At 30.7% G+C, this 57671-nt stretch carries 55 protein-coding genes, 6 tRNA genes and 1 other RNA gene (2 of these 62 cut by a window edge); 52 read left to right on the top strand and 10 right to left on the bottom strand.

The genetic code is table 11. From position 1 onward, the window contains the following. The 12 genes from HSACCH_RS10735 to HSACCH_RS10685 form a co-directional block, all read left to right on the top strand. Positions 1-134, top strand: partial view of an efflux RND transporter permease subunit gene (locus HSACCH_RS10735; protein ID WP_005489802.1) — the 3' end only. 2944 nt of this gene lie to the left of the window's left edge; only the last 134 of its 3078 coding nucleotides appear in the window; the start codon falls outside the window, past its left edge; it ends in the stop codon at positions 132-134. 160 nt (positions 135-294) lie between these two features. Next, positions 295-516: a preprotein translocase subunit SecG gene (secG, locus tag HSACCH_RS10730; RefSeq protein WP_005489801.1), complete on the top strand. Its 222-nt coding sequence runs from the start codon at positions 295-297 to the stop codon at positions 514-516. Between the two features lie 187 nt (positions 517-703). Then, positions 704-2656 carry a sodium-translocating pyrophosphatase gene (locus HSACCH_RS10725; protein ID WP_005489800.1) on the top strand — a complete coding sequence of 651 codons (1953 nt, stop codon included), beginning with the start codon at positions 704-706 and terminating at the stop codon, positions 2654-2656. A gap of 84 nt (positions 2657-2740) precedes the next feature. Beyond that, the gene (locus tag HSACCH_RS10720; RefSeq protein ID WP_005489799.1) at positions 2741-3145 is read left to right on the top strand and encodes a PaaI family thioesterase; all 405 of its coding nucleotides are present in this window, start codon (positions 2741-2743) and stop codon (positions 3143-3145) included. Between the two features lie 58 nt (positions 3146-3203). Next, a complete protein-coding gene (locus HSACCH_RS10715; RefSeq protein WP_005489798.1) occupies positions 3204-3755 on the top strand; it encodes an HDIG domain-containing metalloprotein in 552 nt (183 codons plus the stop codon). A gap of 58 nt (positions 3756-3813) precedes the next feature. Next, positions 3814-5961, top strand: coding sequence for a ribonuclease R (gene rnr / locus HSACCH_RS10710; protein ID WP_005489797.1), 2148 nt, complete (start codon positions 3814-3816; stop codon positions 5959-5961). A gap of 30 nt (positions 5962-5991) precedes the next feature. After that, the gene (smpB, locus tag HSACCH_RS10705) at positions 5992-6474 is read left to right on the top strand and encodes an SsrA-binding protein SmpB (protein ID WP_005489796.1); all 483 of its coding nucleotides are present in this window, start codon (positions 5992-5994) and stop codon (positions 6472-6474) included. A 66-nt stretch (positions 6475-6540) separates the two neighbouring features. After that, positions 6541-6896, top strand: a transfer-messenger RNA (tmRNA) gene (ssrA, locus tag HSACCH_RS13800). Between the two features lie 123 nt (positions 6897-7019). Further along, entirely contained in the window at positions 7020-8069 is a 1050-nt protein-coding gene (locus tag HSACCH_RS10700) for a cobalamin B12-binding domain-containing protein (protein ID WP_005489795.1), read from the top strand. Then, the gene (locus HSACCH_RS13615) at positions 8066-9478 is read left to right on the top strand and encodes a sensor domain-containing diguanylate cyclase (protein ID WP_005489794.1); all 1413 of its coding nucleotides are present in this window, start codon (positions 8066-8068) and stop codon (positions 9476-9478) included. Before HSACCH_RS10700 ends, HSACCH_RS13615 begins: the two co-directional genes overlap by 4 nt. 26 nt (positions 9479-9504) lie before the next feature. Further along, complete coding sequence (locus tag HSACCH_RS10690; protein WP_005489792.1) at positions 9505-10617, top strand: mechanosensitive ion channel family protein; 1113 nt, start codon at positions 9505-9507, stop codon at positions 10615-10617. A 42-nt stretch (positions 10618-10659) separates the two neighbouring features. Then, positions 10660-10941, top strand: a complete 282-nt coding sequence (locus HSACCH_RS10685; RefSeq protein ID WP_005489791.1) for a DUF503 domain-containing protein — start codon at positions 10660-10662, stop codon at positions 10939-10941. Here the strand turns inward: HSACCH_RS10685 and nagB are convergent. The 4 genes from nagB to HSACCH_RS10665 form a co-directional block, all read right to left on the bottom strand. Continuing rightward, positions 10909-11679 (bottom strand): glucosamine-6-phosphate deaminase, encoded by a 771-nt coding sequence (gene nagB / locus HSACCH_RS10680; protein ID WP_005489790.1) that lies wholly within the window; start codon positions 11677-11679, stop codon positions 10909-10911. The two genes, HSACCH_RS10685 and nagB, sit on opposite strands and share 33 nt — an antisense overlap. Positions 11680-11721: 42 nt before the next feature. Further along, positions 11722-12453 (bottom strand): GntR family transcriptional regulator, encoded by a 732-nt coding sequence (locus HSACCH_RS10675; RefSeq protein WP_005489789.1) that lies wholly within the window; start codon positions 12451-12453, stop codon positions 11722-11724. A 105-nt stretch (positions 12454-12558) separates the two neighbouring features. After that, positions 12559-13122, bottom strand: a complete 564-nt coding sequence (locus HSACCH_RS10670; RefSeq protein ID WP_005489788.1) for a chromate transporter — start codon at positions 13120-13122, stop codon at positions 12559-12561. A 2-nt stretch (positions 13123-13124) separates the two neighbouring features. Then, positions 13125-13709, bottom strand: coding sequence for a chromate transporter (locus HSACCH_RS10665; RefSeq protein WP_005489787.1), 585 nt, complete (start codon positions 13707-13709; stop codon positions 13125-13127). A gap of 332 nt (positions 13710-14041) precedes the next feature. Here HSACCH_RS10665 and HSACCH_RS10660 point away from each other — a divergent pair, with 332 nt between their 5' ends. The 22 genes from HSACCH_RS10660 (at position 14042) to HSACCH_RS10555 (ending at position 32713) form a co-directional block, all read left to right on the top strand. Next, the gene (locus tag HSACCH_RS10660; RefSeq protein ID WP_005489786.1) at positions 14042-15103 is read left to right on the top strand and encodes an ABC transporter permease; all 1062 of its coding nucleotides are present in this window, start codon (positions 14042-14044) and stop codon (positions 15101-15103) included. A gap of 46 nt (positions 15104-15149) precedes the next feature. Continuing rightward, a complete protein-coding gene (locus HSACCH_RS10655) occupies positions 15150-15593 on the top strand; it encodes a hypothetical protein (RefSeq protein WP_005489785.1) in 444 nt (147 codons plus the stop codon). Then, complete coding sequence (locus HSACCH_RS10650; protein ID WP_152416028.1) at positions 15586-16509, top strand: ABC transporter ATP-binding protein; 924 nt, start codon at positions 15586-15588, stop codon at positions 16507-16509. Before HSACCH_RS10655 ends, HSACCH_RS10650 begins: the two co-directional genes overlap by 8 nt. 36 nt (positions 16510-16545) lie before the next feature. Further along, a complete protein-coding gene (locus HSACCH_RS10645) occupies positions 16546-18114 on the top strand; it encodes a sensor histidine kinase (RefSeq protein WP_005489782.1) in 1569 nt (522 codons plus the stop codon). A gap of 19 nt (positions 18115-18133) precedes the next feature. Next, positions 18134-20389, top strand: coding sequence for an N-acetylmuramoyl-L-alanine amidase (locus HSACCH_RS10640; RefSeq protein WP_005489781.1), 2256 nt, complete (start codon positions 18134-18136; stop codon positions 20387-20389). A 1-nt stretch (position 20390) separates the two neighbouring features. Beyond that, positions 20391-20930: a GerMN domain-containing protein gene (locus tag HSACCH_RS10635; RefSeq protein ID WP_005489779.1), complete on the top strand. Its 540-nt coding sequence runs from the start codon at positions 20391-20393 to the stop codon at positions 20928-20930. A 24-nt stretch (positions 20931-20954) separates the two neighbouring features. After that, the gene (murI, locus tag HSACCH_RS10630) at positions 20955-21785 is read left to right on the top strand and encodes a glutamate racemase (protein WP_005489778.1); all 831 of its coding nucleotides are present in this window, start codon (positions 20955-20957) and stop codon (positions 21783-21785) included. Positions 21786-21804: 19 nt separating this feature from the next. Further along, positions 21805-22524: a ribonuclease PH gene (gene rph / locus HSACCH_RS10625; protein WP_005489776.1), complete on the top strand. Its 720-nt coding sequence runs from the start codon at positions 21805-21807 to the stop codon at positions 22522-22524. Between the two features lies 1 nt (position 22525). Continuing rightward, complete coding sequence (locus HSACCH_RS10620; protein WP_005489775.1) at positions 22526-23125, top strand: XTP/dITP diphosphatase; 600 nt, start codon at positions 22526-22528, stop codon at positions 23123-23125. A 139-nt stretch (positions 23126-23264) separates the two neighbouring features. Beyond that, positions 23265-23341 (top strand) — tRNA-Pro (locus HSACCH_RS10615). A gap of 25 nt (positions 23342-23366) precedes the next feature. Further along, a tRNA-Gly gene (locus HSACCH_RS10610) sits at positions 23367-23443 on the top strand. A gap of 6 nt (positions 23444-23449) precedes the next feature. Further along, positions 23450-23527: transfer RNA gene (locus HSACCH_RS10605), tRNA-Arg, on the top strand. 23 nt (positions 23528-23550) lie between these two features. Next, positions 23551-23627: transfer RNA gene (locus HSACCH_RS10600), tRNA-His, on the top strand. A 204-nt stretch (positions 23628-23831) separates the two neighbouring features. Then, positions 23832-24464 (top strand): TetR/AcrR family transcriptional regulator, encoded by a 633-nt coding sequence (locus HSACCH_RS10595; RefSeq protein WP_005489773.1) that lies wholly within the window; start codon positions 23832-23834, stop codon positions 24462-24464. Positions 24465-24525: 61 nt separating this feature from the next. Continuing rightward, the gene (locus tag HSACCH_RS10590; protein WP_005489772.1) at positions 24526-24939 is read left to right on the top strand and encodes a YkvA family protein; all 414 of its coding nucleotides are present in this window, start codon (positions 24526-24528) and stop codon (positions 24937-24939) included. Positions 24940-25149: 210 nt separating this feature from the next. Next, positions 25150-25235, top strand: a tRNA-Leu gene (locus HSACCH_RS10585). Positions 25236-25348: 113 nt separating this feature from the next. After that, entirely contained in the window at positions 25349-26629 is a 1281-nt protein-coding gene (gene tig / locus HSACCH_RS10580; RefSeq protein WP_005489771.1) for a trigger factor, read from the top strand. Between the two features lie 117 nt (positions 26630-26746). Beyond that, entirely contained in the window at positions 26747-27343 is a 597-nt protein-coding gene (gene clpP, locus HSACCH_RS10575) for an ATP-dependent Clp endopeptidase proteolytic subunit ClpP (protein ID WP_005489770.1), read from the top strand. A gap of 21 nt (positions 27344-27364) precedes the next feature. Continuing rightward, positions 27365-28636 carry an ATP-dependent Clp protease ATP-binding subunit ClpX gene (gene clpX / locus HSACCH_RS10570; protein ID WP_005489769.1) on the top strand — a complete coding sequence of 424 codons (1272 nt, stop codon included), beginning with the start codon at positions 27365-27367 and terminating at the stop codon, positions 28634-28636. Positions 28637-28844: 208 nt separating this feature from the next. Then, positions 28845-31196, top strand: coding sequence for an endopeptidase La (lon, locus tag HSACCH_RS10565; protein WP_005489768.1), 2352 nt, complete (start codon positions 28845-28847; stop codon positions 31194-31196). Then, positions 31183-31656 carry a ribosome biogenesis GTP-binding protein YihA/YsxC gene (yihA, locus tag HSACCH_RS10560; RefSeq protein WP_005489767.1) on the top strand — a complete coding sequence of 158 codons (474 nt, stop codon included), beginning with the start codon at positions 31183-31185 and terminating at the stop codon, positions 31654-31656. The genes lon and yihA overlap by 14 nt, the downstream gene beginning before the upstream one ends. Positions 31657-31786: 130 nt before the next feature. Next, a complete protein-coding gene (locus tag HSACCH_RS10555; RefSeq protein WP_005489766.1) occupies positions 31787-32713 on the top strand; it encodes a class I SAM-dependent DNA methyltransferase in 927 nt (308 codons plus the stop codon). Positions 32714-32841: 128 nt separating this feature from the next. On the opposite strand, the gene HSACCH_RS10550 is transcribed toward HSACCH_RS10555, so the two are convergent. Further along, positions 32842-34620 (bottom strand): FAD-dependent oxidoreductase, encoded by a 1779-nt coding sequence (locus HSACCH_RS10550; protein WP_005489765.1) that lies wholly within the window; start codon positions 34618-34620, stop codon positions 32842-32844. 313 nt (positions 34621-34933) lie between these two features. Between HSACCH_RS10550 and HSACCH_RS10545 the strand changes: the two genes are divergently transcribed. From HSACCH_RS10545 to HSACCH_RS10535, 3 genes are read left to right on the top strand one after another with little or no spacing between them, the layout of a single operon-like run. Beyond that, entirely contained in the window at positions 34934-36001 is a 1068-nt protein-coding gene (locus tag HSACCH_RS10545) for an FAD:protein FMN transferase (RefSeq protein ID WP_005489764.1), read from the top strand. Beyond that, the gene (locus HSACCH_RS10540; RefSeq protein WP_005489763.1) at positions 35991-36950 is read left to right on the top strand and encodes a polyprenyl synthetase family protein; all 960 of its coding nucleotides are present in this window, start codon (positions 35991-35993) and stop codon (positions 36948-36950) included. Before HSACCH_RS10545 ends, HSACCH_RS10540 begins: the two co-directional genes overlap by 11 nt. A gap of 33 nt (positions 36951-36983) precedes the next feature. Next, on the top strand, positions 36984-38324 hold the full coding sequence (locus HSACCH_RS10535) for a putative bifunctional diguanylate cyclase/phosphodiesterase (protein WP_005489762.1): 1341 nt from the start codon (positions 36984-36986) through the stop codon (positions 38322-38324). Positions 38325-38444: 120 nt separating this feature from the next. On the opposite strand, the gene HSACCH_RS10530 is transcribed toward HSACCH_RS10535, so the two are convergent. The 3 genes from HSACCH_RS10530 to HSACCH_RS10520 all read right to left on the bottom strand — a co-directional run bounded on the left by HSACCH_RS10530 (position 38445) and on the right by HSACCH_RS10520 (position 39721). Then, positions 38445-38521: transfer RNA gene (locus HSACCH_RS10530), tRNA-Arg, on the bottom strand. Between the two features lie 373 nt (positions 38522-38894). Then, positions 38895-39410 (bottom strand): hypothetical protein, encoded by a 516-nt coding sequence (locus tag HSACCH_RS10525; protein ID WP_005489761.1) that lies wholly within the window; start codon positions 39408-39410, stop codon positions 38895-38897. Between the two features lie 23 nt (positions 39411-39433). Continuing rightward, on the bottom strand, positions 39434-39721 hold the full coding sequence (locus HSACCH_RS10520) for a hypothetical protein (RefSeq protein ID WP_005489760.1): 288 nt from the start codon (positions 39719-39721) through the stop codon (positions 39434-39436). Between the two features lie 345 nt (positions 39722-40066). On the opposite strand from HSACCH_RS10520, the gene HSACCH_RS13950 reads away from it, so the two are divergent. After that, complete coding sequence (locus tag HSACCH_RS13950; RefSeq protein ID WP_005489759.1) at positions 40067-40228, top strand: hypothetical protein; 162 nt, start codon at positions 40067-40069, stop codon at positions 40226-40228. Positions 40229-40328: 100 nt separating this feature from the next. Here HSACCH_RS13950 and HSACCH_RS10515 read toward each other — a convergent pair whose 3' ends face one another. Then, entirely contained in the window at positions 40329-41321 is a 993-nt protein-coding gene (locus HSACCH_RS10515; protein ID WP_005489758.1) for an SDR family oxidoreductase, read from the bottom strand. 289 nt (positions 41322-41610) lie between these two features. On the opposite strand from HSACCH_RS10515, the gene HSACCH_RS10510 reads away from it, so the two are divergent. The 9 genes from HSACCH_RS10510 (at position 41611) to holA (ending at position 50938) form a co-directional block, all read left to right on the top strand. Beyond that, the gene (locus tag HSACCH_RS10510; RefSeq protein ID WP_005489756.1) at positions 41611-41880 is read left to right on the top strand and encodes an ACT domain-containing protein; all 270 of its coding nucleotides are present in this window, start codon (positions 41611-41613) and stop codon (positions 41878-41880) included. Between the two features lie 62 nt (positions 41881-41942). Continuing rightward, the gene (locus HSACCH_RS10505; RefSeq protein WP_005489753.1) at positions 41943-43301 is read left to right on the top strand and encodes a PFL family protein; all 1359 of its coding nucleotides are present in this window, start codon (positions 41943-41945) and stop codon (positions 43299-43301) included. Positions 43302-43461: 160 nt separating this feature from the next. Continuing rightward, positions 43462-44541 carry an aldose epimerase family protein gene (locus tag HSACCH_RS10500; protein WP_005489752.1) on the top strand — a complete coding sequence of 360 codons (1080 nt, stop codon included), beginning with the start codon at positions 43462-43464 and terminating at the stop codon, positions 44539-44541. Between the two features lie 115 nt (positions 44542-44656). Next, a complete protein-coding gene (locus HSACCH_RS10495) occupies positions 44657-45853 on the top strand; it encodes a patatin-like phospholipase family protein (protein ID WP_005489751.1) in 1197 nt (398 codons plus the stop codon). A gap of 18 nt (positions 45854-45871) precedes the next feature. Continuing rightward, a complete protein-coding gene (locus HSACCH_RS10490; RefSeq protein ID WP_005489750.1) occupies positions 45872-46084 on the top strand; it encodes a hypothetical protein in 213 nt (70 codons plus the stop codon). Between the two features lie 59 nt (positions 46085-46143). Further along, the gene (gene udk, locus HSACCH_RS10485; RefSeq protein WP_005489748.1) at positions 46144-46758 is read left to right on the top strand and encodes a uridine kinase; all 615 of its coding nucleotides are present in this window, start codon (positions 46144-46146) and stop codon (positions 46756-46758) included. Positions 46759-46858: 100 nt separating this feature from the next. Further along, a complete protein-coding gene (locus HSACCH_RS10480) occupies positions 46859-47500 on the top strand; it encodes a helix-hairpin-helix domain-containing protein (RefSeq protein WP_005489747.1) in 642 nt (213 codons plus the stop codon). Further along, positions 47497-49824 carry a DNA internalization-related competence protein ComEC/Rec2 gene (locus HSACCH_RS10475; protein WP_005489746.1) on the top strand — a complete coding sequence of 776 codons (2328 nt, stop codon included), beginning with the start codon at positions 47497-47499 and terminating at the stop codon, positions 49822-49824. The genes HSACCH_RS10480 and HSACCH_RS10475 overlap by 4 nt, the downstream gene beginning before the upstream one ends. Before the next feature lie 106 nt (positions 49825-49930). Next, positions 49931-50938 carry a DNA polymerase III subunit delta gene (gene holA / locus HSACCH_RS10470; RefSeq protein WP_005489745.1) on the top strand — a complete coding sequence of 336 codons (1008 nt, stop codon included), beginning with the start codon at positions 49931-49933 and terminating at the stop codon, positions 50936-50938. Between the two features lie 124 nt (positions 50939-51062). Here holA and rpsT read toward each other — a convergent pair whose 3' ends face one another. Continuing rightward, positions 51063-51323, bottom strand: coding sequence for a 30S ribosomal protein S20 (rpsT, locus tag HSACCH_RS10465; RefSeq protein ID WP_005489744.1), 261 nt, complete (start codon positions 51321-51323; stop codon positions 51063-51065). A 296-nt stretch (positions 51324-51619) separates the two neighbouring features. Here rpsT and lepA point away from each other — a divergent pair, with 296 nt between their 5' ends. From lepA to dnaK, 5 genes are all read left to right on the top strand, one after another. Next, on the top strand, positions 51620-53407 hold the full coding sequence (lepA, locus tag HSACCH_RS10460; RefSeq protein WP_005489743.1) for a translation elongation factor 4: 1788 nt from the start codon (positions 51620-51622) through the stop codon (positions 53405-53407). Further along, entirely contained in the window at positions 53400-54623 is a 1224-nt protein-coding gene (gene hemW, locus HSACCH_RS10455; protein WP_040477456.1) for a radical SAM family heme chaperone HemW, read from the top strand. The genes lepA and hemW overlap by 8 nt, the downstream gene beginning before the upstream one ends. A 98-nt stretch (positions 54624-54721) precedes the next feature. Then, positions 54722-55768, top strand: coding sequence for a heat-inducible transcriptional repressor HrcA (hrcA, locus tag HSACCH_RS10450; RefSeq protein ID WP_005489741.1), 1047 nt, complete (start codon positions 54722-54724; stop codon positions 55766-55768). A gap of 5 nt (positions 55769-55773) precedes the next feature. After that, complete coding sequence (grpE, locus tag HSACCH_RS10445; protein ID WP_005489740.1) at positions 55774-56418, top strand: nucleotide exchange factor GrpE; 645 nt, start codon at positions 55774-55776, stop codon at positions 56416-56418. Between the two features lie 92 nt (positions 56419-56510). Beyond that, positions 56511-57671: the 5' portion of a molecular chaperone DnaK gene (gene dnaK, locus HSACCH_RS10440; RefSeq protein ID WP_005489739.1), read on the top strand. 720 nt of this gene lie beyond the right edge of the window; the window shows 1161 of its 1881 coding nt (coding positions 1-1161); its start codon is at positions 56511-56513; its stop codon lies off the right edge, out of view.

Genomic DNA, 57671 nt, shown 5'->3' with positions numbered 1-57671 from the left:
GTGGATTGAGTTTTGCAACTTTCTTGACCTTATTTATTATTCCGATCTTTTATTCGCTTTTGACTGATTTAAAAGAAATAATTATTTCTAAAATCTATGGTATTGATAAAGAAGAGGCTTCAAAAAAAATATAATGTCTTTTGATAACTTAAAAATATGGATATTATAAATAACAGATTATGATTTTTGGCTATAAATTATTGTATTTTTGGTGTTAATATGTTAAAATTAAACTTGTGCTGAATTATGGATATTTAGCAATATTTTACTTAACTATTTGGAGGTGAGATTAAAATGTTTGTACTTAAGATTTTACATTTTATTATAGCAATTGGAGTCATTGTAGGTGTTCTGCTGCAATCAGGAAAAAGTGCTGGTTTATCTGGGGCAATTGATGGTGGTGCTACCACTTTTTTTGGTAAGTCTGGAAAGAAGATGGAAGATAAGATCAGTAAAGCAACAACTATTGCTGCAGTATTATTTATGATTAATTCTCTGATTCTAGCTATATTTTAAACTTGATAATTAAGTAAGAATTGTTTAATAATTATATAATTAAGTGAAAAAGTATTTATAATAATAAATTATTTAATATAATAAAAAAATTTCATTAAATTTATATGCAATATATACCAAAATAAGATGCTGAAAAAATTAGCATTTATAAGAAATTAAAAAAATTAATTAATAAGGAGGTTGGTGCATGAATTTTTATACACCTTTAGCAGGTATAATCGCGTTAATTTTTGCTTTTATTCTTGCTGGAAAAGTTAAAAAAGAAAGTATGGGAACAGAAAGAATGGCAGAGCTATCAGATGCAATCAATGAGGGGGCTATGACATTTTTAGGTCGTGAATACAAGATGCTCTCAGTATTTGTTGCAGTTGTAGCGGTTATTATGACAGTTGTACCTAGTCTGGGATGGCAGTATGCAGCTTCATTTATTTTAGGTGCATTTTTCTCTGCTTTAGCTGGATTTATTGGAATGCAGATTGCGACTCAGGCAAATGCTAGAACAACTCATGCAGCTCGATCAGGATTAAATGCAGCATTAAAGGTTGCTTTTTCTGGTGGAACTGTGATGGGAATGTCTGTTGTAGGTTTAGGAACTTTAGGACTTGGAATTTTATATATGTTCTTTTCTCATAATGTAGAGTTTATTAGAGGTTTTGCTTTTGGAGCTAGTTCTATTGCTTTATTTGCCCGTGTTGGTGGTGGTATTTATACTAAAGCTGCTGATGTTGGTGCTGACTTAGTTGGTAAAGTAGAAGCTGGAATTCCTGAAGATGATCCTCGCAACCCTGCTGTTATCGCTGATAATGTTGGTGATAATGTTGGTGATGTTGCAGGTATGGGAGCAGACTTATTTGAATCATATGTTGGTTCAATTGTAGCTGCTATGACTTTAGGAGCTGCTTTAAGTGTAGATCATGTTTTACTGCCGATGTTAATTGCAGCTTTAGGAATTATTGCTGCTATTATTGGTACTCGTTTTGTAAGAGCTAAAGAAGGTGGGAATCCTGCTAAGGCTTTAGAAAGAGGAACAATGAGCGCTGCAGGTATTACTATTGTTGGAGCATATTTTTTAGTAACTTCTTTGACCGGTCAAATTGGTATTTTTATAGCAATCATTTCTGGTTTAGTTGCCGGAACTTTAATTGGTAGAATTACTGAATATTATACTTCTGAACATTATGGGCCTGTAAAACATATTGCTCGTCAGTCACAGACTGGTACAGCAACTAACATAATTAGTGGTTTATCTGTTGGTATGAGAAGTACCGCACTTCCAATTTTAGTTATTACAGTTGCTATATACCTAGCTTATAATTTTGCTGGACTTTATGGTATCGCAATGGCTGCTGTAGGTATGCTTTCTACAACAGGTATTACACTTTCTGTTGATGCTTATGGTCCTATTGCTGATAATGCAGGTGGAATTGCTGAAATGGCAGAACTTGATTCTTCTGTTAGAGATATTACTGATAAATTAGACTCTGTTGGTAACACAACAGCTGCAATGGGTAAAGGTTTTGCAATTGGTTCTGCTGCTTTAACAGCATTATCATTATTTGCAGCTTTTTCACAGGCAGTTGGCTTAGAGTCAATTTCTTTAACTAATCCTCAGGTTATTATTGGACTCTTCCTGGGAGCTATGCTTCCATTCCTATTCTCTGCTATTACTATGGAGGCTGTAGGTAAGGCTGCAGGAGAAATGATTGAAGAAGTAAGAAGACAGTTTAAAGAAATGCCAGGTATTATGGAAGGTACTCAAAAACCTGATCACAAAAAATGTATTGATATCAGTACAACCGCTGCTCTAAAAGAAATGATTTTACCAGGTCTTTTAGCTGTTGTAGTTCCAGTAGTAGTTGGAATCTGGGATGTACAGGCACTTGGTGGTCTTTTAGGTGGAGCACTTTCTTCCGGTGTCTTATTAGCTATTATGATGGCTAACTCCGGTGGAGCCTGGGATAATGCTAAAAAATATATTGAATCAGGAGCTTTCGGTGGTAAGGGTACAGATACTCATGCTGCTTCAGTTGTTGGTGATACAGTAGGAGATCCATTTAAGGATACGTCTGGTCCATCCTTAAACATTTTAATTAAATTGATGACTATTGTTTCACTTGTATTTGCTCCGTTATTCATGTAAAATTAATATAGTAGTAAAGGATTAATTACCCTCCTTGTAGTTTATACTACTTGGAGGGTTTTCTTTTAGAAAGGTAGTGTGTTTATGACTGAAGTAGATGATAAAATGTGTTTTGCTTGTGGGCAGGAAAATCCAATCTCATTAGGGTTAAAATTTAAAGAAACCGATGAAAATACAGTTCGAGGAGAATTTACTCCAGGTGAAAATCATCAGGGATATGATGGTATAATGCATGGGGGATTAATTGCAACTCTGTTGGATGAGGCAATGGCCTATGTTATTGGATTTAAAGACATACAGGCTTTTACGGCTGAACTTAATGTCAGATATAGAACTGCAGTAGAAATCGGTAAAAAATTAGAAATAATTGGGGAATATAAAGGCTCTAAAAAAAGTTCTATTGCTAATGTTTATTATACAGAGGCAAAAATTTTTGATGAAGAAGGTAATTTAAAGGCTAAGGCTGAAGCTAAATTTATGGAAGCTTAAATTATAATTAAAAATATTTATTACATAAATCTAAAATAATTATTAAGGAGGACTTTTAATGCAGAGAAATGAAGCTCTTGAATTGATGGAAGAAAATATTAAGCAGAAAAATTTACGCAAACACTGTCTGGCAGTTGAGGCGGTGATGGCTAAATTAGCGAATTATTTTGATAAGGATGAACAAAAATGGAGATTAGCTGGTTTACTGCATGATATTGATTATGAAGAGACTTCTGACGAGCCAGAAAAGCATAGTCAAATTGGAGCAGATATGCTGGCTGAAATGGGTATAGAACCTAAAATTGTTGATGCAGTTAGAGCACATAATGGAATGCACGAACTTCCCAGAGAAACTCTAATGGCTAAAGCCTTATATGCATCAGATCCACTAACAGGGCTAATAGTAGCCTCAGCCTTAATTCACCCCGAAAAAAAATTAAATGCACTGGATACTGAATTTGTTTTAAATCGATATGGGGATAGTTCTTTTGCTAAAGGTGCTGATAGAGATGTTATTGCTTCCTGTAAAGAAATGGATCTTGAGCTAAAAGAATTTATAAAACTTTCTCTAACTTCAATGCAGAATATTTCTGATGAATTAGGACTTTAGAATATAAAACAGAAATTCAAAAAGCCCATTATCACAAAAAGATTGGGGATGATTATTAATGAGTGCTAGAAGTGAATTATTAAAAAAGTTAAGAGAAGATGTACATCGTCCACTTAGTAAAGAAGAAATTTTCAATAAGTTTGACATAGCAAAAGAACAGCAGCAGATGTTTTCAGATTTACTGGATGATTTGATTAAATTAGGACAAGTATTCAAAAATTCTCAAGGCCTATATGGTGTACCTGAAAAATTTAATTTAATTGGTGGTAGAATTGAAAAAATTGCTTCAGGTAATGCTTTTTTAATTCCAGATGAGCCTGAGAAAGATGATATATATATTTCTTCAGCTAATATGAACGGGGCAATGCATAATGACAAAGTGTTTGTGCGACCGGTTCGTTCCAATAGAGGTAAAAGTCAGGCTGGAGAAGTTGCCGAAATTGTAGAAAGAGTTAATAAAGAAATTGTGGGTAATTTAGAAAAATATAAAAATTATGGTTTTTTAATACCAGATAACAAAAGAATATGTAATGATGTTTTTATTCCACCCGAAGCTTTAAATGATGCTCAAAATGGTCAAAAAGTGGTAGCAAAAATAACCCGCTGGCCTGAAAAAAATAGAAATCCTGAAGGAGAAATTGTTGAGATACTGGGTGATAAAGATGATGCTGGTGTTGATATTGAAGCGATCATTCGTCAACTTGACTTGCCAGGAGAATTTCCAGATAAAGTTTTAAAGGAAATTGAAAATATACCGGATCAGGTAAATGAAAATATAGTTGAAAAAGATGATGAAAGAGAAGATTTAAGGAATTTAAAACTGGTAACTATTGATGGTGCCGATGCCAAAGATTTAGATGATGCAGTCTCTTTAGAAAAGGTAAGTAATGATGTTTATAGATTGGGAGTTCATATTGCTGATGTAAGTCACTATGTAAGAGAAGAGAGTCCATTGGACAATGAAGCATATAAACGTGCGACCAGCATTTATCTTGTTGATCGAGTAATACCGATGCTTCCTAAAAAATTATCTAATGGCATCTGTAGTTTAAACCCTCAAGTAGATCGTTTAACTATGTCAGTTTTTATAGAATATAGATTAAGAGGAAAACATGGAATTGAAATTATAGATCATAAAATTACAAAATCAGTTATTAATTCTAACCACCGTTTAACTTACGATGAAGTACAAAATATTTTAGATGATGAACAGAGTTCTGAAAGAGAAAAATATGACGACTTTGTAGAAGAACTTGAAATGATGAATGAATTAAGAGATAGACTGCGCCGCAATCGTTTTGAAGAAGGTAGTATGGACTTTAATTTTACTGAAGTTAAAGTAGAACTTGATGAAGAGGGACATCCTATTAATTTAAAGAAAAGAAGCCATAGAGAAGCAGAGCAGTTAATTGAAGAATTCATGATTGCTGCTAATAGAATTGTTGCTGCGGAAATGTCATGGCGTGAGATGCCTTTCATTTACAGAGTACACGAAGAGCCTGATCTTGATAGAATGCAGCAATTTAATGAGTTTATTCATAATTTTGGTTATCGTTTAAAAGGAGTAAAAAATGGGGTTCATCCCCGGGCTCTACAAGAAATTTTAGAGGATGTAAGAGGAACAAAAGAAGAAAAAATAATTGAAACAGTAATGCTTCGTTCACTTAAAAAAGCAGTTTATTCTGAGAAAAATATTGGACACTTTGGCCTTGGAATTACTCATTATAGTCATTTCACATCTCCAATTAGACGTTATCCGGATCTCACCGCTCATAGAATAATCAAAGAAACAATTACTGAAGGTTATTTAAGTGAAGAGCGTCAGGATGAATTAGATAATCAGATTCCCCAAATTGCAGATCACTGTTCATTGCAGGAAAGAAGAGCAATGGATGCTGAAAGAGATTCAGTTGATTTAAAGAAAATTGAATTTATGGAAGATAAAATTGGAGAAGAATTTGAAGGTATTATAAGTGGAATCACTGGTTTTGGAATGTTTATAGAATTAGAAAATACTGTAGAAGGTTTGGTTCATATTAAAAATCTTCGTGATGATTATTATCACTATGATGAAGAAAAATATCACTTAATTGGAGAAAGAACTAAAAAGATTTATAGAATTGGTGATGAAGTTAAAATTAAAGTTACTAAAGTAAATAGAGATGAAAGAGAACTTGACTTTGAATTAATTGAAAAAATAGATTAGTAGAAATAATAGATTAAGGATGTGGTAGTCATGGCTAAAGCTAAGGATAAAGATATAGAGATTATAGCTAGAAATAAAAAAGCCAGACATGATTTTTATATAGAGGAAGTATATGAGGCAGGGATTATACTTAAAGGTACTGAAATTAAGTCAATTCGTAATCATCGGGTAAATTTAAAAGATAGTTTTGCTTTGGTGCAAAATGGAGAAGTTTATTTGCACAATATGCATATCAGTCCCTACAAAGAAGGAAATCGCTATAACCATGAGCCAGAGAGAAAGAGAAAATTACTGCTTAACAAAAGTGAAATTAGAAAACTCATTGGTTATACAACTCAAAAAGGTTATACCCTTGTTCCTTTAACTCTTTATTTAAAGAAAAACCTCTGTAAAGTGGAACTGGCAGTGGCTAAGGGTAAACAGCAGCATGATAAAAGAAGAGATATAGCTGAGAAAACAGCAAAAAGGGAAATAGAAAAAGCTTTTAATCGCCGTCAAAAAGGAGATTATTAAAAAAATTTGACATTTCCTGACCTTTAAGTTATAATAATTATGCAAAAGATAGATTTGAGCTATTCAGGGGGTGTTCTGGCTTCGCCTGGATGGTGAACCTTTTAGAAGCAAGCCGAGGAGTTCCTTTCACTCGTTAAACACTGGGAAAATAAAATTATCTGCAAACGATAATAATTACGCTTTAGCTGCCGCGTAGGCAGTTAACGCCTGAGCGGATCCTGTCTGTGGAGTCGTCTTAGGTGTCATACAAAACAGGCTAACCTTCTTCTGATGTCTGTAAGAAGAAGGGACATTTAACAGGCTGGCAGTAAGTAATCCAGTTCAGCGGAGTGCTTACTGTAAGACTAAATGCTGAACTACGCTTGTAGAAACTACTGGGTGAGCCATTTAGTACGTGGGTTCGACTCCCACCACCTCCACCAAAATTATATAATGATTTATAAACCAAGAACCTAACTATTATGGGTTCTTTTTTTATTTATAAATGCAGGAAATCACCTCAAAATCTTTAATATATATATAGTAGGAGAAATGAGGAGATTTGTATGTCAAGAAAGCAAATAAAAGATTTTGTTATGAATAATAAGGACAATTTGATAAAAGAAATAGTGGAAGAGCCGCTTTTACTAATGCCAGAATTAAAAGATTACTATAATGAAGTTCAAATTCAAAAAAGTGAGGATCACATTTCTGATATTTTAAACTATCTTGCCCAAGCGTTATTTGTGGACGAGGTTAATATTTTTTCAAATTACTACAGGTGGCTATACATAGTTTTAAAAGAACGAGGAATAGAAGCTAAACTTTTAAAAAATTATTTAATAGCAACAACAAATGTATTAGAAAGAAATTTAGACAAAAAAGAGTTTGCTATTATTAAAAGTTATTTAACTGCCGCAGATGTGAGTATCAATTCTTCTAAAAATCATTATGAGTCCTTTATAAAAGAAGATAATTTTTTGCATAAAGAAACAGATAAATATCTTAGTTTATTAATGAACATGGAACGAGAAAAAGCAGTTAGTTTAATTTTAGATTTAGCAGAGAGTGATATATTAATAGAAGATATTTACTTAAAAATTTTCCAACCTGCACAATATGAAATAGGAAGACTCTGGCAGCTTAACCAAATAAGTGTTGCACAAGAGCATTATGCAACTTCTGTCACTCAACTTGCTATGTCACAATTATATCCTAAAATTTTTACTTCTTTTGAGAAAGGGAAAAAAGCTTTAACTACCTGTATTGGTGCTGAACTGCATGAGCTAGGAATTAGAATGGTTGCTGATTTATTAGAATTGAATGGATGGGATACTATTCATTTAGGATCAAATACTCCACCAGCAGAAATTATAAATATTTTGAAAGAAAAAGAAATTGATTTATTAGCTCTTTCAGTTACTCTACCAAGACAGCTGGAAAAAACTAGTAATTTAATAAAGCTAATTCATAAAAATGACAAATTATCAAAACTAAAAATTATGGTTGGAGGAAGAATTTTTATGCAGAGTAATTATTTATGGCAGAAAATTGGAGCTGATGGATTTGCTGCTGACGCAAAAGAAGCAGTAAAGGTGGCTGATTCATTATTATGATTAGCAGAGACAGATTAACACATGGTCTTATTTTAAAAATTGATGAAGAAGGACAAATAAAAGAAATAGTTTTTAATTCACTAAAAGAAAAGCTTAATTTAAAAAATAAGAATTTCAGTAATTATATAGATGAAGGAAGTTTAAAAAAATACTTTTCTTTATTAGAAGAGGCTGAAAAAGATGATGTGGTTTTTGGAAGAGAAATGGACCTTAATTTAATTGGAAAAACTGAATCATATATTTTAACAGTTTTAAATAATCTTGATTCTGATAATATTATAATAGCTGCCAATCAATCAGAAGATATGATTAAATATTACGAAGAATTAATGAAAATTAATAATGAATATGTTAACAGTTTAAGATCTAACATCAAAGAAAATAAAAATAAAAACATACCAGCTAAAGATGAAGAAATATATAATGAGATGAGCCGATTAAATAACAAATTAGTTAATTTGCAGCGTCAATTGAACAAACAAAATTTGCAATTAAAAGCAGAGAAAGAAAAATATAGAGTTACTTTAAGCAGCATCGCAGAAGGTGTAATAACAGCAGATTATAAGAATAATATTGTTTATTTGAATTCTAAAGCAGAGAAGATGCTGGGGTGGTCATTAGATGATGCTAAAGGTAAAAAATGTAGGGATATTTTTAAGGTTTCCATAAAAAAAAATAATGGTCATGATTTAGAGTTGATAACTGAAGAAAACTCAGCTGTTGAGGAGGATATTGAGATTGATTTAGCTTCTCTCTTTCAAAAAAAAGAAGAAATTAATAATCAAGAAGCAATTTTAATCTCAAAAAACAACAATTCAATTCCAATAGAATTTTCTGCAGCAAAAGTAGTAGAAAATCAGGGTAAGGTGATTATTTTCAGGGATATCAGTGAGAGAAAAGACAATGAGCAGCGTTTAAGAAAATATGCATCTACTGATTTATTAACTGAGGTTTTAAATAGAAGGGCTGGTTTAGATTATTTACAGGAGGAAATGAATTTAGCTGAAGCAAATAATTTTACTCTTTCAGTTATTTTTATTGATGTTAATGATTTGAAATCAGTTAATGATAATTTTGGACATCAAGAAGGAGATAAGCTTTTACAGCAGGTAAGTAATGTTATGCAGAATTCATTAAGAAGAAATGATATGGTTGTAAGACTGGGCGGAGATGAATTTCTTTTAATATTACCCCAGAGTGATAAAGAAGCTGCTGAAAAAATATGGAATAGAGTTAGAGAAAAGCTTAAACAGTTATCAAAATCTAATGATAAGGATTATGAAATTTCAGTCAGTCATGGATCAGCAGAATATAGTTCTGATTATAAAAAGAGTTTAGATCAATTAATTAATAAAGCTGATCGTGCTATGTATGAAGAAAAGAAAAAAATGAAAAATAAAGATAGATAATGTAATATTTTTCAGGAGGGATTTTAATGCAGAAAGTTGAATTAACAACAATATTTTTAAATAATAGTATAGAAAACTATATTTTAGCTTTTAGTTTTTTAATAATAGTTTATTTTACTATTAGACTTTTCGATAAATTTTTATTAGAAAAAATGGATATCTTAATTAAAAAATTTTCTAGATCTTTTTCTCAGTTTTTAAAAAAGTTAATAAAAAAGAGAATTTATCCGCTGCTATATTTGTTAGCTATTTATTTTGCCTTCAGACAGCTAACAATTATATCCCAACTTGACAATTTTGTTAATTATTTTTTAATGATTTTAACTGTGATTTTAGTAGTTTTATCATTGAGCGATATTATAAGTTATAGCATAAAAAAATATTGGGGAAAAAAAGAAAGAAATGACGAACAGCTTAAAGTTTTAAATGTTACTTTATTTTTAATTAAAATTTTAATTTGGACTATTGCTTTAATTTTTGTAATGGATAATCTAAATATACAAATAACAGGTTTAGTTACTGGTCTTGGAATTAGTGGTATTGCGATTGCCTTTGCTGCTCAAAGTATTTTAACCGATTTATTTAATTATTTTACAATATTTTTTGATAAACCTTTTGATATAGGGGATTTTATTATTACAGGAGAATATAGAGGAACAATCGAGCATATTGGGGTGAAAACAACAAGAATTAGAAGTTTAAGTGGTGAACAGCTTATAATTTCTAATACAGATCTTGTTAATTCCAGAATAAATAATTACAAAAGAATGCAACAAAGGAGAATTAATTTTAATTTTGGTTTGACCTATGATACTCCATTGAGTAAATTAAAAAAAGTTCCCGGAATAATAGAAGAGACTATTAAAAATATTGATAAAACAGAATTTGATAGAGCTCACTTTGCAGAATTTGCAGCATCTAGTTTGCTATTTCAGGTTGTTTATTATGTTAAAGATAGTGATTATAAGGTTTATATGGGGATTCAACAAGAAATTAATTTTAAATTAAAAGAAAAAATGGAAGAATTGGGAGTTGATTTTGCTTTTCCAACCCAAACTATTCATTTTGGTAATAAAGAAAATTTAAATAGTAATTTTAAAAATATTCAGGAGTTGAATTTTGAAGAGAATAAAAGTTAATTGAATCAAAATAGCAAAAACTTAAATAAGGAGAATTAAAAGATGTTAATTGCAAGCTGTGAAATAAAATTATATTTACCTGGCGCGGCTACTTTAAAAGACAAAAGAAATATTATAAAAAGTCTGCTGCAGAAAAGCAGAAATAAATTTGATTTTTCTGCAGCAGAAGTAGATGCCCAAGATTATATTCAGACTGCAGTAATTGGGGTAGCAGTGGTTGGAAATGACTATAATTATTTACAGAGTAGAATGGATAAATATCTAAACTTTATTGAATCTTTTCCTGAATTTTCAGTCACAAATTATGAAGTGACAATCAGCTGATAGTTCTTCTTTGCTGATTAAAGAAGCAGCTTCTTGATCAAGCAAAACAGTTATTTCAGGGTGAGTTTGAAGTAAAGATGCTGGAACTTTAGTTGAAATTTTACCACTAACAGTATCTTTTATTGCCTCAGCTTTATTTTTTCCACTTGCCAGCAGTACAATTCTATCAGCTTTTAAAATAGTGGCCATCCCCATGGAAATAGCTTTTTTAGGTACTTCTTCTTTGCTATCAAAATATCGGCTGTTGGCTGCTATAGTTTCCTCGGTTAGATCTACAACCTCAGTTGCTACATTTAAGCTTTCAGCAGGTTCATTGAAACCTATATGTCCATTTGATCCAATACCTAGAATTTGTAGATCGATTCCACGTTCTTTTTTGATAGATTCTTCGTAATCTCTACATTCCTTATTAAAATCTTCTGCACTTCCATCTGGAATATGAATATTTTCTTTTTTTATGTTTATTTTGTTAAAGAAGTTATCGTACATATAATAGTGATAGCTATTTGGATGTTCTGCTTTTAGTCCACAGTATTCATCAAGGTTAAAACTTTGGACTTCACTAAAATCAACTTCATTTTGTTTATACATTTCAATTAACTTCTCATACATAGCTAGAGGAGTAGCTCCTGTTGCTAAACCTAAATTACTATCAGTTTTTAAAGTGATTTGACTTGCAACCATTAAGGCCGCTTTTTTGCTCATTGCTTGATAATCTTTTTCTACAATAATTCTCATTTTAACACATCCTTTTAATTTTCATAACAAGTAATTTTGTTATTATTCTAAATCAAATTTAAATTTAAATTTATAATTATCATTTCTATAATAAGCAGAAGTATATTCTATAATTTCATCATTTTCATCCCTGCTTATTTGTTCAAAATATAAGCCCAGCATTCCTTCTTTAACTTTCATTTTTTTTGCAACCTGATCATTTAAAATGACTGCTTCAATTTCCGCTTCAGCATTTTTGAGTTTAATATTATATTTGTTTTTAATAAGTTTAAAAAGAGAATTATTTTTAAGGTCTTCTTGTTTTAGATTAGCAATTTTTTTAGTTGAAAGATAAGTTTTTTCTAGTAAAAATGGTTTATTTTCTATCAATCTCAATCTTTCAAATTTGAAAAATTCATCATTTTCTTTAAAATTAAGTTTTTTAGCTATTTTTTTATCTTTAATTTTAGAAAAATCCAAAATTTTATTTTTGTAGTTTAATCCCTTTTTTTCCATTTCTTTAGTAAAACTTGAAAGGGGTGAGATGCTGTAACTTTCTTTATAATTAGAAACAAAAGTTCCTCTACCCTGTTTTTTAATTAAATAATCATTATTGACTAAGATATCAACTGCCTTTTTGACAGTCATTCTGCTAATATTATGATATTCTGCTAGTTCTCGCTCTGAGGGGATTTTTTCGCCAACCACAATTTCTTCGTTTTTTATTGCTTTTAAAATGCTTTCTTTTAATTGATAATAAAGTGGTAGGGGGCTATTTTTATTAATTTCTTTCATATTTTACCTCCTGATAAGGAATATACAACATGTGGACTATACCAATTATAATATAAAAAAGTATTATTTTCAACCCTTTTGTTGTGATAAGAATTAATTTTGATATTAAAATTCAAAAATAATTCCGATTATAGCTGCAGCTGCTATATAAATTACCGGGTGTTTTTTGAATTTCCTGATAGAAACAAGTATAATAATTAATAATAATAATGATTTATAATCAAAGAAATTTTTTAGATTATTATTTAACTGAAGTTTATTTAAGTCAAAAATTCCACCACTTGCTAGTTCAAAAGCAGCAGAGGCAATTAATCCTGCTACTGCAGGTCTAATACCACTAAAGGCAGATTCAACCAGTGGATGCTGATTAAATTTTTGAAAATAATGAGCTATAATTATTATAATAATTACTGAGGGAGCAGCGAGTCCAATTGTAGCTATGACACCTCCTGCAATACCAGCAGTATTAAAGCCGATGAAGGTTGCAGTGTTAATCCCTATTGCTCCAGGAGTTGATTCTGAGACAGCAATCATATTTAATAACTCTTCAGCAGTCATCCAGCCATATTTTACTATTAAATCCTGCAGAAAAGGAAGCGCTGCTAGGCCACCACCTAGAGCAAAAAGGCCTACTTTGAAAAATTCTAAAAATAGTATTAAATATATCATAATTAATCACTTTCCTTAATTTGATTCTGATAATTTTCATAAGCGGTTTGTAAATTACCACGTAAATATTGAATCAAAACACCGGCGGCTGCTGAACCTAAGATAACAAACACTGGTGATATATCAAATAAAACCAGTAGTAAAAATGCAAGTATAAATAAAAGGAAACTAAATTTACTTTTATCAGATTTTTGCCACATCTTTATAACAATATCAATTATTAAAGCAACTACAGCAATTTGGATAGCTGTAAATGCGTGTTGAAAAATACTAATTTCTTGAAAACGCTTAAAAAATGAAGCAATAAAGGTTATAATAATAAGAGAAGGCAAAATAAAACCAGTAGTTGCTGCTAGAGCACCTTTAACTCCCTGCAGGCTATAGCCAGTCATTGTGGCGGTATTAACTGCAATGATTCCAGGTGTACTCTGACCAATTGCGTAATAATTATAAATGTCTTTTTCTTGGATCCAGCCAAGATTATCAACTAGTTCTCTTTTTATAATTGGCAGCATTGCATAGCCACCCCCAAAAGTAAAAGATCCAATTTTAAAAAAAATGAAGAAAATTTTAATTATTTTTTTCACTGTAGTTTCAACCTCCGCTAATATTATAACACATTAGAAAAAGCATAGCTAAAAAAAGTAAAATAATTGATAATATCCCATTAAACGGCCTTAATAAAGAGGATAATAAATTTTTTTAGAGAATAGATATATATAGACTTTAATTATTTATGAAATTGAAAGGAGGTTTTTCTTATGGCAGAAATAGTAGGGATTATAGTAATAGTTTGGGCCCTTGTTTACTTTTTTGATAGAATGGCTCCATAAGAAAAAATCTAAGGGAGGAATATTATATTTCTCCCTTATTTTTCATAAAATCAGAAAAATAAATATAAACTAATAGGAGAGTAATGATGTCAAATTTTAAAGAAAGTCTAAAGATTATATTTTTATTAATAAAAAAAGATTTAAAAGAATCACTTAAAAATAGAACAGCAGTTATGATAATTTTACTACCACTTTTTGCTTCTTTAATGTTTTCGTTAGTCAGCTCTCAACAGTTAATTAGAAATTTTGAACTTGGGATTAGTGGGCAGGATACAGAACAATTCCAAAGTTTTATTAATCAAAATTTTAGAAACTTTTCTATTCAGGAATTTCAAGATATAGAAGCTGGAAAGTCTGCTACAGCAGCTGGTAGTATTGATGCTGTAATACATTATAAACCACGGCAAGAAAGTTTAGAAAAAAAATATCAAATTTATTTAGACAGTAGAGATACAGTTAATTTTTTTATTTTAAAAGAAAATATTTCGGATTTATTAACTACATATCATAATATAGATAGTGGCCCAGATTTTAAATTTCAAGCTGCTGCAGATTTTAAGGTAAGTAGTTCTATTTTACCAGTTTGGTTAACTGTTACAATTACAATGATTGGTCTAATGCTAATTTCTGCCTCTTTATCTGAAGAAAAAGACAACAAAACACTAGCTGCTTTGCTGGTAACTAAGGTAAATATTTATCAAATAATTGCAGCTAAAACCTTATTTGCCTGGATTTTGTCTTTAATCACATCAATATTAATGGGGTCTTTAAATGGAGTTTTAGCAATTAGCTTTAAAAGATTATTCTTAGCCTTTATAATAATTACCATAGCATCTTTTGTATTTAGTGGTTTGGGGTTAATTATTAGTCTTTTTACTGATAGTCAATCTTCTGCTAGATCAATATCAACAGTTATTTATTTCCCAATTATTTTTCCAGCTTTAGTAGCAGATGTTTCTCCATTAACTCAGAGACTTGCTTTATTTTTTCCTACTCATTACCTTTATCAGGCTTTAGATAAAGTTTTGGTTTATCAAGGTCAAAATAGTAGTTTATTTATGGAAATATCGTCTTTAATATTATTTTCTTTTATTTTTTATTTAATTATTATGCTTTATATAAGAAAGGCTGATTCTCTTGTTGAATAAAAAAACTATATTTTTTACTATATTTGTTATATTATTCTTATCACCTTTGGCTCAGACAGAAGGATTTGACAGCCCTAAAGCTTTTACAGAATATATTTATGAAAACTATTCTGAAGAAAATTTTTCTGAAGTGTATAATAATTTTGCAGCAGAATTAAAAAGAGAACTGGAAAAAAAGATTTATTTGGATTTTCAAAAGGAAAATTTTGAAAAATATGATCTCGAATATACTGATATTAAAGTCGGTGATGCTAAAGAAATTGAATTTAAGGAGGTCAAAGATAAATTCGATTATGCAGTAGATTTTGGAAATTATTATATGCTGCAGGTGGAATATTTATTAAAATTCAATCATTTTGGTAGTCGAGAAAAAAATTCTGAGAAGATGGTTTATGTGAGAAAAATTAATGATGATTTTCAAATTTTTTGGGATTATCAAAATGCTTTAGATGATGATAAAGCTTTAAATAGAGATGATGAGAATGAATGAAAAAATAATCAATATAAGTGAACTAAAAAAAAGTTTTTCAGGTTTTAAAGCTTTACAGGGGATTAATCTTCAGGTTGAAAAAGGAGAAATTGTGGGTCTTTTGGGTCCTAATGGTGCAGGTAAAAGTACTACAATTAAGATTTTAACCGGTCTTTTAAATTCTGATTCTGGAACTGTTGAAATTATGGGAGCAGAAATTAATAAAGGAATTCCTGTTTGGATAAAAGAGAAAATTGCTGTTGTTTTTGAAGAAAGTAATTTATATATTAGGTTAAATGCAATGGATAATTTGAAATTATTTGCGGGAATTAATAATATAAATAATGAAAAAATTGAAGCGCTGCTTTCCGAATTTGAGCTCCAGGATGTTTCAAAAAAAGAAGTTAGAAACTTTTCTAAAGGTATGAAAAAAAGATTAATGATTTGTCGAGCATTATTGTCAGATCCCGAAATTTTAATTTTAGATGAGGCGACCGGTGGTTTAGATCCAATTTCTGCAGAAATAATAAGAAAAAAGGTTCTTGATTTCAAAAAAGAAGATAAGACAGTAGTTTTAAGTACTCATTATTTAGAAGAGGCTGATAGGCTTTGTGATAGAGTAGCATTTATCAATGAAGGCCGGGTCATTGCAGTTGATAAGCCTTCAGCTTTCAAAAATAATCTTAAAGAAAAACATTTAGAAATTAAGTTTATAAACAATCAAAATATAAAAAATTCAGATCTGAAAAAATATTTGGAAAAAATTTTAACAGAAGCTGATTATTACAGTTTGGATTCAGAAATTATAATTTTGAGATTAAAGATTAATCAAGATCTTTTTAAGAAAGCAGCTTTTGTTTCAAAGAAATTAAAATTAATTGATTTCAATAAAAATGAAGCTGATTTACAGCAGGTTTTTAAGAATTTAAACAATTAGATTTGAGATAATGCCTTGATATTTGGGAGGGATAACATGAATAAAATTTCACCGCGATTTGATTTTCTTTTTAATAATTTGAATAAAATTTCCTACTTTTTGATTGATCCCACCCATTTTGGAGCTGTTAATGAAAAAATGGCTGAATTTTGTTCTTTAAATATTTCAGAGATTGAAGGGAAGCCAATATCAGTTATTTTAGACGATCATAAAATTCCAGCTGTAAAAAAATTTAATGAGGAAATTTTTGAAAACGGTTTGCGTAGTACCGCTGAAATTGAGATTGAAATAGGGGATGAACAAAAAATAATAAAAGTAGATACTATTCCTCATCATAATTTAGAAGGTGAAGTTGACTTTTTGCTTTGTTTAGCAGAAGATATTACTGCTGAACTTGAAAAAGAAAAAAAGTTTTATAAAAACAAAAAAAGATATAGAAGTATTTTTAAAAAAGCACCTTTGGCATTTGTAGTTTCAAACAGGGAAACAAATATAATTGATTGGAATGATAAAGCAGAAGAAATATTTGGCTGGAAAAAAGAAGAAGTGATAAATAAAAACTTTAATATAATTGTAGAAGAACAATCTTATTCTGATATTACAGAGCTTATAGAAAATGTTTTTGAAGGAGAAGAAAGCTATAATATAAATAAAAATATAGCTAAAGATGGCAGTGAACTTTTTTGTGAGTGGAATACTGCTCTGATTAAAGATAGAAATAATAAAATACTTGAAATTATATCTATTGCGCAAGATATTACTGAAAAAATTAATATACAGAAAAGAGTTGAAAGTCAAAAAGAAGAACTAAGATATAGTGAATTGAGAACTCAGTTTTTTGCTAACATTTCTCATGAGTTAAAAACCCCACTAAATTTAATTTTTTCTAGTCTGCAGTTATTAGAATATAAGCTTAAAAATACTCTTTCTGATGATACTTATCAATTTGATAAGTATTTATCTTCAATTAAAAACAATGGATTTAGGCTGCTGCGTTTAGTTAATAATCTAATAGATATAACTAAAATTGATGTTAATACTTTTCAACTTAATCGAGGTAATTTAGATGTTATAAAACTTGTGGAATCTGTTGCTGATAGTACAAAAGATTATTTAGAAACTAAAAACAGAAATTTTCGTTTTGAGAGTGAAGTTAGTTCTCAAATAATGGCCTGTGATCCATTTAATATAGAAAGAGTAATTTTAAATTTAATTTCTAATGCTGTAAAATTTACTTCGGAGGGTGATGAAATCTTATTAACAATAGAAAAAAAGGATAAAAATATAATAATATCTATCAGAGATACAGGTATTGGAATAAAAAAGGAAAATCAAAATATAATTTTTGAACAGTTTAGACAGGTTGATCAAAAATTCAATAAACAAAGAGAAGGCAGTGGCATAGGACTTTCACTTGCAAAATCAATTATAGAGATGCATGGGGGAGAAATAACTTTAGATAGTATATATGGTATATACAGTCGATTTAATGTTTGTTTACCAATTGAAACAATAGATGAAAAAAATGTAGAATTAGAAAGCTATTATGCAGATAGTCTTTTAAATAAAATCGAATTGGAATTTAGTGACATTAACAACATCTAAATATAAGGAGGAGGTTTCCTTGTCAGTTTTAAATAATAAAAAAATTATAATTTCATTTGTACTAATATTTACTTTTTTAATAATTAATACTGCATCTGCACAAAATACAATATTTTTTAATAGTAAGGATATAACTTCAGAGATTAAAACTGTCAGCCGCGAAGGTGAGCTTTTAATTAGAGCAAGGGACCTAGCAGAATTACTTGATGCAGATTTAACATGGAGACCGGCCTTGAAGTCATTAGAGATGGAATCACAGTCTGTTACAATAAAAATGATGGCTAATAGTCGTTATATCCAGATCGGTAATGATGCTCTGAGAACCAAGGCTGGATTACAGCTGATAAAAAATCAAGCTTATATTCCTCTTGTTAAGTCTATAGAGGCATTTGGATATTTATTAGAGTATCAACGTGATAATGAAGAATTATATATTTTTCAACCAGAAACCACAATAAATGGCGTATCATGGCAGGAAGATGGTAATCAGCTTCAGATTAAAATGGATGAAATAACTCCCTATAGAGTTTTGCACAGTGAGGATGGAACTGAAATAATTATTGAAATAGATAAGGCTGAGATTAATCAAGAGTTTAGTGATAATATTTCTAATAATAATTATTATCTTAAAGTTGTAAATGTTCCTGATAGAGCTTTGTTGAGACTCATAATTAAAAGCAGAACTCCAATTCCTTTTCAGATTGATGGTGGAATATATGAACATGAAGATTCTTTGGTTTTAACATTTTTACCACAATTAAAAGATATTAGAATTAATAAGAATAATCTTTTAAGTGTTGAAGCAACTGGGAAAATTCCCGATGCTAGAACAAAATATTTTTCTGATACTAAAAAAATGGTTATTGACATTCCGTCAGTAGTTATAGGTAATTTTGACTTAGATATTGAGGATAATTCGCTTATAAAAGATATTAAAGTCACTCAGCATGATTTAGACCCTGTTGTTTTAAGAATAGAAGCAACTATGGCAAATGGAGATATCTTTAAACCTCTTCAGCGAAAAGAAAATAATATTTTAACATTTAAACCAGGGCAGCGCTCAGAAATTTCTAATTTAGAATATGCAGAGGGAAGTTTCAGTTTTACATCTTCTTCAGCCTTAAATCCTGAGCTGTTTTTACTTGAAACACCTCCAAGATTAGTTATGAATCTTTATCATGTTAATAGAGGTAAGGGAATACTGGATAAAGTAGAAATTGATAATAATTTGATTAAAAACATTAGGACAGCTCGATTTGATGAGCAGACTGTAAGAATAGTAGCAGATTTAGAGGAATTAACTGGTTACAATTTTGTTGAAGAACAAAAAAATGGTCTGTATTATTATACAGTTAACTTAGAAAATAAATTTGCTAAAATAGAGACTGAAGACAATCAAGACTATCAATACTTAGATATTCTTATGGATTCTAAGGCTGTTTATGAGGTGAAAAAGTTTAATTATCCTCACCGTATTGTTGTAGATTTCCAAAACACTCTAAATAATTTAGATAAATTAGGAGAATTTGAAAAAACTTCTTTGATAAAAGATATAAGAAATAGCAATTATCAACTTGAAGGTAAAGAGGTTACTAGATTAGTTTTTGAACTTAATGAATACTATAGCCATAAGGTTCAGAGTTATGCAGAAGGACATGGAATTAAGATAGCACTGGCTAAAGAATATTTTAAAGACGAAGAAGAAAGGAAAAAAGAAATCGGAAGACATTTAATTGTCGTTGATGCTGGTCATGGTGGCTTTGATCCAGGAGCAATAGGTATTAATGGTTTAGAAGAAAAAGTTCCAAATTTGGCTATTGCTAAGCAAATAGCAGCGCTTTTAGCTTCGGAAAATCAAGATGTCCTATTAACTAGAAGTTCTGATGAATTTCATTCTTTACAAAAAAGGGTTAAATTTGCTAATCAAAGAAAAGCGGATATTTTTGTTAGTATTCATGCAAATTCATTTAACAATTCTCATACTGGTGGGGTAGAAACATATTATAATCAAAGTAGTAATAACCAAAATCGATTTTTAGCTGAAAAAATACATGACAAGTTAGGTAGAAATCTTGGTTTAATTGATCGTGGTATAAAAGATAGCAATTTTTATGTTATCAAATATACTAAAATGCCTTCTGCTCTAATAGAAGTCGGTTTTTTGAGTAATCCTAAAGAAGAACAATTTCTCAAAACTAAGGTCTTTCAAAAAAAAGCAGCTTCATTGATAGTGGATGGAATACTTGATTATTTGGAAGAGAATGGAGGCAAGTAAAATGGCTGCAAAAAAGAAAAAAATTACAGGTGATAAAAAAAGAAAATTGCTACTTGTTTTAAGAATTTTACTTTTGACTGCAGCTCTTTTATATTTATTTTTCTTCTTTTATAATAATTACTTTGTAGAAAATAAAGCAAAACTTTATTTTTCCTCAGTTGATGCTAATTATCTAAAGGTTGAAGAAAGAGTTTTAGACGAAAAAGGTGATTTGTATCTTCAATTATTTAAAGAACTTAAGGCTGGACCTACGGAAAAGGAATTAGTAAGGACTATACCAGAAGAGAGCAAGTTATTAGATTATCAAATAGAAGGGAACAATTTGAAACTAAATTTTAGTCTTGAACTTAGAAATAATCATTGGGGTGGAAGTACAGGGGAACTAATGACTATTTACTCAATTGTAAATACTTACACTTCTTTAGATGAAGTTGAAAGTGTCAAAATATTACTTGAGGGAGAAGAGGTAGAAACACTTGTTGGACATCTTGACTTAAGCCAGCCCTTGATGTACAATCAAAAACTAACTGTAAGTAATTAATATTCTAGATAGGAGTTGGTTTTGTTGAAAGGTTCAAATAGAGCAATAGGGTTATTAGATTCAGGTGTTGGTGGCCTGACAGTTGCTCGAGAAATTTTTAGATTAATGCCAGAGGAGAATATAATTTATTACGGAGATACAATGCATCTCCCATATGGACCAAAAGATTTAAATTTAATTAGGGAGTATGTAGAAGAAATAATACAATATTTAATAAAGAATAAAAATGTTAAAGCTGTTGTAATAGCGTGTAATACAGCAACATCAGCAGCTTTAGATTATGTAAAAAATAAATTTGATATTCCTATTTTTGGAATGATTAAAAGTGCTGCTGCTAGAGCAGTAGAGTTAAGCAGTGATCAAAAAATTGCGATCATTGGGACTGAAGGTACAGTAAATAGTGAATCTTATCAGACTGAGATTTTGAAAATCAATGCAGAGATTCAGCTCTTTGCTAAAGCATGTCCTAGATTTGTTGATTTAGTAGAAGAAGGTAAATTTAATTGTAATGAAGTTCGAAAAACTGCTAGAGATTATCTTTCACCCTTGATAGAAGCTGATGTAGATTCATTAATTCTTGGCTGTACTCATTTCCCTTATTTAACCCCGGTTTTGAGTAGAACAATGGGAGAGAATGTTCAATTAATAAATCCTGCTCATGAAATGGCTTTAGAAGTTAAAAATACGTTAAATAAAATGGGATTGATTAAAAAAACAAATAATAACTCAAATCAACACAAATTTATTGTAAGTGATAAAAATAGAATCTCAAAAAGGTTTTTAGATCACGGTCGTAAGTTTTTAAATTTGAAAGAATTAAATTTCAAAGAAGAAAATATATTTACTAATGATTAAAATGGGAGGCAAATAAATTATGCGCACAGATGGAAGAAAAGTTAATCAATTAAGAGATGTTGAAATTACAAGAAATTATACTAAATATGCTGAAGGATCAGTCCTTGTAGAAACTGGTGACACAATGGTTTTATGTAATGTATCAATTGAAGATAGTGTTCCTTATTTTTTAAGAGGTCAAAATAAAGGGTGGTTGACTGCAGAATACTCCTTATTACCAAGAGCAACTCAAGATAGAAATATTAGAGAAGCAGCAAAAAGAAAATTAAGTGGTAGAACTCAAGAAATACAGCGTTTAATTGGTAGAAGTTTAAGAGCTATCATTGATCTTGATAAGATGGGAGAAAGAACCATTTGGGTTGATTGTGATGTATTACAAGCTGATGGAGGAACTAGAACAGCCTCAATCACAGGTGCCTATGTTGCTTTAGTCGACGCTATTAATTTTATGTTAGATGAAGGGAAATTAGAAGAAAGTCCACTTAAAGGATTCATGGCAGCAACAAGTGTGGGAATTGTTGATGGGACTCCAATGCTTGATTTATGTTATGAAGAGGACTTTAAGGCTCAGGTTGATATGAATATTGCAATGACAGAGGCTGGAGAAATTATTGAAATCCAGGGAACAGCAGAAGAACATCCATTTACTAGAGATGAGTTAGATCAGCTATATGATCTGGCTGAAAAAGGTATTTTAGAGCTGATAGAAGAGCAAAAATTAGAATTGGTTGGCGAATAAGATGCCAAAAATAGTGATTGGAAGTGGAAATCAGCATAAAATAGAAGAGATTAAAGCTTATTTTTCAGATTTAGATTTTAAGTTTGTTGGTCTAGATTCAGAGCTAGAACTTCCAGAAGTTATTGAAGATGGAAAGAATTATAAAGAAAACGCTTTAAAAAAAGCTAGGCAGCGGGCTCAAGAGCTAAATGAAATAGTTTTAGCAGATGACTCTGGACTCTCAGTGGACTATTTAGATGGTGCCCCTGGTATTTATTCAGCAAGATTTGGCGGTGAAGGCTTAACTGATCAAGAAAAATACTTGAAAATATTAGAATTATTAAATGGACAGCCAATAGAAAAAAGAAGGGCTGCTTTTATATCAGTAATTGCACTTGTAGATCCATTTAAAAATATAGAAATTACTGTAAAAGGTCAATGTCCGGGAATTATAGCTAAAGAACCAGCAGGAGAAAATGGATTTGGTTATGATCCTATATTTTATTTACCTGAATACGATAAAACTATGGCCCAAATTAGCCAACAAGAAAAGAATAAAATTAGCCATCGAGGCCGAGCTTTAAAGAAAATGAAAAGAGAAATAAAACAGAGATACAAGTAGTAAAAAAGAGTATTAATTATTTAATTTAATCTAAAAGCATGTAAATGCCGTTTTCTTTTTTGACCGAAAGCGGCATTTCATATATACTATTAATTGTCGTCGCGAAAAAAGTTATTAATTTTTGCGGCACAAAACACGTCGGAGCGTGGCGCAGTTTGGTAGCGCACCTGCTTTGGGAGCAGGGGGTCGAAGGTTCAAATCCTTTCGCTCCGACCATTTTAAATTATAGAACATTTTTTGAGCGGGAGTAGCTCAGTTGGCTAGAGCATCAGCCTTCCAAGCTGAGGGTCGCGAGTTCGAGTCTCGTTTCCCGCTCCATTTTATGCGCCCGTAGCTCAGCCCGGATAGAGCAACGGACTTCTAATCCGTAGGCCACAGGTTCGAATCCTGTCGGGCGCGCCATTTTAAAATTAAAACCAAATATGGTGGATGTAGCTCAGTTGGCTAGAGCGCAGGATTGTGGCTCCTGAGGCCGTGGGTTCAAGCCCCATCATCCACCCCATTTTAAATGTTAATCACCTGAAAAGGTGATTTTTTTATGTTTAAATTTAATAATCTTGACTAGTAACTCTTAAACTAGATATAATTAAATCAAGATAAAACTAAAGAGTTATTATATTCTCTCTTTAATTTAATAAAAAGTTATGCTATAATGTATTCACTCTATGTTGACTATTGGTCAAAAATACAAATGGGGGTAAAAAGAGTGGCAAAGCAAACAAAAAAATCACTAAAAAGACGAAATACAATTTTAAATGAAGCAGAAAAATTATTTATAGAAGAAGGTTTTGAAAAAACTACTGTAAAAGACATAGCAGAACATGCTGGTGTAGCTAAGGGTACATTTTATTATTATTTTGATACAAAAGAAGATATTATTTCTTCCTTATTAGAAAAGAGATATAAAAAAACCGAAAGGAAAGCAAGACATGTTTTAGAAAATAAAAACATGAGTTCATTAGAAAAACTTGAAAAAATAATTTTAAGATTGATCTTTAGTAGAAGAGGTAATTTTAAAGTCTATGAGTTCTTTAAAATTGATGAAAATGCAAAATTTATGAAAGAAAGAAATAAAGAATTTTGGAATAAATTTATGCCTATATTTACTGAAATAGTAAAAGAGGGTGTGGAAAGAGGAGAATTCGAGACTGATTACCCAGAAGAGGTTACTGAAATACTATTTATGGGTATTGATAACTTTTTACACAGACATTATGCTAAATTTACAACTGAAGAGATGTATATTGATAAATTTGCTGCTGTAGAAGAACTGTTAAATCGGACTTTGAATGTTCAGTCTAGAAAAGTAGATTTATCTTTAATGAAGCCTGAAAAATAATATCAATAGCTTAATTATTAATTTTTAAGGAAATTCTATTTATAAAAATGGTGGTGAAAACATGAAAAAAGATTTTAATGATAATGATCTACTTGCTTTTTTAGGTCGTCTAACAAGTAAGTGGGGGACCGGACATGAAAGCGTTAGTAAAATTTTAGATAAAACTCGTAATTTTCTTGATTCCCATAATTATAAACTTCCTTTTATTGATAAAGTAAGTGAGTTACTTGAAATGTTAAGTGAGTACTCCAAGGGTAATTTTAGCTTGAATGATGCAGCAGTGGGTTGGGTTGTAGCCAGTTTGGCTTATTTAATTTTGCCAACAGATTTAATCCCTGATTTTTTACCTGGAATTGGTTTTACAGATGATGCAGCAGTATTTATATTGGCTTTTAGACAGCTCTCACAGGAGCTAGATAATTTTCGCAGATGGAAAGAATTAGAATCTAAAACAATAGAGATAGAAAAAGAATAAATTAAATTTTAATTTTACTGGATATTTTATTTAATTTATTATATAATAGAAAAGATGGAAATTTTAATTCAGGGGTTATATTACAAGATTTTAATTTTTATTAACTAATTTCTAAAAAATCCTTGACAAGAGTAAAAAGCTATGCTAACATTATATGTGCTTTTTGTGAAAAAGAAAAAAAGAATTTTCACTCACAGCATTATTTATCATGCGAAAGTGGCGGAATTGGCAGACGCGCTAGATTTAGGATCTAGTGGGTAATCCCCGTGTGGGTTCGAGTCCCACCTTTCGCACCATTTAATAATTCTGTCATTGACCCCCGATATTGGCCCGGTGCCAGATCGGGGATTATTAACATATAGAGAGTTTTTTAAAAGTTTTATCTAAATATAAGTTAGGGGGAATATTAATGGAAGTAAAGAAAGAAGTATTAGAAGGTAATAAAGTTAAATTGGAAATTGAAATAGAGAGCGAAAGAGTGGATGAAGCTCTAGAACAAGCATATCGTCAGGTAGTTAAAGACGTTGAAATACCTGGATTTAGAAAAGGGAAAGCACCACGTAAAATTATTGAGCAGAGATTTGGTGAAGAAGTTCTGCACAAAGATGCTTTAGATATTTTAATTCCACAGGGATATAGTGAAGCTATAGAAGAAGCTGATATTGAGCCTATAGCACAACCTGATATTGAGGATTTCCATATATCTAAAGGAGAAGCTGCTACATTTACTGCAATAGTAGAAGTTAAACCTGAAGTTGAACTTGGTGAATATAAAGGTTTAGGTATAGAAAAAGAAGATGCAGAAGTAAAAGAGGAAGAAATTTCTCAGCGCTTAGAAAAAATGCAGGATGAACACAGCCAATTAATGACTGCAGATCGCGAAGAACTGCAGGAAGGTGATTTTGCAATAATTGATTTCACTGGTTATGTTGATGGTGAAGAATTTCCAGGTGGTTCGGCGGAAGAATATAGTTTAGAAATTGGATCTGGAAGCTTTATTCCAGGCTTTGAAGAACAACTAATTGGAATGAAGGTAGGGGAAGAAAAAACAGTTGAAGTAACATTCCCAGAAGATTATCAAGCAGAAGATTTAGCTGCTGCTGATGCCTCTTTTGAGGTAACTCTAAAAGAAATTAAAGTTAAGCAGAGACCAGAGTTAAATGATGATTTTGCTGTTGAAGCAAGTGATTATGAAACTATGGATGAATTGAGAGTTAGTATAAAAGAAGAAATAGCTGAACAAAAAGAAACTTCTGTTGAAAATAATTTTAGAGAAAAATTAATTAAAAAAGCAAGCGAAAATGCTGAAGTGAATATGACAGATACTTTAGTCGATGAACAGCTAGATCAAATGTTTGAGAGATTATCTCAGTCTATCTCACAACAAGGTTTAGAAGTAGAAGATTATCTTGGATATATGGGTATGGACGAAGAAAGCTGGAGAGAAGATAACAGAGAAACAGCTTCTGATCGAGCTAAAGAACTACTTGTACTTGAAGCTATAGCTGATATTGAAGATATTGAAGTTAGTGAAGAAGAAATAGATGAAGAGGTTGATGAAATTGCAGAAATGCATGATCAGGAGCCAGAAAAGATTAAAGCTATTCTTCAGATGCAGGGACAGTTAGATCAATTAAAAGAAGATATTAGAAGACAAAAAACAATTGAATTTTTAATAGAAAACAACTAAAATTTGATTATATTGTTAAACAATAACTGTTTTTCAGTATAAAGTTATATATAATAGTTATGAGCCAGATATAATTTAATCTATTTGGCAGCAATAAATCAAAGGAGGTTTTAATCAATGAGTCTAATCCCAATGGTCGTAGAACAAACAAATCGTGGGGAAAGATCATATGATATCTATTCCCGACTTTTAAAAGATAGAATTGTATTTTTGGGTTCACCAGTAACAGATGATGTTGCAAATACTGTTATTGCTCAGCTGCTCTTTTTAGAGGCAGATAATCCAGATAAAGATATTTATTTATATATTAACAGTCCAGGTGGTTCAGTAACTGCTGCTTTGGCAATGTATGATACAATGCAGTATATCAAACCTGATGTTGTTACAATTGGTATGGGACAGGCAGCAAGTGCAGGTGCTCTACTTCTTGCAGCTGGTGCAGAAGGTAAGCGTTATGCTCTTCCTTATGCAAGAGTTATGATTCACCAGCCAGCTGGTGGAGCTCAAGGTAAGGCAACTGAAGCTGAAATTCATATTAAAGAGTTAATGAGAATCAGAGAATTGCTTAACAATATTCTGAGTGACCACACAGGTCAAAGTCCAGAAAAAATTGCTCAAGATGTAGAGAAAGACTATTTCATGACTGCAGAAGAAGCTGTAGATTATGGATTAATTGATGAAGTAATTACACGCAATGAATTAAGTGAAAAGTAATTTAGCCCAAGAGGTGATATAATGTTCAAATTTGGCGATCACGATCACGAAGATGGGGAACTTAAATGTTCCTTTTGTGGTAAAAGCCAGGATCAGGTGAAAAAATTAGTAGCTGGTCCAGGAGTCTATATTTGTGATGAATGTATAGAACTCTGTAATGAAATTGTAGAAGAAGAATTAGATGAGGAATTGGAACTTGAATTTGAGAGTGTTCCAAAACCAAAAGAAATTAAAGGATATCTAGATCAATATGTAATTGGTCAAGATAGAGCAAAAAAATCTTTATCTGTAGCTGTATATAATCATTATAAAAGAGTTAATTCAAATATGATGATTGATGATGTTGAATTACAAAAAAGTAATATTATGATGGTTGGACCAACAGGCTGTGGTAAAACGTTAATGGCTCAAACTCTGGCTAAAATTATAGATGTACCGATCGCAATAACTGATGCTACTTCTTTGACGGAAGCCGGATATGTAGGTGAAGATGTAGAAAATATTTTATTGAAGTTAATTCAGGCTGCTGATTATGATGTAGAAAAGGCAGAAAAGGGTATTATCTATGTTGATGAAATCGATAAAATTGCACGCAAATCAGAAAACACATCTATTACTAGAGATGTTTCTGGAGAGGGAGTACAGCAGGCACTTCTTAAAATTATAGAAGGTACTGTTGCCAGTGTCCCACCACAGGGTGGACGTAAACACCCTCATCAAGAATTTATTCAAATAGATACAACAAATATTCTCTTTATTGCTGGCGGAGCTTTTGATGGTCTGGAGAAATTGATTGACTCCCGTATCAGCGAAAAAGTAATGGGTTTTGGTGCTGATATCAAAACTAAAGAGGATAATAAAAACATTGGAGATACTCTAAAGCATATTCAACCTCAAGACTTATTACACTATGGTTTAATTCCTGAATTTATTGGTAGAATGCCAGTTCAGGTTACTTTAGATCAACTTGAGGAAGAAGATATGGTTCGGATTATGAAGGAACCCAGAAATGCTTTAATTAAACAGTATGAAAAATTCTTTGCAATGGATGATATTGAGCTAGAATTTACTGATGAAGCATTAAAGGCAATAGCGACTAAAGCTTTAGAGCGTGATACTGGTGCTCGAGGTTTAAGATCAGTTGTTGAAAATACTGTTTTAGATATAATGTATGATTTACCATCAAGACCTGAAATTAGAAAGTGTATTATTACTAAGGAAGTTATAGAAGAAAATGCTGATCCAATTCTAGAGATTGATGAAAAACATCTAGAAGAGGAAGAAAGCGCCTAACAGCCAAAAGTTAAAAATTTAACTGTTTAATTTTAATTAAGCTGTATTAGATTTAGAGATAATATTACTCCTAATGAGTGAGTGGTATTATCTCTTTCGTTTTTTTGAATAAAATTGGAGGTTAAATTTTAGTTATCCCGAAATATACAAGTAGAATTAATTATAAGTATTTAAAGTACTTAAATATAATAGATTGAGGTGAATTCTAATGGTCGATAATAATGAAATTAAAGAAGTAATGGAACTGCCTTTACTAGCTTCTCGTGGTGTAATTGTTTTTCCCCATATGGTAATTCCTCTTCTGGTAGGTAGAGATAAATCTATAGCCGCTTTAGAGGAAGCAATGATGGAAGAAAAGAAAATAATAATAGCTGCTCAAAAAGATGAAACAATTGAAGAGCCTGAATTAGATGATATTTATCAATTCGGAACAATTGCGGAAGTGAAACAGCTTGTTAAACTTCCCAATGGAATGATTAAAGTTGTTGTAGAAGGAATAGAAAGAGCTGAAGTTATTGAATATATTGATACAGAAGAATACTTTCTGGCTGAAGTACAAAGCCGTCCAGAAGAAAAAATAGAAGTTAGCAAAGATATAAAGGCTTTAATGAGAACAGTAATTAAAGAATTTGAAGAGTATATTAAATATAATCGAAACTTACCGGCTGAGACTATTATGTCAGCCAGCAATATTGAAGAACCTGGACGTTTAGCAGATGTTATTTCTTCACAGGTAGAATTGAAATACCCACAGCTGCAGGAATTATTAGAAGCAACTGATATTGTTGAACGTTTAGAAAAAATGTTAAGCCTGCTTCAGGATGAGATTGAAGTTTTAAAGATTGAGCAGGATATTAATAATAGAGTTAAGAAAAAAGTAGAAAAAAATCAAAAAGAATATTATTTAAGAGAAAAAATGAAGGTTATTCAAGATGAATTAGATGAAGATAAAAGTTCTACTGATGAGATAGCAGAGTATTTCGAACAACTTGAAAAAGCAGAACTACCTGATAATGTGGAAGAAAAGGTAGAAGAAGAAATAGAAAAGTTAGATCGCACACCAAATATGTCGCCTGAAGCTACAGTTATCCGCAATTATTTGGATTGTATTTTAGATCTACCTTGGAATAAAGTTAAGGAAGACGAAATAGATATTAAAAATTCTGAAGAAATTTTAGAAGCAGATCATTATGGGCTTAAAGATGTTAAAGAAAGAATTTTAGAATATCTTGCTGTTAGAAAAATGGCTCCAGCAAAAAAGAGTCCTATTTTATGTCTTGTAGGAGCTCCTGGTGTAGGTAAAACATCTCTTGGCCGTTCAATTGCTCGAGCACTAGACAGAGATTTTGTCCGTCTTTCTCTAGGTGGAGTTAGAGATGAGGCAGAAATTAGAGGACATAGAAGAACTTATATCGGTTCTCGTCCTGGTAGAATTATAAATGCTATGCGTGATGCAGGCAGCAAAAACCCCGTCTTTTTATTAGATGAGGTTGATAAGATGAGTTCTGATTTCAGAGGTGATCCTGCTTCAGCTCTACTTGAAGTTTTAGATCCAGAGCAAAACAAAGAATTTGGTGATCATTATCTGGAAGTACCATTTGATCTTTCTCAGGTTCTATTTGTAACAACTGCAAATGTTGCTCATACAATTCCAGCTCCGCTTTTAGATAGAATGGAATTAATTGAGATTCCTGGTTATACAGAAGATGAAAAACTTAAAATTGCAGAAAGGCATCTGCTTCCCAAAATATATAAAGATCATGGCCTTGAAGCAGAAAAAATTAATATTTCTTCTAATGCTATTTTAAAAGTTATCAGAGAATACACTAGAGAAGCAGGAGTTAGAAATCTAGAACGAAAATTAGCTGCTATTACAAGAAAGATAGCTAAAGAGTTTGTGGAAGGAAGAGATAAGAAAGCTCTGGTTGCGGTTAATAGTGTTGAGAAATATTTGGGACTAGCTGATTATGAACATCAAAAAAGTAATCTTGAAGATAGAATAGGAGTTGCAACTGGTCTTGCTTATAATCAGGCAGGTGGAGATATCTTAGATATTGAGGTTGCAGTAGTACCAGGAAAAGGTGAACTGACTTTAACTGGTTCTTTAGGTGATGTAATGAAAGAGTCGGCTCAAGCAGCTTTAAGTTATGTTCGTTCAAAACAGAATGAATTAAATTTAAGTGATGGCTTTTATAAAAAATTCGATATTCATATTCATGTACCTCAGGGAGCAGTCCCAAAAGATGGCCCTTCAGCTGGTATTACAATTGCAATTGCCTTAGCTTCAGCTTTAACAGGCCGCAAAGTTAGTGGGGATTATGCAATGACTGGGGAAATTTCATTAAGAGGAAGAGTACTTCCTATTGGTGGTTTAAAAACAAAAATTCTTGCTGGTCGTAGAGCAGGAATAAATAAATTTATTCTACCGAAAAAAAATGAGAATAATTTTAAAGAAATAGAAAAAGAAATTACTAGAGATTTAGATGTTACATTTGTTTCTCATATGGATCAAGTAATGGATATTTTACTACTAGAGGATGAGAATCATGCAGATCACTAATGCTGAATTTTATAAAAGTGTATATAAATATGAAGACTGCCCCAGGCTGCAGCAGCCTGAGGTAGCCTTTAGTGGTCGTTCAAATGTCGGAAAATCATCTTTGATCAATAGGTTAACCAGACAAAAAAAATTAGCCCGAACCAGTAATACTCCTGGTAGAACCCAATGTTTGAATTATTTTAATGTGGATGATAAATTTTATTTAGTTGATTTACCAGGCTATGGTTTTGCCAACGTGCCTCAAAAAGTAAAAGATGACTGGGCGGAGTTAATTGATACTTACTTAAATTATCGGGAAAATTTAATTGGAGTAGTACAAATAATTGACTCTCGTCATAAGCCTACTAAAGACGATAAAATGATGGTTGAATGGCTGCAGGCAAGTGGCTTAAGTTATTTAATTGTTGCTACTAAAGTAGATAAAATTTCAAATAATAAGAAAGCTAAACAAAAAAACTAATCTATAAAGAGTTAAATTTAACAGAAGAAGATAATTTTACTTTCTTTTCTGCTCAGAATGGAGATGGAAGTAAAGAAGTTTATCAATATTTAGATTTTTTAATGCAGTTGTCAAAAGATAGGAGCTAAAAATGGAACACAGCTATACCACCTATTTTGCTGAAATCTATGATGATGTAATGAAAAATGTTCCTTATCAATACTGGTTCAGGTATTTAAATGATATTCTAAAATTTTATAATCATCAACCAGAGTCAGTCTTAGAACTTGCTTCGGGAACTTCTAATATGACATTAAAACTAATTGAGCTGCAGTCTCTAAATAGGATTACCGCGCTTGATTTGTCATCAGCGATGATTTCAAGAGCAGCAGAAAAATTAGAACTTAAACTACAGAATAATCAGGATTTAAATGATTTTTCTTTTCAAAAAAATACTATGAGTTATTTTTTGCAGAATGAGCAGAGAAAACTCACAATTGATTTTACAGCTCAAAATATGACAGATTTTTATTTTGAAAATAAATTTGATTTAATAGTATCTTTTTTTGATAGTTTTAATTATTTGACTGACATAGATCAACTGCAGAGTTGCTTTGAGAGTGCGGCATCATCTTTAACTAAAGATGGACTTTTTATTTTTGATATGAATTCTCTTGGTCGAATTAGGACAATTGAAGAAAAATCATTTGTTATTGAGGGAGATAGCTATGAATGTTTTTGGGAAGACATTGTAAATGAGAAAGAAAATTTATGGCAGGTTAAATTAAAGATTTGTCCGAATAATGATGAGCTTCCCTGTTTTGAAGAGATTCACAGTGAGCGTGGGTATAAGATTCAGACCATTTTAAGACTGCTAAAAAATAGTGGTTTTAAGGCGGTAGATGTTTATAACGCCTTCAGCTTTGCTAAGGGCAAGAATAATTCTGATCGACTTTACTTTACTGCTAGCTTAAATAAAAAAAGGCTGCAGAATAATGAAGGGCAGCTTAAGAAATTATATTTTGATGCAAAAAACAGAATAGATCATCTTTTAGTTAGTTTAAAATATTTATTTTAGTATTTCTTAAAAGAACTTTTGCAGCTGAAGAATAAAAAAAACACTTAAATTATAAAAGCAGGAGGTTTAATTTACCTCCTGCTTTTTTCATATTAACTTTTGAAATTAAGAATCATTTAATCTATAGTCTATTTTTTAATTACTTTTCTTAGATCCTGATCTTTATTTTTCGGTCTGCTCCAGATTTTACTTTTAAGCCAGGGTAGAACATAGTAGTCAAGTCCGAAGGAACGTCCCGAGCCAATTAAAGCAATAGAGCCAAATAAGAACCAGAATAAAGGACTAAAGTGTCCGGGCCAGTCACTGGACCAGTGGGCATACTGACCTGCCAGTAAAAAGTTAACTGAAAATCCAGCTGAACCTAAGGCACCAAGTGTTGCAAATAAACCAAAGATTAAGGAAATGCCAATTCCAATCATACTTAGTGTTACTACAATCTGGAAGAATAGAGGGTACTTAAAGATTATTGCCTCATTTAACCAGACATACCAGCCTACAGCATAGTCACCAATCGGTGAGGCAGAAGCTCCAGAAACCAAATAATCTCCACTCCATAACCAGCCATCTCTCACTTTAGTATAACCTTCATAAAGCCACATAATTCCAACAAAAACACGTAAGAGAACTAACCAGAGTGACCTTGATGTCTCACTGACAAAGCCAAATAACTGTGCTAATAATCCTTTGTGAGATGCCTGCTCTTTCATATATTCAGTAATCAGACTGTATGTTTCTTTAATACCACCTATTTCAAAACGATAGAACATATTGACTGAGTGTTTCATAAACATAGCTGGAATTCCAGACAAAGATAAGCCCATTACTTCAGCTACAGCATAACGGCTTCCAACTGAAACCATTACACCATGTAAATTTGGATCGAGCTCTTTTTTGGAACCGCCTTTGATTTCGGCTACAATATTTTCAGCAGCACATTCACCTGTCTGTTGAGCTGATTCTACTAATGCAGGTAATATCTGATCATCTTTCCAGGGAGCTGCTGCATTATCACCTATAGCATATACATTGGAATAATCTTCGGTTTGCAGATATTTATTGACTTTAATTCTATTTGCACGATCAGTAGCTAAGCCAGAGTTTGCAGCAAAATCAGCTGCCTGTACACCACAAGTCCAGATAATGGTACCGGCTTTGATTTCCTTGCCATCATTTAAAATTAATTTGTTTTCTTCTAATCGATCAACAAATTCACCGGTTTTAACATTGACTCCATTATCTCTCATGTAATTCATTGCCTTGTCGACCATTTCATCACTGAGAGACGGAAGTATTTTATCAAGACCTTCGAAGTTATAAATTTCTATTTCATCGCGAGATATATTATATTTTTTACTAAAATCATCAAGCCAATCAATTAATTCACCAACCATTTCAACTCCGGTAAAACCTCCCCCAGCAACTGCAAATGAAAGAAGTTCCTTTCTTTTAACTGGATCATCAGTCATTCTTGCTTCCTGCATACAATTTTCAATGTGTTTTTTAATATTCATTGAATCATCCATAGACCATAATGTAAAGGCGTGTTCATTTACATTTTCAACTCCGCAGTGACTCGGCTTGCTGCCGGCCCCCATAATTAAATAATCATAGGTATATTGATGATCCGCAGAACTTAAAATCTGATTTTCAAAATCGATATCATTAATTTTATCCTGAACTATATTAACCCTTGTTGAAGAAAAAATTCTTTCTAAATCAACTTTAAGTGCATCTTCTTCAATCCTATTACCTGCTACCTCATGTAATTCTGTTAAAAGGGTATGATAGGAATTCTTGTCAATGAGGGTAATTGTAGAGTCAGGGTATTTTTTTAATTTTTTGTGGAGAGTTTGGGCAGCAGTTACTCCCCCATATCCTGCTCCAAGTATAATAATATTATTACTCATTTTTTTACCTCCTTAAATATTCATCTTCATTTTATATATTTATTCTGTCATAAACAATTTTATTAAAATTAAATATATAATTTTTGATATTTTATAAAACAAAGTTATGAGTTATTTTTTTCACACTATAATTATAGCACATAGAAATAAAAATGCAAGTAAAACACTCAGGTTTGCTCTTTGCAATTTTAAGTATTTATGATAAAATGTAAGTGATTTACCCGGGATTAAGATGATTAGTTAAGTTAAATTTGTGAAAAAATATTTTAATAATAATAAATTGAAATTTATAATATGGGTGGGAAGTGATAGAATGTTTAATACAAAAAAAATAATTTTATCAAGAAAGATAATTTTAATGGGTATACTTTTAGTGTTTTTATTGATTTTAACAGCCTGTGGGAATAATGGTGAAGAAATGCCACAGGCAAAAGAGAATGCTTTTTTGATGGATACTTTAGTTCAGATGCGGGCACATGGAGAAAATGCAGAGATTGCTGTTGAAGAGAGCATGGAACGGATTAGAGAAATTGAAAAATTAATGAGTAAGACTATTGAAACAAGTGATATTTATAAATTAAATAACAATTCAAAAACAGAAATTGAAATAGATAATGAAAGTATAATTGTTTTAGAAAAGGCATTAAAATATGCAAAATTAACTGACGGAGATTTTGATCCAACTATTGGGGCTCTGGTTGAGCTCTGGGGAATTGGAACAGAAGATGCGGCTGTTCCTGAGCAGGCTGAAATCGAAACAGCTTTAGCCAATACCGGCTATAATCATCTTGATTTAGCTGATAATTCTGCTGAGATTACAAAAGAGGGAGTAAAAATAGACCTTGGTGGTATAGTTAAAGGATATGCGGCTGAAGAGGTTAAAAAAATTGTGCAGAAATATAATATTGAACATGCTTTTGTAAATCTTGGTGGAAATGTACTTGTAATTGGTGATAAAGTAGATGGTTCCCCTTGGAAAATTGGAATTCAAGATCCAAGACAAGGTCGAGGTAATGTAATGGCAGTAGTTGATGCTGTTGATTTAACTATTGTTACTTCTGGAAATTATGAAAGATATTTTGAGGAGAACGGAAAGCTGTATCATCATATTCTAGATCCCAAAACTGGTTATCCTGCGGATAATAATCTTTTAAGTGTAAGCATTATTAGTGAAAATTCATTTGATGCTGATGCACTTTCTACAGCTATTTATGTAATGGGGTTAGAAAAAGGAATGAAATTTATTGAAAACATGGAAAATGTTTATGCTATGTTTATCACAGAAGAACTGGATGTTTATCTTTCTTCTGGCTTAAAAGAAATTGTAACTATTAAAGATTCTGATTTTAATATAATTGAAGGTGAAGAGATTGCTAATTGAAGATAAGCTTTATCAAAAAATACGCAGTGAATTAAATGAAAATATCATTGATATCACAAAATCTAAACGACCAATAATTAATCAGGCTGTGGAGGATTTAATCAGTGGTGGCGGTAAAAAACTGAGGCCTTTTTTAATGTTTCTTGCTGCTTCTTTTGGAGATTATGATAAAGAAAAATTGCTGCAGTTGGGAAGCGGAATTGAGCTGCTGCATATGGCTTCACTTGTTCATGATGATATTATAGATAATGCAGAACTAAGGCGTGGTAAAAAAACTGCTCAAAAAAAATTTGGTAAAAAAGAAGCTGTTTTCATTGGTGATTTTTTATTATCCAGGACTTTTGATATCTTTTTCGAATATCTTGATACAGCAACTTTGCGGAAAATGAACAAGAATGTACGTCTTTTATGTGAAGGAGAAATTGAACAATCTGAAAAACGTTTTGATCTTCAAATTGGAATAAAGGATTATTACAGGAGGATAAGGCATAAAACTGCTTTATTATTTGCATTAAGTAGTTATTTGGGAGCTTATGTTAGTGGAATTAGAGGACAACAACTTAGTATATTATATAAACTAGGATTAGAAATTGGCATGGCTTTTCAAATTCAAGATGATCTTTTAGATTTCGAGGGAGATGAGAGGGAAACAGGAAAGGTAATGGCCCAAGATTTAAAGGAAGGAATAGTTACTTTACCTGTGATTTTATTGATGGAGCAGGAAATATATAGAGACAAATATTCTGCTTATAATAATAGTACTTTAGATGATAAAGTAGCTAAAAATATCATATCGGATGTTAAGAATGCAGGGGTGCTTAAAGAAAGCCGAAAAATTCTAGTAGTATTTGTTAACAGAGTCAAAAAATATTTAGCTCAACTACCTGAAAATAAAGCTAAAAGAAAGTTAAAAAAACTTATTGAAGTGCAGATGGATCGTAATTTTTAATATATTATTTGACTAATTTTGGAGGATAAGAAAATGGATGATGAAAGAAAGAATAAAAACTATGATTTCGAAAAAACGCATTATCTTGCTTATCATGACAATATTACTGGTTTAAATAATGAAAAGTATTTTTTTAAAGAATTAAATAAAAGAATTAAAGAAAGAAATGGAACAGAAAAAATAATTATTCTATACTTGAAATTTAATAATTTTGTAGATTTTAGCAATATTATTGGTTTTGAAAATAGTAATAAATTTATCAAAAAAATGGGAGATGTTATTTTAGATTCTTCTTTAAAAATTGAAGAAATGTCAGTTTTTAATGGAAACCAATTTTTGATTTTGCTTTCGATGGATAAAGATAATATTTATGAAAGATTAAAAAACCAAACCAGGAAATTTTTATTTGAGATTAAAGAATACTTAACCGAAATAAATTTTGATTATTTATTAAAAGTTAATATTGGAATTTCAGTTTTTCCAGACCACGCAGAAAAGCCACAAGGTTTGTTATCAAAAGCTCAACACGCAATGTATCTAGTTGATAAGAGGAAAAATAATTATAAAATATATAATAAAAAACTTTTTATAGATAAAGTAGAGTTTGAGTCATTACATCAAGATTTAATACAAGCAATAAATAATGAAGATTTATTTTTGGAATTTCAACCAAAGGTTAATACATACTCTGAAAGAATTGTTTCATTCGAGGCTTTAATAAGATGGAATCATTGTAATAAGGGTATAATTCAGCCTGATGAATTTATATCTATAGCAGAAAAAACTGGAATGATAAAAAAAATAGGGGTTTGGGTTTTAGACCAAACATTTAAACAACTAGAAGAATGGGAAAAAATAGGTTTTGATGATATAGTAATTAGTATAAATATGTCTGAAATAGAACTTAATGATCCTAATATAATTAAGATAATAAAAAAAATATCAAGTTCTTATTCTATTGCAAACAAAAAAATAGAATTTGAAATAACGGAAAGATCTTTTAAAGAAGTTTCTACAGATGTAATGAATGAGTTAAAACGGATGGGGTTTCTTATTAGTTTAGATGATTTTGGTACAGGGTATTCATCTTTGAGTTATTTTGGTAAGTCACCATTTGATTTATTAAAGTTAGATAAAATATTCATAGATAATATTTATAAAGAAAAAAGCAGATTAATAGTTGAATCAGTGATTAATCTTGCTCATAAATTTGACGTGAAAGTTATTGCTGAAGGAGTAGAAACAAAAGAACAATTGGAAATATTAAGAAAAATAGAATGTGATTATATTCAGGGATATTATTTTTATAAACCAATGTCTGCTTCTAAAATAACTGTTATCCTTAATAATCTTAAAAAAAATTCTAGCACTTGATTTTTTTATATAAATTAAAATCAAAACGCATGGCTACAAAATGGCTACAAAAACAAAAAAAGCCCGACCAAATAAATGGTAGACTTAGATTCTAATTCCTTATATAACAAGGATATTAAGTGGTGGGGTTAGGCGGATTTGAACCGCCGGCCTACAGATTAGGAATCTGTTGCTCTATCCAGCTGAGCTATAACCCCAAAAAATGTTGGGAAAGCAGTAATTGCAAGTCATGTGCAACCGATTTTACAAAGGTTTGTGCAATAAACTCTTTTCTTACCGATTAGTAATATATTATCATTCACAATAAATTGTGTCAATGATATGTCAGCGTATTTAGAGCAATTTTAGTACCTCGAAATGGTTGGAGGCTTTAAAGAATTTTTTATGAAATAATAATATTATTAAGTGATCCAAAGTGAATTATAGCATAGCTGAAAAATGATATATTTAAAAGTATGGAAAAAATTATTTTAAATAAATTAATCTGACAAAAAAATAGGGAGATCTAGAAAATAAGATGTCCCGGTTTTTCTTATAAAAAGAGTTTTTTTCTCGACGAGAGCAAGAAAATTAATCTAAATTTTGAATTAGCTCAATAATCTTTTTTGCGCTTTTTTGAATTTTTTTGTTCGAATGTTTTCTTAGTCTTTTTAATTCATTTAAAATGTTTAGTAAAATTGTATCAAGATGCTGTAATTCGTTTAAAGCTTCAATAACAATATCTTTATCTTCATGTTTTAATTTATCAATAATACTCGACAAAGAATCACTTGCAGTTGGCCTGCTTGGTGAATTTATTACTTGATCTGTTTTTTTTGGATTAAAAGGTATAGGAGAAAACCCAAGAGAAATTCGTGAATAATTAGTGTTTTTACCTTCAGCGAGCTCAGTAAAAGTAGGCAATCGCAAGCGGGGTTCTCTATTTTCTTTATCTCCTTGAACTGCTGCAGACAACTCTACATTACAATTAGTTACTGTATAACGCAAATCGCCTTTTTCCTCATTTTGTAATCGTTCAGAAGCCTTATGAAGAGATAATTGAAACATTTTTATTAACTCGTCGAGAAGAAGTTCATTTTTCTTCATATTCACACCTCTTTAATTTCATTCTATTCTGTATCAGCAGTAACAGTAGGAATAATTTTGCATTCTATTTCAAGTCCCCATTCTGCTTTATATCCAACAGATAATTTACGAGATAAAGACCACAATTTTATATCAAAATTTAAACTTGAATCAGCTTCAACATTAATTTCAACATCAATATTCGCCTTAAAACGAAATTCTTTAATTATCATTGGGTTTGCTCCACGCGACATATTAACTTGTGCTTGCCTGGCTGCTTCTCCCATAGCTGTGATATAGGAGGCCATAGCAACAGGATTTGTCATAGGCATATTCTCACCTCCCTTTTTTACATTAAATTAATACATATATATATTATATTCGCGATCTTATTCTTTAATCCTTCATAATTTTATGAATATTTGCAATTCTTTAATTTATTTTCATGTTTGTATTAATTTTTATATTTGTTTCAAATATCAGTAAGAGACGGAATTCCTTACAATTGAGCTTATAACCCCAGAAAGTATTTTCATTTCAACTTTTAGTATAAAATAGACTAAGGGCTTGATTATGATATTATTGAATTATATAATTAAAGTAAGAAAATTATGAACTTTAAAATATAATGTATAGATACTTTAATTAGAAAATTTAAAAAATTAGGGGGTGTAGTCATGGTAAATATTAATGTTGATTTATTAATCAAAAATTTAAAAGAAATTGAAAAGAATTATAGAATGGATAATAATAAATTAAATTTTAATAATGGTTTTGCTGATGGTATACTGAGGTCAATTGAAGAGATTGAAAAAATAGCAGAACAAAATAATGACTAATACAACAAAGAAATGATCCCCTTTTGGTAGAAGAGCGAATAATAAAAACTTTTCTATCAAAAAGGGGGTTTTTATTTAGCAGTTATTTCTCAGATGTATATTATTCATTTTCTCTAATAATTTTATTCATCAAATCATTCCACTTTTGATCAATAGTTTTCAGCTCAGGATGAGCATCAAACCATTCAATCGATTCTTTTACCCCTTCTGCAAAAGGTGTAACCGCTTTAAATTGAGGTACAAAGCGTTTGATTTTAGAATTATCAAAAACAACACTTGCAGCTTTATCTCCAAGTAATTTTCCGATATAAATATCATCATATTCTGCAATTTTTTCAGAAGCAACATGTACTAATTTTAAATCTTCTACTCCTGCTGCTGATGCTATAGCTTTATATATTTGATTCCAATTTAAACTTTCATCAGAAGTAATTTGAAAAGCATGTCCAATAGCTTGGATATTACCAATTAAACCTATAAAAGCTTGAGCAAAGTCACTGTTATGGGTCATTGTCCAGAGCGAACTGCCATCACCATGTACCAGTACTTTTTTCCCTTTCCGCATTCTATCTATTAAAGTCCAGGGAGCTTTAGAACTATTAATAGCAGCTGGAATAGATGTTTTTCCATAAGTATGTGAGGGTCTTACTATAGTTATTGGAAAGTCATTTTTTCTGTATTCAGCCATTAAAATATTTTCACATGCAATTTTTTTCTGTGAATATTCCCAATATGGATTGGCAAGGGGGGTTGATTCATCTATTAAATAACTGGTTTGTGGTTTTTGATAAGCTGAAGCTGAGCTAATAAAAATATATTGGTCAGTTTTATTTCTAAAAATTTCAATGTCATTTTTTATATGTTCTGGACTAAAGGCAACCCAATCAACTACAGCATCAAATTTATGTCCCTGAAGCTTTTTCTTTACCTCTTCTTGGTTTCGAATATCGCCTTCAATTATTTTTGTTTCCTTAGGGGCTAGATGATTATTATTGCCTCGATTAAATAAATATAAATCTATTCCTTTTTCGACTGCAAGTTCTGATACTGCTTGACTAATTGTGCCTGTTCCACCAATAAATAATACCTTCATTATATTTCACTCCTTTTGAGTTTTTATTAAAACATTTAGTTTAGATAAAATTTAATATATACTTAAATTATTTATTTTCTTATTTAATATATTCACTATAATTTTCTTAATTCCTTTAAAAAGCTTTTGGTCAAGGCATTATAATTTTTGCTTAGATGCTGAATTTTAAGTATGTTTATTGTTGTAAAGAAATAAAATAAGTGATAAGATAAATGTTAAGAATTATAATTTAATAAGTTAATTTGATAGAGTTTTACAATAATTATATAATATGGAAAGGAAGATTTATGTGAAAGCTATAATTACTGTTATTGGTGTTGATCGAATTGGAATAATATCTGAAGTAAGTACTCTTTTGGCAGCTGAAAAAGTTAATATTTTAGATATTAATCAAACAGTTCTTGATGACTATTTTACTATGACAATGCTTGTGAGTCTGGAAGCACTTGAGATTCCTTTAGAAGAATTGAAAAAGGAATTGGTTCAAAAAGGAGAAAAATTGGGAGTATCTATTAGACTGCAGCATGAAGATATATTCCGTTCAATGCACCGGATTTAAGCACGATAAGTTATTTTAGATTAAAAGTAGATTTTTTTGTTAGCTAGAAAGGAAGTGAGTTAATGTTAAATACATATGAAATAATGGAAACAATAAGGATGTTGGAAGAAGAGAAATTAGATATACGGACAGTAACTATGGGGATTTCACTTAGTGATTGTGCAGATAGTAATGGTGAAAAAGCCAGAGAGAAAATTTATAATAAAATTATAAATTATGCTGGTGATTTAGTTAAAACTGCTGAGGAAATTGAAGTTAAATATGATATTCCAATTATTAATAAAAGAATTTCTGTAACTCCAATTTCACTGATAGCGGCAGCCAGTGAAGATGATGATTACATAGAATTTGCTAAAACTCTTGATAAGGCAGCAAAAGAGGTTGGAGTTGATTTTATTGGTGGTTTTTCTGCTTTAGTACATAAAGGAATGACAGAAGCCGACAAAAAATTAATCAGCTCAATTCCTGAAGCGCTAGCTCAAACTGAAAGGGTTTGTTCTTCAGTTAATATTGGAACTACCCGAGCTGGCTTGAATATGGATGCTGTAGCACAAATGGGCAAGGTTGTTAAAAAATGTGCAGAACTTACAGCTGATAACGGAGGTGTGGCAGCCAGTAAATTAGTTGTTTTTGCTAATGCTCCTGAAGACAATCCTTTTATGGCTGGAGCTTTTCATGGGGTTGGTGAAGGAGAATGCATGATAAATGTTGGTATTTCTGGGCCAGGGGCAGTTAAAGCGGCTTTAACCACGGTAAAAGGAGAACCCTTTGATATTGTTGCAGAAACTATTAAAAAGACAGCTTTTAAAATTACTCGAATGGGTCAGCTGGTTGCAAAAGAAGCTTCAGAAAAGCTGGGTGTAACTGCTGGTATCGTTGATTTATCTCTAGCACCTACACCAGCAGTTGGCGATAGCGTTGCTCGAATTTTAGAAGAAATGGGAGTAGAAGTTGCTGGAGCTCATGGAACAACAGCAGCACTTGCTATATTAAATGATGCAGTTAAAAAAGGTGGAGTAATGGCTTCTTCACACGTTGGAGGCTTAAGTGGAGCATTTATTCCAGTTAGTGAAGATGCTGGTATGATTGAAGCTGTGGAAAAAGGTGCTTTAAGTATTGAAAAACTAGAAGCAATGACTGCAGTTTGTTCAGTTGGTCTGGATATGATTGCAGTGCCTGGAAAAACAACCGCAGATACAATCTCAGCTATTATTGCTGATGAAGCTGCTATTGGGATGGTCAATCATAAAACAACTGCTGTTAGAGTTATTCCCGTCCCAGGTAAAGATGTAGGTGAAGAAGTAGTTTATGGAGGCTTATTTGGTCGAGCTCCAATTATGAAAGTAAGTGATTTTTCAAGTAGTGATTTTATTGCTAGAGGTGGACGTATTCCTGCTCCGCTGCAGAGCTTAAAAAATTAAAGTTATTTTAAATTCGATTGTCAAATATCTAGACAGTACTTATCAGATTCTTTTAAGATTGTGCTGTCTTTTTTGATTTTACTTTCTTTAAAAAATGAAGTAGATAATATAGATTTTAATTTAATAGCTTAGTTTTAGAGTAAAAACTGGAGGTTATTTGATGAGTGAAATAAGTATCAGCAAAAAAAAGTTTGGGAAACTAGAAGATGGTCGAACTGCTGATTTATATACTTTAGAAAATGAGAATGGGATGAGGGTAGAAATAACAAATTATGGTGGAGTTATTGTCAGGCTTTTTGTTCCGGATCGGGATGGAAATTTAGAGGATATAGTTTTAGGTTATGATAAGTTAGAACAATATTTTGATGATCCCAATTATTTTGGAGCCTTGATCGGTCGTTATGGGAATAGAATTGCAGAAGGTAAATTTGAAATTGAAGATAATTCATATCAGTTGGATATTAATGAAGAACCTGCTGGCCATCCCTGTTGTCTGCACGGAGGAAAAGAGGGCTTTAATTCTCAATTGTGGACGACAAAGGAAACAGTACTTGATGGCGAAAAAGGACTTAAATTAACTTATTTAAGCCAAGATAAAGAAAGTGGTTTTCCAGGTAATTTAAAAGTAGCTGTTTACTATACTCTAAGTGAGGATAATAAATTGAGAGTAGAATATAGAGCTGAAACAGATCAGAGCACCGTAGTTAATTTAACCCAACACAGCTACTTTAATTTGAAAGGGCATGGGGAAGGTAATATAGAAGATCATCTATTATACATCAATGCAGACTACTTTACTCCAGTCAATGAAGGAATGATACCTACCGGTGAAATTAAAGCTGTAGAGGATACTCCCTTTGATTTTACTGTAATTGGAGAACTTGGAAAAGAAATTGATGTAGATACTGAACAGTTAAATATTACAGGCGGTTATGATCATAATTGGATATTAAATAAAGAAGATAATGATTTAGAACTTGCAGCTAGAGTAATAGAAATTCAGAGTGGAAGACAATTGGAAGTCTGGACCACAGAGCCAGGGATTCAATTCTATTCTGGTAATGGAATTTCTACAAGTGAAACTGCTAAAGATAACAAAAAATATAGAAAAAGGGGTGGGTTATGTTTAGAAACTCAACATTTTCCCGATTCTCCAAATCATAAAAATTTTCCAACAACTATTTTAAGACCAGGGGAAAAATACAGAACAATAACTGAATTTTACTTTGACTTAATTTAAGGAATTTATTAAAATATAGTTAAATTCACTTGATGAAAAACAATATTGCTTTGGTTTTTAATTGTTTGCTGTTTCTTTTATTAAGTTTAGTCAAACTTAAACTAGGAGAATTTATATGTATGGATTAGTACTTGAAGGTGGAGGAGCTAAGGGCGCCTATCATATTGGAGCCTTAAAAGCTTTAGAAGAATTAAATGTTGAAATAGAAGCTGTGGCAGGTACTTCTGTTGGGGCAATGAATGGTGCCATGTTTGTGCAAAACAAACTTGATATTGCCTATGATTACTGGTATAACATTTCTACTTCTAAAGTGCTAGATATTGAAGATAAGTATCTATCTGAAATTTTAAGTTTAAGTATTAATCAGGATAATATTTCTTATTTTATTAAAAAAGCTAAAGAGGTTCTACAAAATCGAGGTTTAGATAATTCTTTTCTAAAGGAAATTTTAAAAAATAATATTGATGAAGAAAAATTAAGGAATTCTGAGATAGATTTTGCTATTGTTACTTTATCATTAAGTGATTTAAAACCATTAGAATTATTCATTGATGATATCCCTCAGGGAAAAGTTATCGATTATATTATGGCTAGTTCCTATTTGCCCGCTTTTAAAATGCAGCGAATAGATGGTAAAATTTTAGTTGATGGTGGTTTTTATGATAATTTACCATTAAATACTCTTTTGAATAAAGGTTATAAAAAAATTATTGCAATTAGAACTTATGGCTTAGGAAATATAGAAAAGCAGATTGATGATGATAAAGAAATGATTTTTATTAATCCCAGCCAAGAATTAGGAAGAATGCTTAATTTTGATCAAGAAAATGCTCGGAAAAATATTAAGATGGGTTATTATGATACAATGAAATATTTCAAAAATTTGGATGGGAATAAATATTACTTGAATATAAAAAAAGATGAAGGTTTTTTTATTAATTATTTATTAAATCTTGATAAAAAAACTATAAAAAGATTATTAAAACAACTTTCACTTGCTGAAGAACCATATCTTCGTTCTTTTTTTGAAAATTCAATTCCGAAATTAGTTAATTTATTAGAAATTGATTATCAATCAAATTATACAGTAATTGTAACTAGATTGTTAGAAGAATTAGCAGCTTATTTAAAAATTGATAGATATAAGATTTATACTTTTGAAGAATTATTAAGGCTTGTTAGAGAAAACTATCAGAAAAAAGACAAGGATTTAACTAGGAAGCTTCCAGCGTTTATTAAAACGAGTAGTTTGCTGCCTAAACAGTTAAAAGAAGATTTAATTTTGGAAATTGCTGAGAAATTATTTATCTAATGGGAGGATTTATTTTTTATGAAAAATAAAAAAACAAATGAAAGTTTAAATGCTGAAAGGGAAATGATTAAAGATTTAAGAAAAAGAATATATGGTGATGATGAAGCTAGTTCAGAACATAGTTCTGCTGATCATCAATGTGTTTTTTGTGGAGCCAAATCTAATTTAAATACATATAAAGATAATTATATCTGTCAAGAATGTCTTTCAGATTTAAGGGATAATAATTAAATAAATTAAAACATTTATTTTAAGGTTTAAGATAATAATTTATAAAAGGGGTTAAACGTATGAGTTCACTTTTAATTGGAATAGCAGGAGGAACTGCTTCTGGGAAAACAACACTTGCCAAAATATTAAAAGATTCTTTTCAAGATAAAGTTACAATTTTAAAACACGATTATTATTATTATGATAGAAGTCATTTTAAGGTAGCAGATCACAAAATTAATTTTGACCATCCAGATTCTTTTGAAACTGATTTATTAATTAAGCAGCTCAAAGAGTTAAAAATCGGAAAGGCTATAGAGAGACCGGTTTATTCCTATAAAACTAATGAACGTTTAGATAAGACTAAAAAAGTTAAACCAGCACCAATAATCATAGTTGAAGGTATTTTGCTTTTTCATTATGAGAAGCTAAAAGAGCTGTTTGATTTAAAAATATATGTTGATACTGATGCAGATATTAGATTGTTGAGAAGAATTAGCAGAGATATTAAAGAGCGAGATAGAACTTTTGAATCTGTTAAAAGTCAATATTTAAGAACAGTAAAACCAATGCATCAAAAATATGTTGAGCCAAGTAAGTATCAGGCGGATATTATTATTCCACATGGAGGATTAAATGAAATAGCAAATGATTTAATTATTAAGAAAATCAAAGATCATTTAAGACAAATTTAAATTAATAGCAGCTGAGGCTGCTATATTTTTTTGCATTAATTGTAAAAAAATTACAGGAAATATAAAATTTATCTTGAATAATAGTTTAGGAGGTGTTTTAATGTTTAAAATTAATCCTAAAAATTTTATGATTTTTGTTATTATTCTGGCCCTATTATTTTTAAGCTATTATAATCAAGATAAAAAAGATGAAGAACTTTTAAATGTTGCTTCTAATTTCAACTCATTAGAGAATAAAAAGGTAGAGAATAAATCAGAAAAAGAAAATAATGACCAAATAATTATCCATTTAAGTGGGGGAGTTATAAATCCAGGAGTCTATAAATTAAATAATAAAGAAAGACTAATAGACTTAATTAAGGCGGCTGGTGGTTTAAAAAATCAGGCGGATTTAGAAAAAATTAATCTTGCAGAAAAACTTTATGATGGACAGAAAGTTGTTATCCCATTAATTGTAGAAAAAAATATAGAATTAAATTCTGTAGGTGAGTCTGGATCTCAAAGCAGTGATAAAATATTAAATAATAACTCTAGTTCATCAAATAATCAGTTGATAAATATCAATCAAGCAGATCAGACAAAGCTTGAAACATTAAGCGGTATTGGTCCTTCAAAAGCTGCAGCAATAATAAAGTATAGAAATAAAATCAAATTTTTTATCAAAAAAGAAGATTTGCTAAATGTAAGTGGAATAGGAGAAAAAACACTTGAGAACATTAAAGATGAGATAATTATAAAATGAAAATTACAAGACGTCCAGCTTTTATGATGGCTATTGCTTTAGCAGCGGGATTATTTAGTAGTTATTTTTTGATAATTTATGAGCATCTTAATATTTTAAAAATAATGATAATAATTGAGTTTATCTATTTACTTTTATATTTATTTTATGAATTCAATTTTTCTAAGAAATCAATTTTTATTTTATTAATAATTATTTGCTTTATTCTAGGGTCTATTTTATATGCTTATCAAGAATATAAATATCAAAGTAAATTTTCTATCATAAATTTTTCTGATTGTGGTTCATGCAAAGTGCTTGCTCAAATATTATTTGATATTGGTGACTTAGAAAGTAATAAAATCTATTTAAAACCATATATTATTAATAAACAGCAGGTCAAGTATGGAAAAATTTTAATTACTTCTGAAAAACTGAAAAAATTAAGTGATGGTGATTTAATTTTTCTAGAATTAGAATTGTCAGAGCCTGAAGCTGCTCTTAATCCCGGCGGCTTTGATTATTCTAAATACCTGAAAAATAAAGGTGTTTATTTACAGGGTTGGAATACAAAACAATTAAGGTTAATCAAGAAAAGTAATTCAATCAAAAATAAAATAATCTCATTTAAAAAAGAATTATTAAACAATATAAATGCTTTGTTTAATAAAGAAAATGCTGCTTTTATAAAATCTATTTTACTGGGAGAAAAAGAGTATCTAAGTTATAAACAAGAAATTTTACTTAGAAATGCAGGTGCAAGTCATCTGCTTGCTATATCTGGTTTGCACATGGGAATAATTATTTTATGTTTTTCATTTGTATTATTTAAAATTTGTTCTAAAAAAAGATATGCACTCTACTTACTTAGTTTTTTTACATTAAATTATATCATCTTGGTCGGGGCAGCAGTTTCAATTATTAGAGCTGCAATGCTGGCGCTTCTATTTCTTTTTTCATCTGAGTTTAATCGAGAAGGGGATTTTTTAAATATTATTTCTATAACATTGATTATTAATTTGATTTTAGATCCTTTATCATTATTTACCGTTTCATTACAACTTTCTTATATTTTAGTTATATCTTTATACTATTTAACACCCCTTTTAAGTAGTTATATTTCTCCTGTTTTAGCAGTTTCTTTGTCTGCCCAACTGGCTTCACTGCCAATAGCAAGTTATTATTTTAATGAATATGCGTATATAGCTTTAATTACAAATCTGTGGTTGATTCCATATATTACAATATTATTACCTTTTATTTTTATTTTAGTTTTATTATCTATATTTAGTTTAAGTTTTTTTCAGCCTTTAGCGCTCATAATAAAAATAGGTCTTAATTTTTTATTTAAGGGTTTAGAATTTATGACTTTAATTCAAAACAAACCTTTAGTTATTGCAAAGCCTGAACTAGTAATAATTATCTTTTATTATTTGTTCTTGTTTTCTTTACCTTATCTTTATCAAAAAAGATATATTTATATAAAAGCCAAAAATTATTTATTTTGGAAGAAAATTATCCCAGTCTTTCTAGTTATAATTATTATTTCATTTTTTATAAAACCAGTGTCCAACGAATTAGAAGTAAATTTTATTGCCGTTGGCCAGGGAGATGGTATTTTTATTAAATTTCCAAATGGCAAAAATATGCTTGTTGATACAGGGCCTCCAGGTAATGATGGTAGAAATGTTGAATATAATATAATTTCATTTTTAAATAATCAGGGGATTAGCAGTCTCGATTATTTAATGATCAGTCATTTTGATGCTGATCATGCAGGAGGAATGCCGCATTTATTTCAAAGAAAAGATATTAAGAAGATTCTAATTCCATCGTTTAAAGAAAAAACAGAACTGCATAATATTTTAGAAAAAGAAATTAAAAAAAATAAAATTAAATTTAATTTTTTGAGTTCAGGAATGACATTTAATATTGCTGACTGTAGAATTGATATTTTAAATCCGGATGATAATAATTTAAACGAAGATAGGAATGAAAATTCTATAGTTTTTTTGTTAACACATAAAGAAAACACTTTTTTATTTACTGGTGATTTATCTAAAAAAGGAGAAGTTCGAATAATAAATAAATATAATTTAGCAGAAGTTGATGTATTAAAAGCAGGTCATCACGGCAGCAAAACTTCTAGTGGAGAAATGTTTCTTAACAAGATAAAACCAAAAATAATTGTTATTTCTGTTGGGAGAAATAATTTTGGCCATCCTTCCGCTGAAGTTATAGAAAGATATAATAAAAAATCAATAAAATATTTCCGAACTGACAAAAGTGGAATGATAAAATTCATCTCTGATGGTAATAAAATTTTGGTGAATACTTTTAGATGAATATTTTTAAATAGCTAAAGATTTTTTAAGACTGGAGAGCTGCTCTTAAATATGTTAAACTACAATAAGAAGAATAAATAGTTAAAGATTGTTGAGGTGTAATGAAATGGATGTAGAAGATTTTATAAAAAAAGAGAAAAAACCAAAAAAAGCATATTATATTTATGCTGAGAACTCATATTTAAGAAATAAATTCAAAAAAGAGTTTATAGTTAAATTTGTACCAGAAGAAATTAGAGATTTTAATCTTTCCTATGTAAATTACGGTGATGAATATTTTAAAAGACTTAAGAATGCAGTTCAGACTCCCCCGATGGGAGCAGAGAAAAGATTTATTATTTCTCATTTAGAAGAAGGAGATTCTTTAAACAAAGGAGAAAAAGAGAAGCTGCTAGAGATTTTCGAGAATATTAATCAAAGTTCTACTTTAGTTTTTTTAACAGCTAATAAAATTGATAAAAGAAAGAAGTTTTACCTGACTTTGAAAGAAGTTGTAGAATATCTGGAGTTTGATACACCGCGCTATCGTGATTTGGATAAGTGGATCATTAATCATTTTAAAGAGTATAATAAAAAAATTGATAAAAAAAGTATCAAAATGTTGGAAAATATGTTTAGTAATAAATTAGAAATATTAAATAGTGAAATCGAAAAAATAGTAACTCGTTATCCTGAGAAAGATAAGATTTCATATTATGATATTAAAGAAATTATAAGTAGAGAAAAATTTATTGAAGATGAAGAGATTTTTAATTTTTTAGATTTAATAGGTGATAAAAAAACAGCTCAGGCACTTTTAACTTTAAAAGAGATGCTGAATAAGGGCGTTTATCCTTTGTATTTATTAACAATGCTTAAAAATCAAATTGAACTTTTAATGCAGGTTAAATTTTATAGTCAGTATACAAATAATAATAAAAAAATTGCCTCTAAATTGGGTAAACATCCTTATCCGGTAAAAAAAGCAATGCAGAGAAGCCGCAATTTCACCCAGAAAGAACTAGAAAAGATTTTAGAAGAAATACTGAGAGCCAATTATCATTTTTTAACCGGCTATTATCCTGATCAAAACACAGCCCTAGAAATGATTATTATTAAATCGATTGTTTATTAATTAAGAAAGAACATTTAATTAGCAGTAGCTGAATTTTTTTGAGCAAATAAAAAAACTCATCCATTTGGATGAGTTTAATAATTTAAAAGATAGCTATCTTTTAGATCTTTTTTGTAATTTGAAATTACATATTATTATACATCTTTGTGAGGCGGGATTTTTTGCGGGCTGCATTGTTTTTATGAATAATATTTCTTGTTACAGCCTTATCGATGACCTTTTTAGTCTCTTTTAACTGTTCTGCAGCAGCTTCTTTTTCCCCTGCTTCAACTGCCTTTTCCATATCTTTAATCGCATTTTTTAATCTATTTTTCCATTCGCGATTTTGAGCAGTTTTCTTTTCTGTAGTCTTAACTCTTTTCTTAGCAGATTTAATAATAGGCATCTAACTTCACCCCCTCTTAAAAGTAAGTATTTATACTCTCAGACTTAATTTGCAACATTTCAATTTTAACATGTTGTAATCTAAAATGCAAGAACTAAATTAAAAAAGTTAATTGGCAGCCACTAGATTTATTAATTAGCATTTAAAATGGTGATGAATTATTAAATTAAATGCAGAGAGGGATTTGCCAAAAAAGAAAATTGATTAATAACTCTAAGTGTAATATAATTAAATTGATATGTAAATTAAATTTATTGTACTTCAGAAATGATTAAAGTATAAAGGAGGAAGTTTTGTTGCAAACTGATAATATAAGGAATTTTTGCATAATCGCTCATATTGATCACGGGAAATCAACTCTTGCTGATCGTATGTTAGAATATACAGGAACGATTACTGATCGTAAAATGCAGGAACAAGTTTTAGACAAGATGGATTTAGAAAGAGAAAGAGGAATTACTATTAAAGCTCAAGCGGTGACAATTGAACACCAGGGTTATGAGCTGAATTTAATTGATACTCCCGGCCATGTTGACTTTGCCTATGAGGTATCAAGAAGTTTGGCTGCTTGTGAGGGTGCTATTTTGGTTATTGATGCAGCTCAGGGTGTTGAAGCCCAGACAATGGCCAATATTTATTTAGCTTTAGAGCATGATTTAGAAATTATACCAGTAATAAATAAAATCGACTTACCATCTGCCAATCCTCAAAGAGTTAAAGAGCAGCTATTAGATATAGGTATTGATCCAGATGAAGCAATTTTAGCCAGTGCTAAAAATGGAACAAACATTGATCAGATTCTTGATGCAATTATTGAGCGTGTTCCAGCTCCATATAATGGAGAAAATCAGCCATTAAAAGCACTGATTTTTGATACTCTTTATGATTCTTATCAAGGAGTAATTGCTTATGTTAGAGTTATGAATGGCTCTGTTAAAAAAGGGGATAAAATTTTATTGATGTCCAACCAAAAAAGTTATGAAGTAGATGAGGTTGGATTTTTTGGACCTGCTATGCAGAAAAAAGATGAATTAACTTCTGGTGAAGTAGGGTATATTATTTCAGGTATTAAGGACGTAAGAAACTGTCGGGTGGGTGACACAATTACTCTAAAGAAAAACCCTGCAGAAAAAGCTCTGCCTGGTTACAAAAAGGTACAGCCTATGGTTTTTAGTGGACTTTATCCAACTGACAATGCTGATTATGAGGTTTTAAAAGAAGCTTTAGAAAAACTGCAGTTAAATGATGCTTCCTTTACATTTGAGCCTGAAACTTCAGAAGCTTTAGGTTTTGGATTTCGCTGTGGATTTTTAGGTCTGCTGCATATGGAAGTTATACAGGAAAGATTAGAAAGAGAATATGATCTTGATCTTGTGATAACCGCTCCCAGTGTAGAATATCAGATTATCAAAAAGAATGGTGAAGAATTAAAAATAGAAAATCCAGCTGCTTTTCCTGAACAGAGTGAAATTGACAAAATTAAAGAGCCCTTTGTGATTGCAGAAGTTCATCTGCCTGAAGAATATGTGGGTCAAGCGATGGAGCTTTGTCAGGACAACCGTGGTGAATTTAAAGATATGCAATATGTAGATCAGGATCGGGTAAATTTGAAATATGAAATGCCTTTAAGTGAAATTATTACGGACTTTTTTAACCAGTTGAAATCAAAAACTAGAGGCTATGCAACTTTAGATTACGAATTAAAAGGATACAAGGTATCCAAGCTTGTCAAACTCGACATTTTAGTAAATAAAGAAGTTGTAGATGCATTATCCACAATTGTACATGATGAACATTCATATCAGGAAGGTAATGCACTTGTAAGAAGATTGAAAGAAGTTATTCCCCGTCATATGTTTAAAGTTCCAATTCAAGCTGCAGTAGGTGGTAAAATCATCGCTCGGGTTAATATTCCTGCTGTACGCAAAGATGTTTTGCAGAAATGTTATGGTGGAGATGTCAGTCGTAAGCGTAAGTTATTAGAAAAGCAAAAAGAGGGTAAAAAGAGGATGAAACAGGTAGGAAGTGTAGAAATTCCTCAGGAAGCCTTTATGACAGTTCTAGAAAGGGACGAAAATGCATAAGATAAACTTTAAGAGTGCAAATGCTGTATATATTCATCTTCCGTTTTGCAGTAGTAAATGTCCTTACTGTGACTTTTATTCAATTAAATATACTAAAAAAAGGGTGGACCAGTATTGGGCCGCCCTTTTTATGGAATTAGAAGAATTATCAAAAAAAGTAAAAAATAATTTGATTCAGACTATTTATATCGGTGGTGGTACTCCTTCTTTAGTAGATCCAATTTTGATAAATGAGTTAATAAAAAAAATTAAAAGCAAATTTAAACTTCCTCCTGCTGCTGAAATAACAATGGAAGTTAATCCTGCCTCAATAAATGAAGAAAAAATAATTAGATTAAAAAGAGCTGGTATTAATCGTCTAAGTGTTGGGATTCAAAGTTTTAATGATGATCATTTATCTTTTCTTGGAAGAAAGAGTAATTCCATTAATTCTAAAAAAACTTTAGCTTTAATAGATTATTATTTTGATAATTACAGTGCTGATTTAATTTTTGCTCTACCAGATCAGACATTAAAGGAATTTGAGAATGATTTAAAAACAATGCTGGAATTTTCTCCTCCTCATATTTCTTTATATAATCTTGAGATACATGAAAACACTCCTTTTTATCAAAAATATAATAGTGGGGAATTAAAGCTGCCTGCAGAAGAACTTGATGCAGATATGTATGAGCTGGCTCTCAAAAATTTAACTGCTGCTGGTTATCAACACTATGAGATTTCTAACTTTTCACAGCCAGGTTATAGAGCGCATCATAATTATATTTACTGGCTTTATCAGCCATATCTTGCTTTAGGGCCAGGTGCTTCAGGTTTTGATGGGGATTGCAGATATCAAAATTTAAAAGACCTTGAACAATATATAAAATATTATAATCCAAAAGGATTAAGTTTTAAGGAGTTTAATGAACTTCAGCAAAAGAATAGTATAATTTATTTGGAAAAAGATAAAAATAATAAAATTAGAGAAATTGACTGTTTAAGTAAAAAAGAAAAAATGGCTGAATACTCATTTTTGGCTTTAAGAACTGAAAAAGGCTTATTTTATCATAAATTTTATAAAAAATTCGATCAGAAATTTAGATCTATATATAAAGATGAGATTAAAGAATTAAAAGAAAATAAGTTAATAATTGAAGAGAATGAGAGAATTCATTTGACAAATCGAGGAAAAGAAGTGGCAAATGAAGTTTTTCTTAAATTTTTATTGGAATAAACCCAATTATTATTTGACAAAAAAAAAACAATATGTTATTTTATTATTAGCTGTTAGCACTCTCCATCAATGAGTGCTAAAAAGAGAGGTGAGAAATGATGGTTGAAGAATTAGATTCAAGAAAAAAGAGAATACTGCAGGCCATCATTCAGGAACACATAATTTCCGCATCTCCAATTGGCTCAAGGACACTTGCGAAAAAATATAATCTGGATGTAAGTCCTGCAACTATCAGAAATGAAATGTCTGATTTAGAAGACTTAGGTTATTTAGAACAGCCACATACATCTGCTGGGAGAATACCTTCTGATAAAGGTTATCGTTATTACGTTGATCAGCTTGTCAGTAGAGAAAAAAATCAAACTCCTGGTGTAATTGAAAATATTGAAGATCTATATCAGGATCTGCAGGATGTACAGGATATTATTTCTGGTATGGCAAAAATGTTGTCCAATATGACTCATTATACTGCGATGGTAAGTGAGCCCAAAAGTCAGGTCAGTAGACTAAAAAAAGTTGAAATTATGCAGCTGGCGGATAATTCGCTGCTCTTAGTTTTGGTAACTGATACTGGAATGGTTAATAATAAAATTATTAATTTAGATCAGAATTTATCAGCCAAAAAAATTTCATATATCAATAATTTTTTAAGTGATAAATTAGAAAATAAATTACTTGTTAATTTGGATTCTGATTATTTAAATGAAATTGAAAAAGAGCTGCTGAGTCGAATTGACCTTTCTGTTGATTTATTTAAACAATTTTATAATGAGTTTGAAGGTGCATTTGAACCTGGCGGTGTTAAAGTTTATTTAGGAGGTACCTCCTATATTTTAGAGCAGCCAGAGTTTAATGATCTGGAAAAAGTAAAGAAAATGCTTAAACTACTTGATCAGGAAGAAATGTTAAATAAAATTATTAATAGTATTTCTAGTACTGATCTTGAAATTAAGATTGGTCAGGAAAACGAAGTGGAAGATATTAAAAATTGTTCACTTGTCGTTTCAACTTATTATATTTCTAATAGGGCAGTTGGGAAAATTGGAGTTATTGGTCCCACCCGAATGGAATATCCACGTGTTATTTCATCGGTTGATGTTATTTCTGATATTTTAGGTAAATTAATTTCAAAGGCTAGTGGGTGATGATAATGAACAAAGAAAAAAAAGAAGAGATTGAACTTGAAAATGAAAATTCAGCAGCAGAAAATAATAAAACTGCTGAAGAAAATGAGGAAATCAAAGAAGAAAACACTGCATCCCAAAATGAAACAGAAGCAGAAAGCGAATCAAAACGTGATGGTATTCAAATTGAAATTTCTCGGGAAGAATTAATTGAAGAAGTTAAGGAAAAAGATGAAAAGATTGAAGAAATGGATGCAGAAATAGATGATCTATTAAGCAGATTACAGAGATTACAGGCTGATTTTGTTAATTATAGAAAACGAAGTAAGCGAGAAAAATCAGAAATGACTACACGAGGAAAAGTTGAACTTTGTAGTAGTTTATTACCTGTATTAGATAATTTCGAACGTGCTTTAAAAGCAGAAGAAAACGAAAGTGATTTTTATAAAGGTGTAGAAATGATTTATAATCAGCTTTTAAAAAGTTTTGCTGATGAAGGAATTGAAGAAATAATTGCGCTGGGAGAAGAATTTAACCCAGAATATCATGAGGCAATTATGAGGGTTGAGAGTGATGAGTTTGAAGAAGGTACTGTAACTGAAATAGTTCAAAAAGGTTTTATTTTAGATGATAGAGTTATTCGACCCGCTATGGTTAAAGTAGCAGGTTAAAATAAGGTTTTCAGCTTTTTATGCAGCTTTATTATAAATTGAATTTGGTTTATAAAAATATTTGACAACAATTTTATAAGGAGGAATATGAAATGGGTAAAGTAATTGGTATTGACTTAGGAACAACTAATTCATGTGTGGCAGTAATGGAAGGTGGAGAGCCAACTGTTATTCCAAACAAAGAAGGTGCTAGAACTACTCCTTCTGTTGTAGCATATTCTAAAAAGGGAGAAAGAATTGTCGGTGAACATGCAAAGCGTCAGGCTGTAACTAATCCTGATCAGACAATTGCTTCAATTAAAAGAGAAATGGGTACAGATTATAGTGTAACACTTAACGACGAAGAATATAATCCACAGCAGATTTCTGCTATGATTTTACAGAAATTAAAAAGAGATGCTGAAGAATATTTAGGAGAAGATGTAGAAGAAGCTGTTATTACAGTACCTGCATACTTCAGTGATGCTCAGCGTCAGGCAACAAAAGATGCTGGTAAGATTGCAGGTTTAAAAGTAGAAAGAATTATTAATGAGCCTACCGCTGCATCTCTAGCTTATGGACTTGATGATAAAGGTGAAGAAACCATCTTGGTTTATGACCTTGGTGGCGGTACTTTTGATGTTTCCATTCTAGATATTGGAGATGGAGTCTTTGAAGTTATTGCAACTAATGGTAATAACCACTTAGGTGGAGATGATTTTGATCAGAGAATTATTGATCATTTAGCCGAAGAATTTAAAAATAGAACTGGAATTGACTTAAAGAAAGATAAGATGGCACTTCAGCGTTTAAAAGATGCAGCTGAGAAAGCAAAAATTGAGCTTTCCAGTGTTAAGCAGACAAACATTAACCTGCCATTTATTACTCAAACTGATGAAGGACCTGAACACTTAGATATTGATTTAACTAGAGCTAAGTTTGAGAGTCTAATCAGTGATTTGATTGAGCAATCTATGGAACCAGCTCGTAAAGCATTAGAAGATGCTGGAATGGATAAATCTGATATTGATGAAGTTATCTTAGTTGGTGGATCTACCAGAATTCCTGCTGTACAGGAAGCAGTTAAAGGTTTAATTGGTAAGGATGCTCACAAAGGAATTAATCCTGATGAAGTTGTAGCAGTTGGTGCAGCAATTCAGGGGGGAATTTTAGCAGGAGATGTAGATGATGTAGTATTATTAGATGTTACACCTCTGTCTCTCGGTATTGAAACACTTGGTGGAGTATTTACTAAATTAATTGATAAAAATACT

The organism is Halanaerobium saccharolyticum subsp. saccharolyticum DSM 6643 (genome assembly GCF_000350165.1).
GTDB classification, from domain to species: domain Bacteria; phylum Bacillota; class Halanaerobiia; order Halanaerobiales; family Halanaerobiaceae; genus Halanaerobium; species Halanaerobium saccharolyticum.
Note: the sequence above shows the minus strand (reverse complement) of the source record. Positions and strands in the feature narration are given on the sequence as shown.

Coding starts and splice junctions, on each gene's coding strand:
- hrcA (WP_005489741.1), top strand. CDS start 54,722: ATGGTTGAAGAATTAGATTCAAGAAAAAAGAGAATACTGCAGGCCATC.
- HSACCH_RS13615 (WP_005489794.1), top strand. CDS start 8,066: ATGATTAGCAGAGACAGATTAACACATGGTCTTATTTTAAAAATTGAT.
- holA (WP_005489745.1), top strand. CDS start 49,931: ATGGATGTAGAAGATTTTATAAAAAAAGAGAAAAAACCAAAAAAAGCA.
- HSACCH_RS10520 (WP_005489760.1), bottom strand. CDS start 39,721: ATGCCTATGACAAATCCTGTTGCTATGGCCTCCTATATCACAGCTATG.
- HSACCH_RS10670 (WP_005489788.1), bottom strand. CDS start 13,122: ATGATATATTTAATACTATTTTTAGAATTTTTCAAAGTAGGCCTTTTT.
- clpX (WP_005489769.1), top strand. CDS start 27,365: ATGTTCAAATTTGGCGATCACGATCACGAAGATGGGGAACTTAAATGT.
- rnr (WP_005489797.1), top strand. CDS start 3,814: ATGAGTGCTAGAAGTGAATTATTAAAAAAGTTAAGAGAAGATGTACAT.
- tig (WP_005489771.1), top strand. CDS start 25,349: ATGGAAGTAAAGAAAGAAGTATTAGAAGGTAATAAAGTTAAATTGGAA.
- clpP (WP_005489770.1), top strand. CDS start 26,747: ATGAGTCTAATCCCAATGGTCGTAGAACAAACAAATCGTGGGGAAAGA.
- HSACCH_RS10505 (WP_005489753.1), top strand. CDS start 41,943: ATGTTAAATACATATGAAATAATGGAAACAATAAGGATGTTGGAAGAA.
- rph (WP_005489776.1), top strand. CDS start 21,805: ATGCGCACAGATGGAAGAAAAGTTAATCAATTAAGAGATGTTGAAATT.
- grpE (WP_005489740.1), top strand. CDS start 55,774: ATGAACAAAGAAAAAAAAGAAGAGATTGAACTTGAAAATGAAAATTCA.
- HSACCH_RS10685 (WP_005489791.1), top strand. CDS start 10,660: ATGTTAATTGCAAGCTGTGAAATAAAATTATATTTACCTGGCGCGGCT.
- HSACCH_RS10620 (WP_005489775.1), top strand. CDS start 22,526: ATGCCAAAAATAGTGATTGGAAGTGGAAATCAGCATAAAATAGAAGAG.
- HSACCH_RS13950 (WP_005489759.1), top strand. CDS start 40,067: ATGGTAAATATTAATGTTGATTTATTAATCAAAAATTTAAAAGAAATT.
- hemW (WP_040477456.1), top strand. CDS start 53,400: ATGCATAAGATAAACTTTAAGAGTGCAAATGCTGTATATATTCATCTT.
- nagB (WP_005489790.1), bottom strand. CDS start 11,679: ATGAGAATTATTGTAGAAAAAGATTATCAAGCAATGAGCAAAAAAGCG.
- HSACCH_RS10700 (WP_005489795.1), top strand. CDS start 7,020: ATGTCAAGAAAGCAAATAAAAGATTTTGTTATGAATAATAAGGACAAT.
- smpB (WP_005489796.1), top strand. CDS start 5,992: ATGGCTAAAGCTAAGGATAAAGATATAGAGATTATAGCTAGAAATAAA.
- HSACCH_RS10645 (WP_005489782.1), top strand. CDS start 16,546: ATGAATAAAATTTCACCGCGATTTGATTTTCTTTTTAATAATTTGAAT.
- yihA (WP_005489767.1), top strand. CDS start 31,183: ATGCAGATCACTAATGCTGAATTTTATAAAAGTGTATATAAATATGAA.
- HSACCH_RS10550 (WP_005489765.1), bottom strand. CDS start 34,620: ATGAGTAATAATATTATTATACTTGGAGCAGGATATGGGGGAGTAACT.
- HSACCH_RS10715 (WP_005489798.1), top strand. CDS start 3,204: ATGCAGAGAAATGAAGCTCTTGAATTGATGGAAGAAAATATTAAGCAG.
- HSACCH_RS10490 (WP_005489750.1), top strand. CDS start 45,872: ATGAAAAATAAAAAAACAAATGAAAGTTTAAATGCTGAAAGGGAAATG.
- HSACCH_RS10525 (WP_005489761.1), bottom strand. CDS start 39,410: ATGAAGAAAAATGAACTTCTTCTCGACGAGTTAATAAAAATGTTTCAA.
- udk (WP_005489748.1), top strand. CDS start 46,144: ATGAGTTCACTTTTAATTGGAATAGCAGGAGGAACTGCTTCTGGGAAA.
- HSACCH_RS10535 (WP_005489762.1), top strand. CDS start 36,984: ATGGATGATGAAAGAAAGAATAAAAACTATGATTTCGAAAAAACGCAT.
- secG (WP_005489801.1), top strand. CDS start 295: ATGTTTGTACTTAAGATTTTACATTTTATTATAGCAATTGGAGTCATT.
- rpsT (WP_005489744.1), bottom strand. CDS start 51,323: ATGCCTATTATTAAATCTGCTAAGAAAAGAGTTAAGACTACAGAAAAG.
- HSACCH_RS10515 (WP_005489758.1), bottom strand. CDS start 41,321: ATGAAGGTATTATTTATTGGTGGAACAGGCACAATTAGTCAAGCAGTA.
- HSACCH_RS10725 (WP_005489800.1), top strand. CDS start 704: ATGAATTTTTATACACCTTTAGCAGGTATAATCGCGTTAATTTTTGCT.
- HSACCH_RS10475 (WP_005489746.1), top strand. CDS start 47,497: ATGAAAATTACAAGACGTCCAGCTTTTATGATGGCTATTGCTTTAGCA.
- HSACCH_RS10635 (WP_005489779.1), top strand. CDS start 20,391: ATGGCTGCAAAAAAGAAAAAAATTACAGGTGATAAAAAAAGAAAATTG.
- HSACCH_RS10650 (WP_152416028.1), top strand. CDS start 15,586: ATGAATGAAAAAATAATCAATATAAGTGAACTAAAAAAAAGTTTTTCA.
- HSACCH_RS10480 (WP_005489747.1), top strand. CDS start 46,859: ATGTTTAAAATTAATCCTAAAAATTTTATGATTTTTGTTATTATTCTG.
- HSACCH_RS10590 (WP_005489772.1), top strand. CDS start 24,526: ATGAAAAAAGATTTTAATGATAATGATCTACTTGCTTTTTTAGGTCGT.
- HSACCH_RS10555 (WP_005489766.1), top strand. CDS start 31,787: ATGGAACACAGCTATACCACCTATTTTGCTGAAATCTATGATGATGTA.
- HSACCH_RS10495 (WP_005489751.1), top strand. CDS start 44,657: ATGTATGGATTAGTACTTGAAGGTGGAGGAGCTAAGGGCGCCTATCAT.
- HSACCH_RS10690 (WP_005489792.1), top strand. CDS start 9,505: ATGCAGAAAGTTGAATTAACAACAATATTTTTAAATAATAGTATAGAA.
- HSACCH_RS10660 (WP_005489786.1), top strand. CDS start 14,042: ATGTCAAATTTTAAAGAAAGTCTAAAGATTATATTTTTATTAATAAAA.
- HSACCH_RS10675 (WP_005489789.1), bottom strand. CDS start 12,453: ATGAAAGAAATTAATAAAAATAGCCCCCTACCACTTTATTATCAATTA.
- HSACCH_RS10500 (WP_005489752.1), top strand. CDS start 43,462: ATGAGTGAAATAAGTATCAGCAAAAAAAAGTTTGGGAAACTAGAAGAT.
- lon (WP_005489768.1), top strand. CDS start 28,845: ATGGTCGATAATAATGAAATTAAAGAAGTAATGGAACTGCCTTTACTA.
- HSACCH_RS10720 (WP_005489799.1), top strand. CDS start 2,741: ATGACTGAAGTAGATGATAAAATGTGTTTTGCTTGTGGGCAGGAAAAT.
- HSACCH_RS10545 (WP_005489764.1), top strand. CDS start 34,934: ATGTTTAATACAAAAAAAATAATTTTATCAAGAAAGATAATTTTAATG.